Source organism: Fictibacillus arsenicus, from assembly GCF_001642935.1.
Lineage (GTDB): Bacteria > Bacillota > Bacilli > Bacillales > Fictibacillaceae > Fictibacillus > Fictibacillus arsenicus_B.
In genome coordinates, this window is the sequence record NZ_CP016761.1 from 1,553,787 (window position 1) to 1,611,457 (window position 57,671).

The 57,671-nt window shown below is 39.7% G+C and carries 56 protein-coding genes and 2 riboswitches (2 of these 58 cut by a window edge); of the genes, 31 read left to right on the forward strand and 25 right to left on the reverse strand.

What is annotated here, in order from left to right:
* A protein-coding gene (locus ABE41_RS08205) for an SbcC/MukB-like Walker B domain-containing protein (protein ID WP_066288652.1) crosses the window boundary here: on the forward strand, positions 1-3,013 show its 3' portion. Its footprint begins 392 nt before the window's first position; 3,013 of the gene's 3,405 nt are visible here — the last part of the coding sequence; its start codon lies off the left edge, out of view; its stop codon occupies positions 3,011-3,013.
* A gap of 402 nt (positions 3,014-3,415) precedes the next feature.
* On the opposite strand, the gene ABE41_RS08210 is transcribed toward ABE41_RS08205, so the two are convergent.
* The 3 genes from ABE41_RS08210 to ABE41_RS08220 are packed head-to-tail and all read right to left on the reverse strand — an operon-like array spanning position 3,416 to position 7,190.
* Positions 3,416-4,537 (reverse strand): Ger(x)C family spore germination protein, encoded by a 1,122-nt coding sequence (locus tag ABE41_RS08210; RefSeq protein WP_066288654.1) that lies wholly within the window; start codon positions 4,535-4,537, stop codon positions 3,416-3,418.
* Positions 4,534-5,628, reverse strand: a complete 1,095-nt coding sequence (locus tag ABE41_RS08215) for a GerAB/ArcD/ProY family transporter (protein WP_066288655.1) — start codon at positions 5,626-5,628, stop codon at positions 4,534-4,536. The genes ABE41_RS08210 and ABE41_RS08215 overlap by 4 nt, the downstream gene beginning before the upstream one ends.
* A complete protein-coding gene (locus tag ABE41_RS08220; protein ID WP_066288657.1) occupies positions 5,625-7,190 on the reverse strand; it encodes a spore germination protein in 1,566 nt (521 codons plus the stop codon). The genes ABE41_RS08215 and ABE41_RS08220 overlap by 4 nt, the downstream gene beginning before the upstream one ends.
* Before the next feature lie 164 nt (positions 7,191-7,354).
* Here ABE41_RS08220 and ABE41_RS08225 point away from each other — a divergent pair, with 164 nt between their 5' ends.
* Together ABE41_RS08225 and ABE41_RS08230 are read left to right on the forward strand one after the other, a co-directional pair.
* Positions 7,355-8,026, forward strand: a complete 672-nt coding sequence (locus ABE41_RS08225) for a hypothetical protein (RefSeq protein WP_066288659.1) — start codon at positions 7,355-7,357, stop codon at positions 8,024-8,026.
* Positions 8,027-8,039: 13 nt separating this feature from the next.
* Positions 8,040-9,119: an efflux RND transporter periplasmic adaptor subunit gene (locus ABE41_RS08230; RefSeq protein ID WP_066288661.1), complete on the forward strand. Its 1,080-nt coding sequence runs from the start codon at positions 8,040-8,042 to the stop codon at positions 9,117-9,119.
* A 224-nt stretch (positions 9,120-9,343) separates the two neighbouring features.
* Here the strand turns inward: ABE41_RS08230 and ABE41_RS08235 are convergent, their stop codons facing one another.
* On the reverse strand, positions 9,344-11,101 hold the full coding sequence (locus ABE41_RS08235) for a B12-binding domain-containing radical SAM protein (protein WP_066288665.1): 1,758 nt from the start codon (positions 11,099-11,101) through the stop codon (positions 9,344-9,346).
* Positions 11,102-11,300: 199 nt separating this feature from the next.
* Between ABE41_RS08235 and ABE41_RS08240 the strand changes: the two genes are divergently transcribed.
* From ABE41_RS08240 to ABE41_RS08250, 3 genes are all read left to right on the forward strand, one after another.
* Positions 11,301-12,185 (forward strand): fumarylacetoacetate hydrolase family protein, encoded by an 885-nt coding sequence (locus ABE41_RS08240; RefSeq protein ID WP_066288668.1) that lies wholly within the window; start codon positions 11,301-11,303, stop codon positions 12,183-12,185.
* 37 nt (positions 12,186-12,222) lie between these two features.
* Complete coding sequence (locus ABE41_RS08245) at positions 12,223-13,647, forward strand: NAD-dependent succinate-semialdehyde dehydrogenase (protein WP_066288670.1); 1,425 nt, start codon at positions 12,223-12,225, stop codon at positions 13,645-13,647.
* A 231-nt stretch (positions 13,648-13,878) separates the two neighbouring features.
* Positions 13,879-14,667: an SDR family oxidoreductase gene (locus tag ABE41_RS08250; protein WP_066288671.1), complete on the forward strand. Its 789-nt coding sequence runs from the start codon at positions 13,879-13,881 to the stop codon at positions 14,665-14,667.
* 317 nt (positions 14,668-14,984) lie between these two features.
* On the opposite strand, the gene ABE41_RS08255 is transcribed toward ABE41_RS08250, so the two are convergent.
* On the reverse strand, positions 14,985-16,193 hold the full coding sequence (locus tag ABE41_RS08255) for an ornithine--oxo-acid transaminase (protein ID WP_066288672.1): 1,209 nt from the start codon (positions 16,191-16,193) through the stop codon (positions 14,985-14,987).
* Positions 16,194-16,340: 147 nt separating this feature from the next.
* On the opposite strand from ABE41_RS08255, the gene ABE41_RS08260 reads away from it, so the two are divergent.
* Together ABE41_RS08260 and ABE41_RS08265 are read left to right on the forward strand one after the other, a co-directional pair.
* Positions 16,341-16,697 (forward strand): YisL family protein, encoded by a 357-nt coding sequence (locus ABE41_RS08260; RefSeq protein ID WP_083207734.1) that lies wholly within the window; start codon positions 16,341-16,343, stop codon positions 16,695-16,697.
* A 159-nt stretch (positions 16,698-16,856) separates the two neighbouring features.
* Positions 16,857-18,698 (forward strand): bifunctional diguanylate cyclase/phosphodiesterase, encoded by a 1,842-nt coding sequence (locus ABE41_RS08265; RefSeq protein ID WP_083207735.1) that lies wholly within the window; start codon positions 16,857-16,859, stop codon positions 18,696-18,698.
* Positions 18,699-18,722: 24 nt separating this feature from the next.
* Here ABE41_RS08265 and mtnA read toward each other — a convergent pair whose 3' ends face one another.
* The 3 genes from mtnA to ABE41_RS08280 all read right to left on the reverse strand — a co-directional run bounded on the left by mtnA (position 18,723) and on the right by ABE41_RS08280 (position 22,431).
* Positions 18,723-19,778: an S-methyl-5-thioribose-1-phosphate isomerase gene (mtnA, locus tag ABE41_RS08270; protein WP_066288677.1), complete on the reverse strand. Its 1,056-nt coding sequence runs from the start codon at positions 19,776-19,778 to the stop codon at positions 18,723-18,725.
* Positions 19,779-19,781: 3 nt separating this feature from the next.
* Positions 19,782-20,999, reverse strand: a complete 1,218-nt coding sequence (gene mtnK, locus ABE41_RS08275; protein ID WP_066288680.1) for an S-methyl-5-thioribose kinase — start codon at positions 20,997-20,999, stop codon at positions 19,782-19,784.
* A gap of 87 nt (positions 21,000-21,086) precedes the next feature.
* Positions 21,087-21,260: riboswitch (SAM riboswitch) on the reverse strand.
* 388 nt (positions 21,261-21,648) lie between these two features.
* Positions 21,649-22,431 (reverse strand): carbon-nitrogen family hydrolase, encoded by a 783-nt coding sequence (locus ABE41_RS08280; protein WP_066288683.1) that lies wholly within the window; start codon positions 22,429-22,431, stop codon positions 21,649-21,651.
* Positions 22,432-22,550: 119 nt separating this feature from the next.
* Between ABE41_RS08280 and ABE41_RS08285 the strand changes: the two genes are divergently transcribed.
* The 5 genes from ABE41_RS08285 to ABE41_RS08305 all read left to right on the forward strand — a co-directional run bounded on the left by ABE41_RS08285 (position 22,551) and on the right by ABE41_RS08305 (position 27,067).
* Positions 22,551-23,717 carry a pyridoxal phosphate-dependent aminotransferase gene (locus tag ABE41_RS08285; RefSeq protein ID WP_066288686.1) on the forward strand — a complete coding sequence of 389 codons (1,167 nt, stop codon included), beginning with the start codon at positions 22,551-22,553 and terminating at the stop codon, positions 23,715-23,717.
* A gap of 67 nt (positions 23,718-23,784) precedes the next feature.
* Positions 23,785-23,898: riboswitch (SAM riboswitch) on the forward strand.
* Between the two features lie 77 nt (positions 23,899-23,975).
* The gene (locus ABE41_RS08290) at positions 23,976-25,217 is read left to right on the forward strand and encodes a 2,3-diketo-5-methylthiopentyl-1-phosphate enolase (protein ID WP_066288688.1); all 1,242 of its coding nucleotides are present in this window, start codon (positions 23,976-23,978) and stop codon (positions 25,215-25,217) included.
* A complete protein-coding gene (locus tag ABE41_RS08295) occupies positions 25,214-25,879 on the forward strand; it encodes a 2-hydroxy-3-keto-5-methylthiopentenyl-1-phosphate phosphatase (protein ID WP_066288690.1) in 666 nt (221 codons plus the stop codon). The genes ABE41_RS08290 and ABE41_RS08295 overlap by 4 nt, the downstream gene beginning before the upstream one ends.
* A 2-nt stretch (positions 25,880-25,881) precedes the next feature.
* The gene (locus ABE41_RS08300; RefSeq protein WP_437435471.1) at positions 25,882-26,553 is read left to right on the forward strand and encodes a methylthioribulose 1-phosphate dehydratase; all 672 of its coding nucleotides are present in this window, start codon (positions 25,882-25,884) and stop codon (positions 26,551-26,553) included.
* Positions 26,531-27,067, forward strand: coding sequence for a 1,2-dihydroxy-3-keto-5-methylthiopentene dioxygenase (locus ABE41_RS08305; protein ID WP_066288699.1), 537 nt, complete (start codon positions 26,531-26,533; stop codon positions 27,065-27,067). Before ABE41_RS08300 ends, ABE41_RS08305 begins: the two co-directional genes overlap by 23 nt.
* A 186-nt stretch (positions 27,068-27,253) precedes the next feature.
* Here ABE41_RS08305 and ABE41_RS08310 read toward each other — a convergent pair whose 3' ends face one another.
* Entirely contained in the window at positions 27,254-28,348 is a 1,095-nt protein-coding gene (locus ABE41_RS08310) for an AI-2E family transporter (RefSeq protein ID WP_066288700.1), read from the reverse strand.
* A gap of 157 nt (positions 28,349-28,505) precedes the next feature.
* Between ABE41_RS08310 and asnB the strand changes: the two genes are divergently transcribed.
* Positions 28,506-30,353, forward strand: a complete 1,848-nt coding sequence (asnB, locus tag ABE41_RS08315; RefSeq protein WP_066288701.1) for an asparagine synthase (glutamine-hydrolyzing) — start codon at positions 28,506-28,508, stop codon at positions 30,351-30,353.
* Positions 30,354-30,583: 230 nt separating this feature from the next.
* On the opposite strand, the gene ABE41_RS08320 is transcribed toward asnB, so the two are convergent.
* Both ABE41_RS08320 and ABE41_RS08325 read right to left on the reverse strand, forming a co-directional pair.
* Positions 30,584-31,942, reverse strand: coding sequence for an MATE family efflux transporter (locus tag ABE41_RS08320; protein WP_066288707.1), 1,359 nt, complete (start codon positions 31,940-31,942; stop codon positions 30,584-30,586).
* 384 nt (positions 31,943-32,326) lie between these two features.
* Complete coding sequence (locus ABE41_RS08325) at positions 32,327-34,051, reverse strand: glycoside hydrolase family 13 protein (RefSeq protein WP_066288709.1); 1,725 nt, start codon at positions 34,049-34,051, stop codon at positions 32,327-32,329.
* Between the two features lie 537 nt (positions 34,052-34,588).
* Between ABE41_RS08325 and ABE41_RS08330 the strand changes: the two genes are divergently transcribed.
* From ABE41_RS08330 to ABE41_RS08350, 5 genes are all read left to right on the forward strand, one after another.
* Positions 34,589-35,854 (forward strand): extracellular solute-binding protein, encoded by a 1,266-nt coding sequence (locus ABE41_RS08330; RefSeq protein WP_066288714.1) that lies wholly within the window; start codon positions 34,589-34,591, stop codon positions 35,852-35,854.
* A 155-nt stretch (positions 35,855-36,009) separates the two neighbouring features.
* Positions 36,010-37,272 carry a sugar ABC transporter permease gene (locus ABE41_RS08335; RefSeq protein ID WP_066288717.1) on the forward strand — a complete coding sequence of 421 codons (1,263 nt, stop codon included), beginning with the start codon at positions 36,010-36,012 and terminating at the stop codon, positions 37,270-37,272.
* 1 nt (position 37,273) lies between these two features.
* Positions 37,274-38,110, forward strand: a complete 837-nt coding sequence (locus ABE41_RS08340) for a sugar ABC transporter permease (RefSeq protein WP_066288721.1) — start codon at positions 37,274-37,276, stop codon at positions 38,108-38,110.
* 28 nt (positions 38,111-38,138) lie between these two features.
* Positions 38,139-39,653, forward strand: a complete 1,515-nt coding sequence (locus ABE41_RS08345; RefSeq protein ID WP_066288723.1) for an alpha-amylase family glycosyl hydrolase — start codon at positions 38,139-38,141, stop codon at positions 39,651-39,653.
* Between the two features lie 396 nt (positions 39,654-40,049).
* Positions 40,050-41,072, forward strand: a complete 1,023-nt coding sequence (locus tag ABE41_RS08350; protein WP_066288725.1) for a LacI family DNA-binding transcriptional regulator — start codon at positions 40,050-40,052, stop codon at positions 41,070-41,072.
* Between the two features lie 41 nt (positions 41,073-41,113).
* Here ABE41_RS08350 and ligD (ABE41_RS21375) read toward each other — a convergent pair whose 3' ends face one another.
* From ligD (ABE41_RS21375) to ABE41_RS08360, 3 genes are read right to left on the reverse strand one after another with little or no spacing between them, the layout of a single operon-like run.
* A complete protein-coding gene (gene ligD, locus ABE41_RS21375) occupies positions 41,114-42,034 on the reverse strand; it encodes a non-homologous end-joining DNA ligase (protein WP_253805460.1) in 921 nt (306 codons plus the stop codon).
* The gene (gene ligD / locus ABE41_RS21380; RefSeq protein WP_253805461.1) at positions 42,007-42,969 is read right to left on the reverse strand and encodes a non-homologous end-joining DNA ligase; all 963 of its coding nucleotides are present in this window, start codon (positions 42,967-42,969) and stop codon (positions 42,007-42,009) included. Before ligD (ABE41_RS21380) ends, ligD (ABE41_RS21375) begins: the two co-directional genes overlap by 28 nt.
* The gene (locus ABE41_RS08360) at positions 42,966-43,853 is read right to left on the reverse strand and encodes a non-homologous end joining protein Ku (RefSeq protein WP_066294735.1); all 888 of its coding nucleotides are present in this window, start codon (positions 43,851-43,853) and stop codon (positions 42,966-42,968) included. Before ABE41_RS08360 ends, ligD (ABE41_RS21380) begins: the two co-directional genes overlap by 4 nt.
* Before the next feature lie 169 nt (positions 43,854-44,022).
* On the opposite strand from ABE41_RS08360, the gene ABE41_RS08365 reads away from it, so the two are divergent.
* A complete protein-coding gene (locus ABE41_RS08365; protein ID WP_066288727.1) occupies positions 44,023-45,171 on the forward strand; it encodes a histidine kinase N-terminal domain-containing protein in 1,149 nt (382 codons plus the stop codon).
* Positions 45,172-45,193: 22 nt separating this feature from the next.
* Here the strand turns inward: ABE41_RS08365 and ABE41_RS21215 are convergent, their stop codons facing one another.
* Together ABE41_RS21215 and ABE41_RS08370 are read right to left on the reverse strand one after the other, a co-directional pair.
* The gene (locus ABE41_RS21215) at positions 45,194-45,331 is read right to left on the reverse strand and encodes a hypothetical protein (RefSeq protein ID WP_172827342.1); all 138 of its coding nucleotides are present in this window, start codon (positions 45,329-45,331) and stop codon (positions 45,194-45,196) included.
* Positions 45,332-45,388: 57 nt separating this feature from the next.
* Positions 45,389-46,252, reverse strand: a complete 864-nt coding sequence (locus ABE41_RS08370; protein ID WP_066288728.1) for a DegV family protein — start codon at positions 46,250-46,252, stop codon at positions 45,389-45,391.
* A 491-nt stretch (positions 46,253-46,743) separates the two neighbouring features.
* Between ABE41_RS08370 and ABE41_RS08375 the strand changes: the two genes are divergently transcribed.
* Positions 46,744-47,568 carry a YitT family protein gene (locus ABE41_RS08375; RefSeq protein WP_172827395.1) on the forward strand — a complete coding sequence of 275 codons (825 nt, stop codon included), beginning with the start codon at positions 46,744-46,746 and terminating at the stop codon, positions 47,566-47,568.
* 142 nt (positions 47,569-47,710) lie between these two features.
* Complete coding sequence (locus ABE41_RS08380; protein ID WP_066288733.1) at positions 47,711-48,526, forward strand: BsuPI-related putative proteinase inhibitor; 816 nt, start codon at positions 47,711-47,713, stop codon at positions 48,524-48,526.
* Positions 48,527-48,607: 81 nt separating this feature from the next.
* Here ABE41_RS08380 and ABE41_RS08385 read toward each other — a convergent pair whose 3' ends face one another.
* Together ABE41_RS08385 and ABE41_RS08390 are read right to left on the reverse strand one after the other, a co-directional pair.
* Positions 48,608-48,868, reverse strand: coding sequence for a NifU N-terminal domain-containing protein (locus ABE41_RS08385; protein WP_066288738.1), 261 nt, complete (start codon positions 48,866-48,868; stop codon positions 48,608-48,610).
* 21 nt (positions 48,869-48,889) lie between these two features.
* Positions 48,890-49,342: a GNAT family N-acetyltransferase gene (locus ABE41_RS08390; protein WP_066288739.1), complete on the reverse strand. Its 453-nt coding sequence runs from the start codon at positions 49,340-49,342 to the stop codon at positions 48,890-48,892.
* A 149-nt stretch (positions 49,343-49,491) separates the two neighbouring features.
* Here ABE41_RS08390 and ABE41_RS08395 point away from each other — a divergent pair, with 149 nt between their 5' ends.
* Positions 49,492-50,079 (forward strand): GDSL-type esterase/lipase family protein, encoded by a 588-nt coding sequence (locus ABE41_RS08395; protein WP_066288741.1) that lies wholly within the window; start codon positions 49,492-49,494, stop codon positions 50,077-50,079.
* 20 nt (positions 50,080-50,099) lie between these two features.
* Here ABE41_RS08395 and ABE41_RS08400 read toward each other — a convergent pair whose 3' ends face one another.
* From ABE41_RS08400 to ABE41_RS08405, 3 genes are all read right to left on the reverse strand, one after another.
* A complete protein-coding gene (locus ABE41_RS08400) occupies positions 50,100-50,462 on the reverse strand; it encodes a DUF3813 domain-containing protein (RefSeq protein ID WP_066288743.1) in 363 nt (120 codons plus the stop codon).
* A 2-nt stretch (positions 50,463-50,464) separates the two neighbouring features.
* Entirely contained in the window at positions 50,465-50,608 is a 144-nt protein-coding gene (locus ABE41_RS21015) for a hypothetical protein (RefSeq protein ID WP_156774253.1), read from the reverse strand.
* A gap of 136 nt (positions 50,609-50,744) precedes the next feature.
* Positions 50,745-51,557 carry a Cof-type HAD-IIB family hydrolase gene (locus ABE41_RS08405; RefSeq protein WP_066288749.1) on the reverse strand — a complete coding sequence of 271 codons (813 nt, stop codon included), beginning with the start codon at positions 51,555-51,557 and terminating at the stop codon, positions 50,745-50,747.
* A gap of 139 nt (positions 51,558-51,696) precedes the next feature.
* On the opposite strand from ABE41_RS08405, the gene ABE41_RS08410 reads away from it, so the two are divergent.
* Positions 51,697-52,473: a prolyl oligopeptidase family serine peptidase gene (locus ABE41_RS08410; protein ID WP_066288750.1), complete on the forward strand. Its 777-nt coding sequence runs from the start codon at positions 51,697-51,699 to the stop codon at positions 52,471-52,473.
* 3 nt (positions 52,474-52,476) lie between these two features.
* Here ABE41_RS08410 and ABE41_RS21020 read toward each other — a convergent pair whose 3' ends face one another.
* Positions 52,477-52,668: a hypothetical protein gene (locus tag ABE41_RS21020; protein ID WP_077361738.1), complete on the reverse strand. Its 192-nt coding sequence runs from the start codon at positions 52,666-52,668 to the stop codon at positions 52,477-52,479.
* A 103-nt stretch (positions 52,669-52,771) separates the two neighbouring features.
* Between ABE41_RS21020 and ABE41_RS08420 the strand changes: the two genes are divergently transcribed.
* Genes ABE41_RS08420 through moaD form a run of 4 tightly spaced genes read left to right on the forward strand, consistent with a single transcriptional unit; the run spans position 52,772 to position 55,258 of the window.
* Positions 52,772-54,091, forward strand: coding sequence for a molybdopterin molybdotransferase MoeA (locus ABE41_RS08420; protein ID WP_083207738.1), 1,320 nt, complete (start codon positions 52,772-52,774; stop codon positions 54,089-54,091).
* The gene (gene mobB, locus ABE41_RS20620) at positions 54,031-54,570 is read left to right on the forward strand and encodes a molybdopterin-guanine dinucleotide biosynthesis protein B (protein WP_083207937.1); all 540 of its coding nucleotides are present in this window, start codon (positions 54,031-54,033) and stop codon (positions 54,568-54,570) included. The genes ABE41_RS08420 and mobB overlap by 61 nt, the downstream gene beginning before the upstream one ends.
* A complete protein-coding gene (locus ABE41_RS08430) occupies positions 54,557-55,018 on the forward strand; it encodes a molybdenum cofactor biosynthesis protein MoaE (RefSeq protein WP_066288759.1) in 462 nt (153 codons plus the stop codon). The genes mobB and ABE41_RS08430 overlap by 14 nt, the downstream gene beginning before the upstream one ends.
* A complete protein-coding gene (moaD, locus tag ABE41_RS08435) occupies positions 55,019-55,258 on the forward strand; it encodes a molybdopterin converting factor subunit 1 (protein ID WP_066288762.1) in 240 nt (79 codons plus the stop codon).
* 30 nt (positions 55,259-55,288) lie between these two features.
* On the opposite strand, the gene ABE41_RS21220 is transcribed toward moaD, so the two are convergent.
* Entirely contained in the window at positions 55,289-55,432 is a 144-nt protein-coding gene (locus tag ABE41_RS21220; RefSeq protein ID WP_172827343.1) for a hypothetical protein, read from the reverse strand.
* A gap of 2 nt (positions 55,433-55,434) precedes the next feature.
* Positions 55,435-55,731 carry an HNH endonuclease gene (locus ABE41_RS08440; protein WP_066288763.1) on the reverse strand — a complete coding sequence of 99 codons (297 nt, stop codon included), beginning with the start codon at positions 55,729-55,731 and terminating at the stop codon, positions 55,435-55,437.
* A 394-nt stretch (positions 55,732-56,125) separates the two neighbouring features.
* Here ABE41_RS08440 and ABE41_RS08445 point away from each other — a divergent pair, with 394 nt between their 5' ends.
* The gene (locus ABE41_RS08445) at positions 56,126-56,443 is read left to right on the forward strand and encodes a hypothetical protein (RefSeq protein ID WP_066288767.1); all 318 of its coding nucleotides are present in this window, start codon (positions 56,126-56,128) and stop codon (positions 56,441-56,443) included.
* Between the two features lie 90 nt (positions 56,444-56,533).
* Positions 56,534-56,713 carry a YjzC family protein gene (locus ABE41_RS08450; RefSeq protein ID WP_066288770.1) on the forward strand — a complete coding sequence of 60 codons (180 nt, stop codon included), beginning with the start codon at positions 56,534-56,536 and terminating at the stop codon, positions 56,711-56,713.
* Positions 56,714-56,753: 40 nt separating this feature from the next.
* Here the strand turns inward: ABE41_RS08450 and ABE41_RS08455 are convergent, their stop codons facing one another.
* Entirely contained in the window at positions 56,754-56,933 is a 180-nt protein-coding gene (locus ABE41_RS08455; protein ID WP_066288773.1) for a YjzD family protein, read from the reverse strand.
* Positions 56,934-57,351: 418 nt separating this feature from the next.
* Here ABE41_RS08455 and ABE41_RS08460 point away from each other — a divergent pair, with 418 nt between their 5' ends.
* Positions 57,352-57,671: the 5' portion of a hypothetical protein gene (locus ABE41_RS08460; protein ID WP_066288776.1), read on the forward strand. Its footprint extends 421 nt past the window's final position; the window shows 320 of its 741 coding nt (coding positions 1-320); its start codon is at positions 57,352-57,354; the stop codon falls past the right edge of the window.

A 57,671-nucleotide genomic window follows, 5' to 3' on the forward strand; every position in this document is an offset into this window, starting at 1 on the left:
AAGGCTCGTTCAAGAACTCATAGGCCTTACGATTGAAGATTTTACGCGTGCAGTTGTACTGCCACAGGGCAAGTTTGCTGAATTTTTATCGTTAAAAGGGGCTGACAGAAGACAGATGCTTCAGCGTCTTTTTCAGCTGGAAAAGTATGGCGACGTTTTAAATCAAAAGCTTAAGAAGAGATCTGATGAACAAAAGATCCGCTTGAATGAAATTACGGCGGAACAAGCCGGATTAGGCGATGCTTCACAAGAAGCCTTACAGGAAGCAGAGTCGCAGCTTAAAGAAAAAGAACAAGTTCTCCTGAATATTTCAGAACTTCTAAAAGCAGAAGAAGAAAAATATAAGGATAAAAAAGCATTTTGGGAGACACAATCAGAAAACGAAAAACTTCTTTTAAGGCAAAAAGAGCTGGACTTGCAATTGCCGGAAATGGAACAGTTGAGACAATGTCATAAAAAAGCTGTAATGGCTGACCGTCTTAACCCATATGCAGAAGAATGGATCGAATCCAACAAAGTAAAAAAAGAACTGGGAATGGAAAAAGAACAGCTTGAGTTAAAGGCAGAAAAGCTAAAAAAACTTTTTGACGAACATGAAAAGCAGTACGAGCAAGCGAAAGATACTAAGGATAAAGAAGAGCCGGAATTAATTAGAAAACTCAGTGTGTTAGAAGAGGCGTTCGGGTGGGAGAAAGATCTCCATGAAAAAATAGCAGAACTGAAGAAAGAAACTAAAAAACTTTCTGAAATGGAAAGCTCTTATTCTCTTGGTAAAAAATCAGAAGAAGATGCGATTGGTTTGCTTGAAAAAGGGAAGAACAAACAAAACTCTTTGAAAGAAGAATTAACGGCGATTGAGATCAGTCAAAAAGAACGTGCCGTAATGCAGTCTGCTCTATTGCTCTCACAGCGTTATCGAAGCTTTCAAAACGAAGAACAAAACATACAAAACGAACTTAAACAAGCTGTGAAAAATCTGGAATCGATGAACCAAAACATAAAACATGTAAAGAGCACGATCAATACAAGCATAGATAACTGGAAAGATCTATCAAGTGATGTTCTGTCATTATATAATGATGCACAAAATGCGATCAGAGAAAATGAAAGTCTGTCTCTTTCGTTACAGGAAACACTTAAGAGAGAAAAAGAGAATCACGAAACATTAAAGATTCAGCATCTCGCTGCCCAGCTATCTTCGCAGCTAGAAGAGAACGAGCCATGTTCGGTATGCGGCTCAACTGTTCATCCATCGCCATTTAAAGATTCAACTAATGGCTTAGATAATAATGAGGAAACAGTAGAATACTTAGAGGCTGCAAAAGTTACCTTGCAAAACATGAACCGTGATTTAAATCATCTTGCAGAAACGCTTGAAAAACTTTCAAATAAAATCTGGACTAAGATGAATATGCCAAGCGAGGAAACAGCTGCTGCCCGTGATGCTGCAGTAACTGAAAATGTGAAAACCGACAGAACCTTTGATGTTGAAAAAATGAATAATCACTCAATTAAAGTAAAAGGGGTTGTGCAGGATCAGCTCTCAATAGAAGACCGATTTGAAGCACTCACATCCCGCTTCGACGAACAGCAAAAGCAGCTTGAGCATCTGACGTTTAACTGTGAATATGCTGAAAAGCAAGTTGATGAACTTCAACAAAAACTCACAGCAAATAAAGAGTTTAAAAAACAGATTGCAGCTGAATGGAAAGAAGCAGAAATATCATTTGAATTAGAGTGCCTGCATGAGGTAAAAGAACGGTTTGAACAACGTGAAGCAAGACAGCATGAGATTCAGGAAAGCCTTAAAACTGCTGCCGATTTTCTTGATAAGCAAAACAGTAAAATTGAAAAAAGAAAAGAAGATAACAGAAAGCTTGAATTCTCCATTAACACGAGTAAGAACCAGCTGGAAAATCTGAATAAAGATATTCAGCATCTTAAAGAAAAGCTGCTGGACCGCTTAGGTGATAAAAAGGCAAGTGAACAATATGAAGCTGTTGATAAACAGCTTAAAACAGTTGCTGCCGCATATAAGTATGCTGTAGAGCAATATGAGTGTTCACGAAAACTTTTTTTGGAAGCTGACAAAGCATTGCATTCAATTGTGCAGCGTTTTAATGATGCTCTTAAAAGAAGCGAGAAAGCTCATACCCAATGGAATGAGAAACTGCAAAATTCAATTTTTAACAGCTTTGAAGAATATTCAGATTCTGTAAAAGATGAGGCTTCTCAACAAAATTGGGAACAGCAGCTGACTATCTATTCTGATCAGTGCAAAGAGGTAAAAGCGGCTATTAAAGCATTAAAAGCCAAACTTCCTGAAAAACCAATAAATGAAGAAGAGATGCTTCAACAGCAAACAGCTTTGAATGAACTTAAGCAAGTAGTAGATGAGACGAGGGAAGCTGTAGGACAGGCAAAACAGAACTGGATTATTATCGAAAAAAATCATGCTCGTTTTAGAGAGCTCGATGATGAAAAGCAAAAAGTGTCAATACTTCTGGAGCAAATCGGAAAGCTTCAAAGCGTGTTTAGAGGCAACGCTTTTGTTGAGTTTATGGCTGAAGAGCAGCTTATTCATGTCACTCGTGATGCATCGAGTCGTCTTTCTAAGCTCACAAGAGGACGTTATGCGATTGAAGTTGACTCCAACAGCGGCTTTGTCATTAGAGATGATGCAAATGGCGGAATTAAAAGACCAGTTACTTCTCTATCAGGCGGTGAAACATTTCTGACTTCACTCGCATTAGCATTATCCCTTTCTGCACAAATACAGCTTAGAGGAAAGTTCCCGCTTCAATTCTTCTTTTTAGATGAAGGCTTTGGAACGCTAGATCAAGATCTTCTCGATACTGTAGTAACAGCACTCGAAAAAGTACAGATGGAAAACTTTGCGATTGGTGTCATATCACACGTACCTGAGCTGAAAGCCAGATTAACAAAGCGTCTGATTGTAGAACCCGCTGAACATTCTGGAAAGGGAACGAGGGTGAGGTTGGATCAGCTTTAAGTGAATGCTCATTTCTAAAAGATTGTTGCTTTTGAACATTTTTTGTTGAGTAAGCCTCTTGGACTAGTTGATTGTAGCGCAAGGTGCGAGACTCCTCTAAAATGAAAATCACATTTTCTTCGTGCGATGTAACGCTGTCGAAGCCTTCCTTGTCCTGCGGGATCAGCGGGACAGGTGAGACACCTAAGGGCACAAAGTGCCGAGGAAGCTTACCGCACGCCCCGCGGAAAGCGAGCATCTTGGAGCGGAAATCAACCCTTTCAAATAGCAACAGTGTTTACTAAAACAGCCTAAATGAAAAGACTTAGCAGGGGGACAATTCAACTGCTGCTCTTAAATTTAAAGTTTATGGAAACAGCTAAAGAAAAGGATTCGAAGCTATATGTGCCTCGAATCCTTTTTTTATTCGATAATCCCGTGTCCGATCACATCAACATCAATAGAAGCTGTGAAATCTACTTTCGGATACTCTTTTTTCCAGTTTAATTTTTCCCACACCGGATAATGATAAGCCATTACATGTCTGCCGATGCCATAAGGGTCACTGTTCATTTCTTGTAGTTTCTTGATTACTTTTTGAGCATCTTCTGTCATTTTTTTTGAGATTTTTTTCTCTATTATTTTTACCTCAGCAGGAGTAGTTAAGTTATCACTTGGATATTCTGTTACGACAACTTTCATTTTTAATTTTATTTTTGCAGAAATTTTTCCTTCAGGGGAAACATCTACATTAAAGGACCGATTGTTGTTTTTAATTTTAATCGTTACATAATTCATGAGTTCAGGTTTCTTGTTATTAAAGATTTTTTTCGTAGTATTCATAGCTATTGTATGCTTTTCCCCGGTAAGCATCGTATATATAACAGATAATGGTTCACTTATTGTTCCAACCATTTGATGTTCATGAAACAAAGCTACACCGCGGATCCTTACCGTTTTTTTCATTGGTTCTAAATAAGGGAGAGCAAAATCTTGTCCTGGATCAAACATGATTGGACAAATCGTCTGTATATTTTCTTTTGGAACAGTCGCTGATTCCTCAGCACTGCGAATGGAATCTCGTAAATACTCCCCGACACCTGTAGACATTTTAGGTTCTTCAAACTGTGTGCTGATCACATCAGACGCTTTCCCTTTTGCTACAGCTAACTTCGCATTTAAAGCAGATTTTGGATCCCGATAAAAAACATCCAGAATCTGATAAAGGTCCTTTTTTGCAGCGTCTTCTCCAAAAAGAATAATTTGATTTTTTGAAGCATCAAGCCTTTCTGCTACTTTTCTATCCAGCCTTAATCGACTTTGCCGGGCCGTGTATCCCGAAGCAGAAAAGATTTGATTAACGATGTTACCCTTTCCTGCATCTGTTGCAACAGATTGAGGAACAGCAGCTGTAGTTAACACTTTTCCATCTTTTGTATAATCAAATCCCCCAGCTGTTATGAGTTTGGTTTGATTAAGCATCGTTTGATCCCAGCATCCTGTAAGAAAGATAAGAGCAGGCAGAAAACAAAATATTTTCCTCATGAAGGTGCCGCCCCTTTCTCTTGCTTTTTCCTTAATACTGCAATCAGCAATAAGACAATTGGAAACAAGCCTGAAAAAATCAAGGATGTAAGACTAATATATTTATTCCAAACTAAAATCTCGAGTTTTTCATTTGGGATTATCGCAATTAATCCACAGAAAATGGCGATGTAAGGTGCTGCTGACTGATGGTGCTGAAGTCTAAATAATGATTGTACGCCTTTTGCAGCAATAAAGAGATAGCTGATAAATGAAGTAGCCACTGAAATAATCCAAATAGAAAGAAATATTAAGTCAGTTCGTTCAATGATTGAAAATGAAAAAGCTTTAAGCATATATAAAACAGGTTCCGGAACAATCACAATTTCTTCAGGGTTAAAATAAATATAGGTTGTAAAAACGATAAATCCGTAAAGGACTGTGATACAAAATGAAGCGAACGAGATGACTTTTATTTTTTTTGCAGGTGTACCATTCGAATAGGCTAAAAACACAAGTGCAACATCAAATCCTAATAAAGCAACGATCGCATCTGAAGAGCTTTTAATAATGGTAAGTATTCCGGTATGTCCGACCGGAAAGATGTAAAGCAGGTGAACATCTGTATAGGAGTACAAGATAAAACCAACCAAAATTAATAATAGCGGTGTGACGAGTACAAAAAATCTCGCTATTTCCCTCGGTGTGCTCGTAATGAAATACCATCCTGCAAAAGCCATGATAAAAATAATGACCCAATGGGGAGTCTCAAATAAAATCCATTTACCGACAATGCTGTTATACATGATCAGGATTAAAATAGAAATAAACGAAAAATGCAACGTGTAAATGAAGTTGAACACCAGACCTAAGTTCTTTCCCATTATTTTTGGGAGGATGTCATAAATCGTATTCTGTGGAAATCTATCACAAAGTTTCCAAATGGCTAAGATTGAAAATTGAATGAACAACCCTGCAATGATCAGGGCAATCCAGCCATCTATCTTTGCTTTAGTAAATAAAGAATAGGGCAGAGATAATACACCGACACCGATTTGTGTCTGAACAATCAAAAAGAAAAGCTGTCTATGCGTGATCGTATGATCATTCATGATTTATCCCACTTTCGAGTATGGTTAGAATTATCTGTTTTTTGTGCATTCACGTCTTTAGGCCGTGTGTTCTGTTTCCAAAACGGGGCTCGTATAAACGAATCCTTCAAATCTGCCAGATTAAGTGGTGCTATTGGTGCGAAATATGGAGATCCAAACGTATACAGCCTGCATAAATGGAAAATTAAAATCAGAAATCCGAAAACAATCCCTAAAAATCCTAAAGTCGCAGCGGCTACCATGAACGGAAATCGCAAAATACGCACAGCAGCACTCATCTCATTTGAAGGAACAATGTAAGCCGCAATCGCTGTAATAGCCACGACAATGATCATTAAATTTGATACAAGACCTGCTTTTACAACAGCATCTCCGATTACCAATCCTCCTACAATCGCGATTGTGGAACCGATTCTAGTAGGAAGCCTTATTGAAGCTTCCCGGATTAATTCAATCGTGAGCTCCATCAGCAAAGCCTCAAACAAAGGCGGATAAGGTATATCCTCAAGTGAACTTTTTATTAGCAAAATGAGACCAAATGGAATGACTTCAAAATGGAATGAAACGATCGCTATGTAAACAGCAGGCAGTCCCAACGCTATAAAAAACCCCATAATACGTACAAATCGGAAGAAGGAACCGATATGCCACCTTTTATTGTAATCATCAACAGATTGATAAAACGTAAAAAAGTTAACTGGCATAACATGTGCTGTTGGTGATGTATCGTAAATGAGAGCTACTCGGCCTTCCATCAAGTTTGCTGCCACGCGGTCAGGACGTTCAGTACTGAGCATTTGCGGAAAAAAACTAAATGGCTTATCTTCAATACTTTCCTCAATATTTCCGGGTGTGTAAACCGCATCCGCTTCAATGGACTTAATTCTTCTCTCGACTTCTTTTACATGTTCAGGGTCTGCAATATTATCAACATAAGCTAATGCTATTGTTGTATGGGTTTCTTTGCCGACTTGAAGGTACTTTATCGTCAGTTTTGGCGTCTTTAATCTTTTCCTAATCAGTGCCAGATTTGTAGACAGGTTTTCTATGAAACCTTCATGGGCGCCACGGATTATCGCTTCATTGTCTGGTTCCGTTATATCTCTCTGTGTTTTCACAGGTGTCGTCATAGAGTAAAAGCATGAAGTATCTTCAGTAAAAATAAGCGTGTTCGATTGCAGAAGCAGTTCTTGAACCTGATTAAAATCGGTTTGTTTCTTTAAATCGATGCTCGCCATTTGTTTAAAAGACTCAAAGTTAATCTCCCGAGCCGTCTCAAACAAGGGATTCAATATCATGCTTTGCACAAGCTGTTTATCGATAATAGATTCAATAAACAGAAGAACAATCCGGCTATTATCTGATGGAAGCTCAACTGAATGTGTCATAAGATCTTCGGTTATTGAAAAAGGCTCTTTAACCTTAGTTAGAAGTTCATCTAAACTTAAATTTTGTACTGCAGGAGATTGGTTTTCCTCCGAGTTGTTTTCTTGAGAAGAATCCTGTGGCTTTGGATTTTCTTTTTCTGGCTTAAGCTTTTTAGGTTTCTTAAAAAAAGTCATATAGACCTCATCCCGATCTGCAATAGTTTGCCTTAGTTTTTGCGGATTAAAGGCATTTATACGGAGATGTGCCTATTTTTGAAAAAACGAGTCAGAAATTGTCATTATGAGTAAAATTTTGTGATACGATATAAAGATAAACAGAGAGAGAAGGGGGAGGCCTTATGACAGGAAGAGCTCAATTTATTCCTGCTTTAACAAAGCCTTATACATATTTTTCATTTTATAAAGAGTGGAAAGAAAAAGAAGGATTCTGGATTAGATTTATCGCTATATTAGCGGTCAGCGGACTGCTTCATGCGCTATCTTTTTTTGCGGCATATCCATCTTTTAAAACCATTTCATTCGTAGAATCAGCAAAACTTTCAGGAGCAGAACAAGAACTGCTCAGGTTTTTCATATCTTTAGCCGGAGGTGCATGGGGAATTATCGTTCCATTTCTCCTCGTACAAGCCGGAGCGATGTTTCTTTATGTATTCTTTAGAGACGTCGGCTACAAAGCTCTTTTTTATGTGATGAGTGTTGTGTATGTGCTTTTTCTGATAGGATTGGCATTCGAGCTGCCGTTTCAATTTGTAACAGGTGCTGAAGAAGTGGTTCAGCCGTTGGGGTTTGGTTTTGCAGGGGTTCTGTTTTTTAAGCATGGATTTTGGCAGGAGCTATTGAATTCCATTAATTTATTTACCGTGTGGGGTTCCGTTCTCATCTATTTTGCATTAAGACAGTTATCATTTAAAGCGAAGAGCTACTGCTTAGCCATTACAATTGGCGGATCAGTTTTCTGGATTATTTTATATTCCTTATATGCTGCATTAGTCAGCGGACAATTGGTGTAGGGGGAGCTTGCATATGAATAGATTGAAATGGGTAGCGGCTGGCATAATAATTGTTCTCCTGCTTGTGATGAATTTATTAATATTTGATAAAAAGGAGTCTGCAGCAATTGAAGCGCCAAGACTTGAAACCACACTCTCCAAAGAAAGAGATTTTTCAAAAAAGCACGAAGTAACAGGAATCGCATATTCCAAAAACACGTTTGATGTTTATCGGAATGACTCATTAGGATCCATAAAAGAAATAATGGTGAACTCTGGGGATACGGTTTCTTCTGGTCAAACACTTGTTACATACGAAAATAACGAGATTGAAAAAGAACTTCGAACGTTAAAAAGAGAAAAAGAAGCGGCAGATGTGCGTGCCGATCATTATTCTAGCCAGATAAGCGAGTGGGAAAGTGAACTTTCAAGCTTTGACGAAGAGAAAGACAGTGCTGAGGCGAAAGTCAGACTTCAGGAGCAATTGAGCAATGCTGAACTTCAAGAAGAGCTTGCAGAAAATGAAAGCTCAGTATTAACTGATGAGATAAGCGATTTAGAAGATCGTCTTGATGCTCTTTCTGTAAAAAGTCCTGCAGATGGCGTAGTTTCAGAAGTTAATGGAATTCAAGATCAAAAACCCGTTTTGACAATTGTTGGACAAGGGAATTTTGAATTAAAGGCTGAAGTCAAACAAGAGATTGCTGGTTTCGTTAAAACCGGGGATTCAGTCCAGATCGATTCACCAGATCAAAAGAAGAAACTTAACGGAACGGTTCAAACTGTTCTGCCATCAGAAGAGGATCAGACTTTTACTTTGACTGTTCTTGTAGAGGATGAAGCCGCTTGGGTAGAAGGGCAGACTGCGAAAATCATCGTATCTGAAAAATTAGCTGAAAAAGCAATAAGTGTTCCAAAGAAAGCTGTCTTAAAAGATGATGGTATTAAGTATGTTCTTATTATCGTGAAAGATAAGCTGTATAAGATGAAAGTTGAGACAGGGATTGAGCAAAACGGTTTCGTTCAGATAAAGAGAGGTCTTAAAAAGGACCAGGCTGCCGTATTGAATCCTTCACCAGTATTTGTTTCAGGGCAGCCGGTGTTTAAAAAATAGGACTCTTTTAGTAAACTTTGTTGGTATTTGAAAGGGTTGATTTCCGCTCCAGGATGCTCGCTTTCCACGGGGCGTGCGGTGAGCCTCCTGCCGCTTTGCGCCATTAGGAGTCTCCACCTGACCGCTCGTCCCGTAGGAGTCTCGCACCTTGCACTCCAATCAACTTGGTCAATGAAGTATTTTTAAATTACAGCCAAAATAATAAACAAAAAAAGGGATGCGGATTACGCGTCCCTTTTTGCATGTATAAGTGATTTTGGTGCAGTAAAAATCTGCGTGTTTTGCTGTTTCGGGTCAAACAAAGCAATTAGAAAATATGATTTTTCTGGATGATGTTTAATTTGATCTGCTAATGGATTGATTGCAGTTTCTGTAACAAAGGCATGCTTATAAATATCTTTTTCAGAAAGTGCCGGGAAACCTTCAATTACTTCAGGTGTCTGTGCAAGGAATGATAAGACCTTAGATGTTTCTTCTTTGTTTTGTGTATTTTCCCACCATGGCTTACGAGGCTTAAACTGCTGACGCTCTAAATAGTCAAGCTTCATCAGGCTTTCAGCTGCAGGCAAAGCGTGTGGTGCAGATTCTTTTAAGAATGCGATCAATCGTTTAAATAAATCTTCAAGCTGATGACCGATTCTGGACCACCCTCTTGACTCCCAATACGTTCCGAACTCCTGGAAAAAGTCAAACGGCGATTCAAACACATGGTTGATCAGATATGTTACTGTGTGATCCATTCGATGATCGTTCCAGTATTTCTCCAATACGTCCTCTACTTGCTTAATGCGGATGATTTCGTCAAACGTCAGAACATTGTTCCCTAAAATTTCATATGGAGAATGATCCATATAGATGTAATCATGCTTTTCAGCTGTCAGACGAAGCTTAGTACCGCGCAGCATCTTCAAAAATCCTAACTGAACTTCCTCAATTCCAAAAGCAAAAACATCGTTAAATGTTTTACGGAACGAGTTATAGTCTTCTTCAGGTAATCCAGCTATTAAATCTAAGTGCTGAACAATCTTTCCGCCGTCACGCACTGTTGTAACTGTACGGGTAAGCTTCTCGAAATTTTGTCTGCGCTGAACGAGTTCGTTTACAGCATCATTTGTTGATTGAACTCCAATCTCAAATCGGAACAACCCTTTTGGAGCATGCTCATTTAGATAATCAATAACTTCAGGTCTCATAATATCGGCCGTGATCTCAAACTGGAACACCACTCCAGGTCGGCGATTCTCGATTAAGAAGGAGAACATTTCAAGCGCGTAATCACGGCGAATATTGAACGTTCTATCTACGAACTTAATAATCTTCGCTCCGTTATCCATTAAAAAGATCAAATCTTCTTTAACAAGATCAGGATTAAAATAACGGACACCTACTTCGATTGAAGATAAGCAAAATGCACATGAATAAGGACAACCTCGGCTTGTCTCAAAATAGGTGATGCGTTTAGAAAGAGATTCTACGTCTTCCTCAAACCGAAATGGGGATGGGACTGTTTTTAGATCCAGCTTTTCACGTGGTCCATTGATTTTCGGTTTGCCGTCTTTTCTATATGCAAGACCAGCGACAGTATCAAACGAACCGTTATTCTGAATCTGGCCAAGCAATTGCTTAAAAGTTTCTTCGCCTTCATTCACAACGATAAAATCTACTTCTGGAATACGGTCCAGCCAATAAGCGACATCGTAGGAAACCTCGGGACCGCCGAGTACGATCTTCGTTTCAGGCTTGATCTTCTTAAACATCTGGATAACCTTGATCGTCTCTTCAATGTTCCAGATATAACAGCTGAAACCAAGGACATCTGGCTGCTGGCTGTAAAGGTCAGTCACGATATTCAGTGACGGGTCTTTTATCGTGAATTCGCGAATCGTTACAGGAAATTCAGGTTCGCTGTATGCTTTTAAATATCTTAAAGCAAGACAAGTGTGTATATATTTTGCATTTAACGTACTTAGTACAGTTTTCATGGTTTCATTACCTCATTACGTTTACCCAAATGAATGGGTGATTTAGATGACACACTATTTTACCATATTTTAAAAAGAAGAAAAAACCAGTTCTGATTGGAATTATTAACAGCATATTTCTTTACGGTACAAAGCCAGGAGCTATATAGTAGAACTAATAATCATGAAAGCGTTTTTTAAGAGGAGGAATTCATACAAAATGAAATTTGTTTCTGCAGTTCAAAAGGGTGATTCATTTATAGGAGTGGTGAAGAATGATGCAGTAGTGAATGTATCAGCTCTGGCAGCTTCAGTGGGAAAAGAGATACCCGGTACATTATTAGAAGCGATTGAGCAAGGAGAGGAATTCACTTCAACTGTTCATGATCTTGTAAATCAAGTAAAAGCAGCTGATTTTACATACACATTGGAAGAGGTTCAGTTATTAGCGCCAATTCCGCGTCCTTCGAAAAATGTTTTTTGTATCGGTAAAAATTATCGTGACCACGCAATAGAAATGGGGAGCGAAGCAGATATTCCAAAAAACATCATGGTTTTTTCAAAAGCTCCAACAGCAGTTATTGGGCATGGTGAGGGAATTCTGAGCCACTCGAAGGTTACTGATCAATTGGATTACGAAGGAGAACTAGCCGTTGTTATCGGCAAAACGGGAACAGGGATTACTAAGGAAGAGGCAATGGATTACGTATTTGGCTACACAATTATCAATGACATCACAGCACGTGATCTGCAGCAGAAGCATAAGCAATTTTTACTCGGGAAAAGCTTAGACGGTACTTGTCCGATGGGTCCTTGGATCGTCCATCATTCTGAAATCCCGAATCCAGAGAGTCTTATGATTGAAACGAAAGTAAATGGGGAAGTGCGTCAGAAAGGAAATACATCTGATTTTATTTTTGACATACGGACTACGATCGCTGAACTTTCGAAAGGCATGACGCTTGAAGCAGGAGACATTATTGCGACAGGTACGCCAGCCGGAGTAGGGAAAGGGATGAAGCCGCCTGTTTTTCTAAAAGCCGGAGATACGATTGAAATCACAATAGAAGGAATCGGGACACTTCGTAATGAAATAGTAGAATGAAGTCGAATTTTACTAGTTACATAGAGGAGGAATTCACATGGAAAAGCTGCTTTATATTAACGGTTCATGGACAGGAAACTCTCTTGAAAAAATAGAGGTATTTAACCCTGCTAATGGCGAGGTTGTCGGTACTGTGCCATCTTGCGGAAAAGAAGAGACGGATGCGGCAATAGATGCAGCTCATGACGCTTTTGCAGGATGGGCTAAACTGACTGCCTATGAGCGCGCTGAATACCTCATGAAACTGCATGATTTGATGTTAGAAGAAAAAGAAGACATCGCTGAACTAATGACGTTAGAAATGGGAAAACCGTTAAAGGAATCTGTAGGTGAAGTGATATATGCAGCTTCTTTTATCAAGTGGTACGCTGAGGAAGGTAAACGTGTTTACGGCCGAACGATCCCTTCAAGTGCTGGAAATAAAAGAATGCAAGTATTGCGTCAGCCAGTTGGGGTAGTAGCAGCGATCACACCATGGAACTTCCCGGCTGCCATGATCACGAGAAAGCTTGGTCCGGCTCTTGCAGCTGGCTGCACATTTATCGTGAAGCCGCCAAAGGAAACACCTCTAACAGCTATAAAACTAGTAGAACTCGCAGATAAAGCAGGCTTTCCAAAAGGAGTTATCAACCTTGTAACAGGTTCGTCTTCTATTATTGGGAAAGCGATCATGGATTCTGAAAAAGTAAGAAAAGTAACATTCACGGGTTCAACTGAAATCGGGAAAAAGCTGATCGAACAGAGCGCGGCGACGGTTAAAAATGTATCGATGGAATTAGGCGGACACGCACCTGCGGTCGTCCTTGATGATGCTGATCTTAAAAAGGCAGTAGCAGGAATCGTAGCTTCGAAATTTCGTAATGCAGGTCAAACATGTATCTGTATCAATAGAGTCTATGTACAGGAAAACGTGTACGATGAGTTTGTAGAACTCGTTGCCGCTGAAGCGAAAAAGCTAAAAGTTGGAAACGGACTTGAAGAAGGTACGGATATCGGACCGATCATTAATAAAGACGGATACGAAAAAATATCTGAGCATGTAGAAAACGCTGTTGCAGGCGGAGCAGAATGTGTAACGGGCGGAAAAGGAAGAGCAGAGAACGGTGCGTATTATTACGAACCGACGGTGTTGAAAAACGTAACACAAGATATGCTCATTATGAATGAAGAAACGTTCGGACCGGTTATTCCAATTCATAAAATCAATTCGCTTGAAGAAGGGATTCGGCTCGCTAACACAAGTCCATTTGGCTTAGCAGCATATGTGTACACGGAAAACATGTCAAAAGGAACTCAAATCGTAGAAGGATTAGACTATGGAATCATCGGCTGGAATGATGGAGTACCATCAGCAGCTCAAGCACCATTTGGCGGCATGAAAGAAAGCGGTCTTGGACGTGAAGGCGGAGTCGAAGGAATGGAAGCTTATCTTGAAACGAAATATGTGAGTTTTGTCCTATAAATAGATTGTTGTTTTTGAAGATACATCATTGACAAGTTGATTGGAGCGGAAGGTGCGAGACTCCTGCGGGCTCAGCGGGACAGGTGAGACCCCGGCAGGCTAATTAGCCTAGGGGGCTCAACGCACGCCCGCGGAAAGCGAGCACCTGAAGCGGAAATCAACCACTTTTAAGAGCAGCAAAGCACAAGCAAGACAGTCTATAAAATAAAAGTAAAGACGGGTGATTTTATCGTGGATTTAGGATTAAGAGGTAAAAATGTACTAGTCCTTGCTTCAAGTAAAGGACTCGGAAAAGCCTGTGCACTGCAGTTTGCCAGAGAAGGCGCAAACGTCATGCTCACAAGCAGGGATGAACAGCAGTTATCACAAACAGCTGAGGAAATAAAAAGCGAGACGGGATCAGCCGTACATTATAAAAAGTGTGATATCACACAGCGGAATGAGATCGATGAACTCGTAGCAGAAACAGTAGAGAAGCTCGGAAGCATCGATGTTTTGGTAAACAATGCAGGAGGTCCGCCAGCTGGAAACTTTAATGACTTTGAAGATGAACACTGGCAGGGAGCATTTGAACTGACACTCTTGAGTCTAGTGCGGACGGTTCGTGCGGTCACACCTAATATGAGAAAGAATGGCGGCGGACGCATTGTAAATATCGCATCATCCTCATTCAAACAGCCGATCGATGGTCTGATTTTATCTAACACGTTCCGTACAGCCATTAATGGTTTATCGAAGAGTCTTTCACAAGAGCTTGGAAAAGACGGTATCCTGATCAATACGATTGGTCCAGGGCGAATCGGAACAGACCGTGTAGGTGAACTGGATCAGATGGCTGCAGAGAAGAAGGGTGTCTCTGCAGAAGAAGTGAAAGCATCGATGGAGAGCGGCATTCCGCTCGGCCGCTACGGTGAGCCTGAAGAGTTTGCAAAGATGGTTGTGTTCTTGTGCTCTGGCGCTAACACGTACGTTACAGGTCAGTCATTGCTCATTGATGGAGGAATGGTTAAAGCGTTATAAAAAAGGAAAGAAGCAGCGGTGGCTGCTTCTTTTTTGTTCGTTAGAGGAGTATACGAGATGGTGAAAATTGTTGAGGATTGTAAACTCGTGGATAAATAGCCAAAACTTTTTGATTGGGGGTAAAAACTCGTGGATAAACAGGCAAAACTTTTGGATTGGACCCAATTTCTTGTGGATTTAAATTCTCAGTTATCGCCTAATACCCCTTCTGGTATGGACTGAAAACTGTTTGGGCACCCAAAACTGAACCATATCAAAAGCTTTCAACCTTAAAAAAGCAAAAGAGCTGACCCCTCAGAGTCAGCTCTCCATATTAATTAAACAGAAAGTACGTTTTTTATGCGCTCAATCGCCCAATCTAAGTCTTCTTCAGAGATGATCAGCGGCGGTGCAAAGCGGATTACGTTTTCATGTGTTTCCTTACATAATAAGCCTTGTTCTTTTAATTTTTCACAATAAGAACGAGCAGGTTCGTTCAGCTCAACTCCTATAAATAATCCTTTTCCGCGAACTTCTTTGATCGCTGGATTATCAATCTTCTTCAACTCACCCAAGAAGTACTCACCAAGCTTCAGCGAACGCTCAACCAAGTTCTCCTCAACTAGTACTTCAAGAGAAGCTACAGAAACTGCGCAAGAAAGCGGGTTTCCTCCAAATGTTGATCCGTGAGATCCAGGATTGAATACACCAAGGATTTCGCGGTTAGCTGCCACACAAGAAATCGGCATAACGCCTCCGCCTAGTGCTTTTCCTAGGATGTACATGTCTGGCTCAATTTCTTCCCAGTCACAAGCGAACATTTTACCAGAACGGCCAAGTCCTGATTGGATTTCATCTGCTACAAAAAGAACATTCTCAGATTTACACACTTCTAGAGCTTCCTTTAAGAAGCCTTCACGCGGGATAACGATTCCAGCTTCACCTTGAATCGGTTCTAAGATGAATGCTGCAGTGTTTGGAGTAATAGCAGCCTTCAATGCTTCCAAATCGCCGTAAGGAATTACTTTGATTCCAGGAAGCATAGGGCCGAATCCGCGCTGATAATCTGGATCAGAGCTCATGGATACGGCTGTCATCGTACGTCCATGGAAGTTTCCTTCGCAAACGATGATTTCTGCTTGGTTATCAGCAACACCTTTCACATCATATGCCCAGCGGCGTACAGCTTTGATTGCTGTTTCAACAGCTTCAGCACCAGTGTTCATAGGAAGTACCATGTCTTTTTTCGTCAGGCTAGAAACTTTTTCATAAAAATCGCCTAGCTGATCGTTGTGGAACGCACGTGAAGTCAGTGTTACTCTGTCTGCTTGATCTTTAAGCGCCTGGATGATTTTAGGGTGGCGGTGTCCTTGGTTTACCGCGGAGTATGCACTAAGCATATCCATGTAACGGTTTCCTTCAGGATCTGTTACCCATACACCTTCAGCTTTTGAAATGACGATCGGCAGCGGATGATAGTTTTGTGCACCATACTGCTCCGTTTTAGAAATAACAGTTTCCGTATTCTTTGTCTGTGTCTGTTTCATAGGAAACACCTCTATTCTGCAAGATTTCTCACAGTGCTATTATACCAATGAAAGTGCTTTCTTTACAGGGGCAACTCATATGGTTGTCTTGTTTGCTCGACTTCGTGGTATATTAATATGGAGAATTATACATAGGAGGATATATTTATGATTCATGCACATGTTACATCTTGGTTTCTGGCTCTCATTTTGTTTTTTGTAACGTATATGCTATACAAAAAAAATGCCGGAAAAAAATCTAAAATTTTTCATATGATCCTGCGAGTTTTGTATTTAGCCATACTTGCAACAGGTGGGCACATGCTTGCTGGCTACCTTACAGACCCTGGAATTGTAAATAATGGTCCTATTATTATTAAAGGTGTTCTAGGGCTAGTTATGATCGGATTGATGGAAATCATCCTTGTTCAAAGAAAACGCGGTGAAGGCCGTTTAATGAACTGGGTGTTTTTCTGGGTATCACTTGTTTTAGTATTATTCTATGGTTATATCGTGCTTGGATAAATGATAGAGAGAAATCGTCTGATTTTAAATCAGGCGATTTTTTATATGGTAAAAATAACCACCAATAGTCCTGTTAAGATATTGAACTGTGCACCGATATTAATAGTGGCATTATGCCCAAAGCCATATGATTGTTCTTTTAGCAGATGAGGTGTAATCATGAGAACCTTCAATTATCTAAATAAAAATGACAATAAAATAAAATTAAAAATGCCGGAGCAATCACAAGAAATAGATGACCTCTTAGCGATGTCACACTTAGTTCAAGCAAGTGCGAAAGAGATGGAACAGCTTAATAATACTCTTCTCGAGTCTGAACAGCGGTACAAATCACTATTCGAACACAACCCAGATATGATCTATTCTATGGATATGAACGGATATATTACGAGTGTGAATCCAGCACTTGTACAAACGTTAGGATTTTCTGAATCAGATATGCTCCAGGCTCATGCGTTAAATTTCGTATGTAAGAAAGATCATAAGCGTGTTGTTGAACATTTTCGTCTTGCCATTCATGAAAAACCCCAAACTTTTGTAACGAGTATCATGAAAAAAGACGGCAGTGAAATCGTATGCAGCATTACGAACATACCGATCGTAGTGAACAAGGCAGTAGTTGGTGTATACGGAATAAGCAAAAACATAACGTGGCAGAAAAATGCAGAAAAGAAGATTGAAAGACTTGCTTTTCATGACTCACTGACAGGCTTGCCGAACCGAAGTCAATTCGAGAAAAGACTTCGTGAGTTAGTGGAAGAGAACCATCATACAAAAAAGAAACTAGCTGTCATGTTTATAGATATTGACCATTTTAAAATCATAAATGAGAGTCTAGGTCACCATATCGGCGATGTAGTATTAAAGCATGTTAGCAAGCAGCTGAGACAGACGATTAAAGGGGACGACCTTTTATGCCGCTTTGCTGGAGATGTGTTCACGCTTATCCTGCCAATGCTTGATAAGTCAGGGGAAGTCATAGATACGGCAAACAGAATTACAGAAGCGTTAAAAATGCCGATCTATTTAGATGGACAGGAATATACAGTCAGCGCATCGATCGGAATCAGCATCTACCCAGACGATAGTATGGAAGCAGATGTACTGATCAAAAATGCTGACATTGCTCTTCATAAGGCAAAAGAAAAAGGACGCGGCAAGCGTGAGTTTTTCAAAGGTGAAATGAACGCATTTACACTTGAGCGCCTTAAGCTCGAAGGCTATTTAAGAAAGGCGATTCAAAAAGGAGAGCTTCAGCCTTACTTTCAGCCGCAGCTATGCATGAAGACGGAAAGAATCACTGGATTTGAAGCCCTTCTACGCTGGAACCACCCGGAACTTGGCCTTGTCTCACCGATGCAGTTTGTTCCTCTTGCAGAAGAAATTGGACTGATAGATGACATTGGAAGATTTGTTCTCTTTGAATCTTGTAAACAGCTAAGACACTGGCACGATGAAGGTGCACACCATCTTTCTATATCTGTAAATGTTTCAGGAAGGCAGTTTCAGAGATTGTCCTTCGTATATGAAGTAAAAGAGGCGCTGCAAGCGTCAGGTATACCCGCTGAGTGTCTGCATTTGGAGTTAACCGAAAGCACGATGATTCATAATGTGCAATACAGTATAAGCATTATGCAGGAATTAAGAGAACTAGGTGTTAAACTATCGATCGATGATTTTGGCACAGGCTATAGTTCACTTAGCTATTTAAAAGATTTTCCTGTTGATTCGCTTAAAATCGATCAAAGCTTTATCCGTCACTTGAGTGATGACTTTTTCAATACGAGTGATGCCGCCATCATTAAGGCTATTATTATGATGTGTGAAGGTTTGTCGTTAACTACAGTGGCAGAAGGTGTTGAAACATACGAACAGATGAAGCTTCTTCGTGAATATGGCTGCCACACCGCACAAGGATATATCATCAGTAAACCAATGCCTGCTAATGAAGCCCAACTTTTTTTAGATGAATTTTATACAATAAAAAACAGCACATCCTGACCAAAGGGTGTGCTGTTTTTTGTATTAGCTGTTTTCCTTCTTAAGCACAGATAGAGAATCTTTGTAATTACCGCTTACAATACCTTTTTCTGTAATGATAGCTGATATATACTCAGCGGGTGTTACATCAAAAGCAGGATTGAACACTTTAATGCCTTCAGGTGCAATACGGATACCGTTTAAATGAGTGACTTCTTCTTCAGGACGTTCCTCGATCGGAATATCTTCACCGCTTGCAGTTCTTAAATCTAAAGTAGATAAAGGGCAAGCGACATAAAAGGGAATGCCCAGTGCTTTTGCTTGGAGAGCTAATCCGAACGTTCCGATTTTGTTCGCGGTATCTCCATTCGCCGCAACACGGTCACAGCCTACGATAACAGCTTTTATATTTTTTGTTTTAAGGGTATGTGCTGCCATATTGTCTGTAATGAGCGTTACATCAATATCATTTGCCTGAAGCTCCCAAGCTGTTAAACGAGCCCCTTGGAGAACAGGCCGTGTTTCGTTTGCGTAAACGGAGAGATTCAATCCTCTTTCTTTTGCAAGGTGAAAAGGAGCCAGCGCTGTGCCGTATTTACTTGTTGCGATCGCACCAGCATTACAGATAGTCATTACTGCATCGCCATCCTGTAAAAGTGAAAGAGCATATTCACCAATCTTGCGGCATGTGTTTTCATCTTCTGTCTGAATGTTGATCGCTTCTTGCTCAATCTTTTCTTTAGCATCTTCTACAGAAACGGCTTTTTGCGCAGCGCGAACTACCCGGTCCAGTGCCCAAAATAAGTTAACAGCTGTCGGCCGGGAAGATGCAAGATAATTTCGCTGAACTTGCAGCTTTGATAAAAAGGATTCAAGTTGATTATCTTTCTCGCTGTTGCTCCAAAGCACAAGGCCAAAAGCGGCTGCGATGCCGATTGCAGGTGCACCCCGAACCTTTAGTTTTGATATGGCATCCCACACATGCTCGATACTCGTTACATTCAAGTATACAGTGTGATGTGGAAGCTGCTGCTGGTCTAAGATAAGAAGATGGTCCCTGCGATATCGAACAGAAGGGACCCATTTTTCAGCTACGGTCATTCTTTATGCACCTCTAATCCAGTTAGTTAATTGAGTGATACTCGTAAATTTTCTTTGGTTTTTTATGAGATAGCTTCCTAGCTCAAGCGCTTTTTTCTTATAAAAAAGTTCAATATCTTTTTGTTCAATGGAATCAAGGTCAACAACATGTGCAAGACCGATCGTTCTTCGTATCACTTCACAGCCGGCAAAACCGATTGCTTCCTGAAAAGTGTGCTGAAGGAAATTTTCAAGAACGCCTTCTGTTTTTACAAAAGGATCTGATGATTTTTCGCGCCATAGTTCTGTAAAAGTATTCGTGTATGTCTCCCATGTTTTCTCGATCGTTTGCAGCAGGAAAGACTGTACAGATTCACGATGGAACGGTTCTTTTGTATGTGCGTTCTGTGAAAGATGATTCAATGTCAGATTCGCAAAAAAGTGTGCAAGATCAAAACCAGCTGGACCGTAGAAAGCAAATTCCGGATCAATCACTTTTGTCGAGTCTTCTTTTACAAAAATACTTCCTGTATGAAGGTCGCCATGCAGCAAAATTTCAGCTCTAGTTAAAAAAGAAAATCGGAGTTGAGCGACTTCACGAAGCAATTCTTGATCTGACCAAATTTTTTCTACACTACTTTTTAGTTCAGCAGGAAACTCGTTTGTGTCATGGTCAAAAAATGGATCTGTAAATACTAAGTCCTCTGTAATCTTGCAAAGTTCAGGGTTGGAAAAACGCTTTACCTTTTCTTTTTTATCGAAAGGGTGGAGATAAAAATCACTGGAATAAAAAGCTGTGTTTGCTGCGAATGTTCCGATATCTTTTGCTAGAAGAGGATAGGTATTTCCTTCGATCAAACCTTTGCGCAATATGACATGGTCTGAAAGATCTTCCATCACTGTTACGGCTAAGTGTGAATCGGAGTAATAAACTTTTGGTACGAGATGCGGAACGGACTCCGCTTCTTGCAATAAAGCATCACTTTCGATTCTGGCTCTGTCTAAAGTAAGCGGCCAGCTTTCTCCGACTACTTTTGCATAAGGAAGAGCCTGCTTCACGATCAGTGCTTTTTGGGAATCAGAATCTTGTACACGGAAAACAAGATTTAAGTTGCCATCACCAATCTCTTGAACAACTAGATTATTTAGAGATGCTGAGTTAAAGAAGTTCAAAGGCTTAATTACATCAAGTACAGTCAGTTCGTTTAATGGTTCATATGCTGGTTTTACTTTTACGGTCATTTTTTGTTCCCCCCGGAATGTTTTAGAAAAATAAAAGAGCCTCTTTTCATATTAGAAAAGAGGCCCGGAAAGACAGTTGTCCCGCGCCTCTTATCTTAGCAAAACGAGTAGTTTTGCTGGAATTAGCACCGTGCCATACGCTGATTTTAATAAAAAAATCCAGCGGCTCCCCATATCTTGCGGGCGCCCCATTTCACAATGGTATTACGGTCGGTTGCTGGGTTTCATCGGGCCATTCCCTCCACCTGCTCTTGATAAGAGACCAATTATTCAGTTCGTTAAAAGCGAAATAATATTCGCGCAATTCATAATCGTTATACTACAATGTTTGGAAACGATTTGTCAAACTTTTTTTGTGACTATTCTTTTGGGTTATGAAAGTTGTTTTCGTAAACAAAGTAGTCATAGAAAGGGTTGATTTCCTCTCCAGGTGCTCGATTTCCGTGGGGTGTGCGGTGAGCCCCCTAGGCTAAATAAGCCTGCCGGGGTCTCACCTGTCCCACTAATCCCGCAGGAGTCTCGCACCTTACGTTCCAATCAACTAGTCGACGAAGTGTACTCCAAGAAAATATTCAAAAGCAACAGTCTTTAGCGTTGATTTATGCTCCAGATTTCCCGGACGGGTAAGGAGAGCAAGCTAAATGCGGTGTTAGTAAAGATCTATACGGCGGTCATTAAAAACAGGAACCTTCGCCCGTACTTCATCAACCAATTCAGGAGATATGTCAGCAGTAAGAATTTCTTCTTCAGAAACGGAGGCTTCTGCGACAATATCGCCCCAAGGATCGATGATCATAGACTGGCCAGCGAATGTATTGTTCGGATCGCTTCCAACACGATTGCATGCTACAACATAGCATTGATTTTCAATAGCACGTGCAATCAAAAGAGCGCGCCAGTGAGTCTGCCGCTGAATCGGCCATTGAGCAGGAACGAATAAAACTTTTGCCCCTTTTATAAAAGGCATGCGTATCCATTCAGGAAAACGGATATCATAGCAGATTGCAGCTGAAGACAATATGCCATCAACTGTGAAAATACCGCTTTCTTTGCCAGGAGCGATATATTTTTCTTCTTCCATAAGCGTAATAAGGTGTGCCTTGGAATACGTTCCGATATGCGAACCATTTCTGTCAAAGCTCAGCATCGTATTATAAACGTCATTACCTTTACGGAATGCAACAGATCCGCCAATGAGGTTAATTCCAAACTCTTTTGCAAGGGAACTGAGCCATTTTTTTGCTTTTTCACCATTTTCATCACTGATCTCGTCTAGGCGCGTCAGATCATACCCTGTATCCCAAAGTTCAGGAAGTACTATGGAGTCAGGCTTATAAAGCCGAACTGCCTCACGGATTTTTTTCTCGATATGCTCCATATTTTTTTCAGGATTTCCAAATTGGACATCCACTTGTATACATACTATTTTCATAAAAAAACACTCCTATCTGGCATAGAAATACCAAAAAAAGTCTTTACAGAATTTCCTTAAGCGTATAACATAACTGATTAGAATTTCAAGAACATTCAAATTAGACTGGAAGTGATCGTTTGAAACGTTTTGAACAGGCAGAGGTCATGGCTAAACTGCCAGAGCAATTTTTCGCTAAACTTGTAAAAAAAGTATCACATTATGTGGAGCAAGGCTATGATGTTATTAATCTTGGACAAGGGAACCCGGACCAGCCCACGCCAAATCATATTGTAGAAGCGTTAAAAGAAGGGGCAGACAATCCTGCATATCACAAATACTCGCCGTTTCGCGGACATTCTTTTTTAAAGCAGGCTGCAGCCGATTTTTATAAAAGAGAATACGGAGTTACGCTGGATCCGGAAAAAGAAGTAGCAGTATTGTTCGGAGGTAAAACGGGTTTAGTAGAGTTATCTCAATGCTATTTAAATTCTGGAGATATTGCTCTTGTTCCAGATCCAGGATATCCTGATTACTGGTCAGGAATTGCAATGGCTGGGGCGAAGATGGAGACGATGCCTCTCTTAGCAGAGAATGCTTTTTTGCCTGATTATGATCGTTTAGAAGAAAATGTGCTGCAAGAAGCTAAACTTATGTTCTTAAACTATCCGAACAATCCGACGGCTGGTGTCGCAACAAAAGACTTTTTTGAAGATACCGTTGAACTGGCAAAAAAGCATGATATTTTAGTGTGCCATGATTTTGCGTATGGTGCGATTGGATTTGAAGGTAAAAAGCCTGTCAGCTTTTTAGAGGCTGATGGAGCGAAAGAAGTTGGAATAGAAATCTATACATTGTCCAAAACTTACAACATGGCTGGCTGGCGTGTCGGTTTCGCAGTCGGAAATGAGCAAGTCATTGAATCTATCAACCTTCTTCAAGACCATTTTTATGTCAGTCTATTTGGAGCCGTGCAGCATGCAGCGGCCGCAGCACTCAATGAATCCCAGGAATGCGTGGATGAGCTGGTAGCAACATATGAAAAGAGGCGCAATGCTTTTATCGGCAGGTTAAGAGAAAACGGCTGGAACGTCGAAGCTCCAAAGGGTTCGTTCTTCTGCTGGCTGCCAGTTCCTGAAGGATACACGTCAGAAACGTTTGCGGATCATTTACTAGAAAAAGCGCATGTTGTCGTTGCTCCAGGGATCGGATTTGGAAAAGAAGGAGACAAATATGTGAGGGCAGGTTTGCTTACTTCAGAAGATAGGCTAATAGAAGCAGCCGACAGAATCGCAAAAGTCATTTAAAAAATTGTTGACAGGATCTTCATGGCCTGTCATAATCACAATTAATATTATATTCGAACAATTTGCACTCTTATTAAGAGCAGGTGGAGGGACTAGCCCGATGAAACCCGGCAACCATTCAGCTTATTTTCAGCTGAAAACGGTGCTAATTCTTGCAGTCAAATAGACTGAGAGATGAGAGGAAGCGGACCTGCGATATTTAGTGCCCCTTCCTTTTGGATGGGGCTTTTTATTGTGTTTGAAAGGAGTTTTAACGATATGGGAAAAGTAACTGCGACCTATTTGGTTCATGACAAAAAAGGAAATTTAGATAAAAAAGCGGAAGGCATTGCACTGGGATTGACAGTAGGATCTTGGACGGATCTGCCGCTGCTTGAGCAGGAACAGCTTCGAAAACATAAAGGTGTTGTAGAGAGCGTTGTTGAACTGGAGCGTGACGATGAAGCTGATCGGTTTTTAGGAAACCAGCGTACGAGGGGATTGCTGAAGATCTCTTATCCATCAGCAAATTTTTCTAACGATATTCCAGCGATCTTAACAACTGTCTTTGGCAAACTGTCACTTGATGGAGAAATAAAACTCATAGATTTGGAGTTTGATAAACAGCTGGAATCGAGTTTCCCAGGACCGAAGTACGGTATATCTGGAATACGTGAGATTTTAGGTGTCCATAACCGTCCCCTAGTTATGAGTATTTTTAAAGGAGTGCTGGGTAAAGATCTTTCATTCTTTAAACAGCAGCTATATGAACAGTCACTTGGCGGCGTCGACCTTGTGAAGGATGATGAAATTCTTTTTGATAATCCGCTGACACCGTTTGAGGACCGCATTAAGGCGGCAAAAGAAGTATTGCAGCAAGCGGAAGACCGAACTGGGGAAAAAACGCTTTACGCTGTGAACTTAACCGGAAGAACAAGTGATCTGCGTGATAAAGCAAGGCGCGCTGCAGATCTAGGTGCAAATGCATTGCTGTTTAATGTGCTATCTTATGGTCCAGATGTGCTTCAGGAGCTGGCAGAAGATAAAGAAATACCTCTTCCGATAATGGCACATCCTGCGTTGTCAGGTGCAATCGGTTCATCTTCTCTCTATGGAATAGGTTACTCAGTATTGCTCGGAAAACTTTTGCGATATGCAGGAGCAGATCTTGTACTGTTCCCGTCTCCATATGGAAGTGTGGCACTTGATAGAGATGAAACACTAAATATTGCAGAAGCTTTAACGACAGAAAATATTGCGCTGAAAAAATCATTCCCGGTACCATCAGCTGGGATACATCCTGGATTAACTCCTGTATTGTTCAATGATTTTGGCTTAGACAGTGTTATTAATGCTGGCGGAGGAATTCACGGTCATCCTGACGGAGCTGCAGGCGGGGCACGTGCATTTCGTCAAGCTGTAGATGCAGCAGTTATAGGCGAAGACCTTGAAAATTATGCCGAGAAACACCCGGAACTTCAAAAAGCTTTGGAGTTATGGGGAGGAGTACCTGTAACATGACGCGCAAACTAATCTTCTGCGATTTTGACGGAACTGTTACCGAGAAAGACAACATCGTAGCCATAATGGAAGAGTTCGCTCCAGATGGATGGCAGCCGATTGTGAACGATATTTTAAACGAAAACATCTCGATTCGAGAAGGAGTAGGGAAGCTGTTCTCACGGATATCTTCTAACAAAAAGGATGAAATCATCCATTTTGTTTTAACTCGTTCCAAAATAAGAGATGGGTTTCAAGAATTTATAGATTTTACAAAGCAAGAAAACATTCCGCTTTATATCGTCAGCGGAGGTATTGATTTCTTTGTTCATCCAGTGCTGAAAGATAAACTGGATCCTGAACAAATCATCTGCAATCATAGTGACTTTTCCGAAGAGCAAATCAAAATTACGTGGCCAAACAAATGTGATGGACTTTGCCAGAATGATTGCGGGTGCTGCAAGCCTTCCTTTATCAGAAAGGCAGAAAATCAGCATTTCGATTATCAAAAAATAGTAATCGGTGACTCCATAACGGATCTTCAGGCTTCTAAGCTTGCCGATGTTGTTTTTGCAAGAGACTACTTAATTGAAAAATGTGAAGAAAATAATATTCCATACACACCTTTTGAAACATTTTTTGATGTCATCCATGCATTGGAAAAAGAGGAGGTAAGAAGTTGACGATACATGAACAACGCTGGAACGAACTGGCCGATGTGAAAGATGAATTAGCTGCAAGAAACTGGTTTCCTGGAACCAGTGGAAACGTATCGATAAAAGTTGAAGAGAGTCCGCTTACCTTTTATGTTTCTGCAAGCGGCAAAGATAAAACGAAGCGTACGTCAGAAGATTTTTTACTCGTTGATGGAGAAGGGAAAGCAGTTGAGACGACAACGCTTAAAGCCTCTGCAGAAACCGGCATTCACTGTGAAGTATATCGTTTAACTGATGCAGGCTGCTGTCTGCATGTTCATACCGTTGACAATAACCTTATCTCTGAGCTGTATGGAAACGAAGGCGAGATCACATTTCAAAGACAAGAACTGATTAAAGCATTTGGAATATGGGAAGAAGACGGGAGTATTACAGTGCCTATCGTTGAGAACTTTGCAGACTTGACTAAGCTTTCCGAAGCTGTTGCCGGTGTGATAAAACCGGATACGAAGGCAGTACTGATCCGCAATCACGGAATCACGGTTTGGGGAAAAAATGCTTTTGAAGCAAAAAAACATTTGGAAGCTTTTGAATTTCTTTTCTCCTATCATTTAAAACTTCAAACACTTTCTTTTTTAAGCAAAAAAACAAAAAATAAATCATTTGGGGGCGTAAAACATGGCACAATTAAGATTTCATGACAACAACGAAAGAATCGAAAATCAAAGTGAAGTAGAAGCTTACTTAAATTCACAGGAAGTCATTTATGAAAAATGGGATATTGAAAAACTTCCTCAAAACCTTCGTGAGAACTACTCTTTAAAGGATGAAGAAAAAGAAGAAGTGCTTCAGACGTTCCAAAGCGAAATTAATGATATTTCGGAGCGCCGAGGGTATGTAACTTCAGATGTTATCTCACTGTCTGATGCAACACCAAACCTGGATGAACTATTAAAGAATTTCTTAGCTGAGCACCACCACACAGATGATGAAGTACGCTTTATCGTTTCAGGTCACGGAATTTTTGCAATCGAAGGACCAAACGGCAGGTTCTTTGATGTAGAGCTTGAGCCAGGCGATCTTATCTCTGTTCCTGAAAATTACCGTCATTACTTTACTCTGCAGGAAGATCGAAAAGTAGTAGCAGTACGAATCTTCAAATCAAAAGAAGGCTGGGTGCCGATTTACGACAAAGAACCTCAGGAAGCAAAGTAAGCTTAACGAAGACACACCATTTTAGTTGGAAATGGTGTGTTTTTTCTATATTAATGAAATCTAGAGGTGAGATAATGCTAGTTCAGGAAGATTTTGCTCGCTCGAGGAGATTTATAATCGCTGAGCGGACGTCATCTAAGAAAAACCAGTACTAAAAAAGAGCACCGGCCAACCGGTGCTCTTTCCTTATCCCTCTATTTTCTTTTCTCTTCTTAAGTTAATTAATCTGTACGTATGCAGTACGATAACTTTTAATACTGCATAGACAGGAACCGCTAAGATTAAACCAAGCAGTCCGCCAAGACTTCCTGCAACAAGCAAGATGGAAATGATCGTAAGCGGATGGATATCAAGTTTTTTACCCATAACTTGCGGTGAAATGACATTCCCTTCAATCTGCTGTGCAATGACCATAACAACCAGCACTTTGATTACCATAGCAGGAGAGTCAACAACTGCTACGATCAGCGCAGGTACAACGCCGATTATAGGGCCTAAGAATGGAATTACGTTCGTAAACATGGCAATGATTGCAAGAATCAACGAATACTCGATCCCAATAATTAAATATCCGATATAAAGCATTGTTCCTACACATACACTGACTAAAATCTGTCCCTGGATATATGAGCTTAGCGCGATATCCATATCTTTTAAAATTTTCGTACCATTGTTGCGCTGTTTTTCAGGCAATGTTTGAAGCACCATCTGCGGCGCCTTTTCGCCTTCTTTAAGCATGTAGTAGAGGATAAATGGTACTGTTACGAAAATCATGATGATGTTGGTAATGATTCCGATGAAGTTCGCAATGTTCGTTCCAATTGTTTGAACACTATTAGATAAGTAAGCTGTAACTTTATCAGAGATTTCTTTTACATCAAATTGTTCACTTTCCTGGAATCGATTCACCCATTCATTTTGCTGCAGATCGTTCAGCTTGGAGCGGATCGCATCAATTAACGCTGGTGTGTTTTCTACCAGATTGCTGACCTGCCTTTGCAATACTGGACCGATGGAATAAAACAATAAGACAAACAATCCAATAGCAAGCAAGTAGATTAACAAAATAGATAAAACTTTCGGTACGTTACGCTTATGCAGAAATTGAACAACGGGGCGAAATAGATAGTACAGTACTCCGCCTAGTAAGAATGGGAAAAATAATGTTTGAACAAGAACGACGATCGGTCTGAAAATAAAATCAATCTTTGTTCCTACTAAAATAATTAGAAAAATGAGGAGCAATCCGTAACCGATACGAAAAAACTTCGACTGTGGCATTCAATGATCACCTTTATCTTCTGAAATATAGATTCATTATATACAAGTTGGAAGAACTTACACAAATATTTCATAACACCCGTACAAGGATAAAAGCATATGTTAAGTATTGGGCATACGCATTATACTCGGAGTTTGCATAGAAAGGATGAAACCAATGTGCGGAATAACAGGTTGGGCAGATTGGAATCGAAACCTCATCAATGAAAAAAATGTACTGTTAAAAATGGCCACAACTTTATCTAAAAGGGGTCCTGATGCATTGAATGTCTGGAGCTCAACACATGCAGGATTTGGTCACGCCCGGCTGGCTGTAGTCGATATTGAAGGCGGCGTACAGCCGATGTGCAGGAAAAAGAACAACAACAATTATACACTTTGCTATAACGGGGAACTGTACAACACGGAGGATATCCGAAAAGAGCTCTTGCAGCGCGGATACACATTTGAAGGCCACTCTGATACTGAAGTTCTCCTAGTTTCTTATATAGAGTGGGGAGAGGCCTGCATCGAAAAGTTTAATGGAATTTTCGCCTTCGGAATATGGGATGAAGAGAAAGAGAGTTTGTTCGTCGCAAGAGACCGTTTAGGCGTTAAACCTTTCTTTTATTCAGAAAAAGGCGGCCGTTTTCTTTTTGGGTCAGAATTGAAAGCTATTCTGGCTCATCCTGAAATGAAAGCAGAAATTGACAGGGAAGGGCTTCAAGAAGTATTTGGGCTCGGTCCATCCAGAACACCAGGTAACGGCGTTTATAAAGGAATAAAAGAGCTTCGTCCCGCACATGCAGCGACCTACACAAAGAATGGATTAAAGATCTGGCGTTATTGGAACGTGGAAAGCAAACCTCACGAGCATTCGCTCGAAGAAACGATTGAGAACGTTGAGACGCTTGTAAAAGATGCTGTAACCCGCCAGCTTGTTGCAGACGTACCGGTTTGTACATTTTTATCAGGCGGATTGGATTCAAGTGCGATTACGGCAATCGCATCCAAGCATTTTAAAGAAGAAAACAAAGGCGAACTTCACACATTCAGCATTGATTATGAAGACAATGACAAATACTTTAAACCGAGCGATTATCAGCCAAACTCAGATGGTTTTTGGATTAATAAAATGGTAGAGGCGACAGGATCAACTCATCACAGCTGTGTCATAGATAACGAACTATTGATCAACCATTTGCGTGAAGCTGTTACGGTACGCGACCTTCCGGGAATGGCAGATGTGGATTCTTCATTATTATGGTTCTGCCGGCAGATTAAGCCGCAGTCTACAGTAGCTCTGTCTGGAGAATGCGCAGACGAAATTTTTGGAGGGTATCCTTGGTTCCATAAAGAAGAACTCATGAACAGGGATATGTTTCCTTGGATGCGCTCAACAAAAGCAAGGCAGAATCTTCTTCAGGATTCATGGGCAGAAAAACTGAATCTAGCATCATATGTCCAGCAGAGATATGAAGAAACAGTAAAAGAAACACCGGTACTTGAAGGGGAGACGAGATTAGAAGCGAGAAGAAGAGAAATTTTTTATTTAAACATGCTATGGTTTATGACAACACTTCTTGATCGTAAAGACCGCATGAGTATGGGTGCAAGTTTAGAAGTCAGGGTGCCTTTTGCCGATCATAGAATCGTAGAGTATGCATGGAATATCCCTTGGGAAATGAAGATGCTTGCAGGAAGAGAGAAGGGGATCCTAAGAAAAGCATTAACCGGCATGCTTCCAGATGACGTTTTGTATCGGAAGAAAAGCCCATATCCTAAAACTTTTCACCCCGAGTATACAGACGGCGTAAAAGACTGGCTGCAGTGTATTGTAAATAAGAAGCACTCGCCACTTTTTGAAGTGCTGAACCGTGAGAAAGTACAGCAAATCATTGATACGGACGGGGAAACATTCAAAGATCCTTGGTTCGGACAGTTGATGACTGGTCCACAGCTAATGGCACACCTGGCTCAAATCGATAGCTGGCTGAGTGATTATAATGTAAATATCATAGATTAATAATAAAAGCGGCCAAACTCAGAAGATACCTCTCTTGAGATTGACCGCTTTTTAATATCTGTATTCCTATGAAAGACATAGTTCGCATAATGTCTACGCAGGGAAATCATAAAAAATAATCCCACGAAAAATCACTTTAATCCCACGTTAATTTAATTTTTCCCACGAAACGAATTGTAGCCAGCGCTCATTAGCATGATTTTCGACAGAGTAGCTTAATCAGCAGCATTTTAAGCAGTTGCCTCAGCATTCCTCACCATAAATTTATTCTGCCATTTTCGTTTTCTCCATCTTGATAACATGAAAAGACCGCGCAGCCATTCGTCCGCAATGAAGGCAATCCAAATACCTGCCAATCCAAGTTCAAAGACGATGCCGAGGAGATAAGCGAGCGTTACACTTACACCCCACATAGAAATAACACCCATCACCACAGGGAACTTTACATCACCAGCAGCTCTTAAGCTTGAAATAATGACCAGATTAAAGGAACGTCCAGGTTCGAGCAATAGGGTTAAGTAAAGCAAAAGCGTTCCTTCTTTAATGATCTCAGGGTTATCCGTGAAAATGGAAAGAAGCGGCTTTGCAAAAAGAGAAGCAACTCCAGCCATTAAAAAGCTGATGATCATGGCATAGGTCTGACTTTTTAAACACGTTTTATATGCTGAATCAAATGACTTCGCACCAATCATATGTCCGATTAAAATTTGTGTCCCTTGTCCGATTGCTACGGCGAATAAGAAGATAAACATCATAATATTAAACGTGTACACTTTTGTAGTAAGTGCAGAAGTCCCGAGCAGTGTAATGAAAAAAGTAATAACCATTTGGGAACCGCTGTAGGAAAGGTGTTCTCCTGCAGATGGAAGTCCGATTTTCAATACGCTTTTAATATGAAGCGGAATCAGCTTTAATGACTTTGCAAAGGGCAGTGGAATAGAAGATCGTTTGAATAATAGATACAAAATGACAACCAATCCTAAAAAACGGCTGAAAACAGTGGAGATTGCGACACCTTCAACACCAAGGACAGGGAATCCAAGCGCGCCGAAAATGAATAAGTAGTTTCCAATCACATTTAAGATATTCATCCCGATCGTTACATACATCGCATCCTTCGTAAATCCGTAACTGCGAATAGCGGCACCAATTGTCATTATGACAGATTGGATAAAAGAAAAACCGCCAACGATTAAAAGATAGCTGGTTGCCTCTTTCATAAGTTCAGGGGGAGTATTCATCCACTTTAAAAAAGTGTCACCCCAAATAAGCAATGCTCCGCTTAACAGCAAACCAAAGAGTAAGTTTCCCATTATAGATACAACCGCAACCTCTGCTGCCGTTTTATCCAGCTTCGCACCAATTGCTTGTGCGATGACAACACTCGCCCCTGTAGCAACAAAACCGAACATAACGATCACGACTGATAGTAGCTGATTTGTAAGACCAACCGCTGCTACCGAGTGATCAGAATATTGGCTTAGCATAAGGGTATCAGCGTTACCCATCAGCATGTGAAGCAAAATCTCTATAAAAATGGGCCACGTAATGGCAAAAAGGGAAAGCTTAGCGGCTTTACTTCCATTCATGTACATCCCTCTCCATCTAGGTGTTTAGAATATTTTCCTATTGTAGCAGAAAATTGAACTCGTGAAAGGAAATCCCCTTACTTTTTTAGTAAGGGGATTTTTTCATAGATTGTTGTTGTTTGGGTCGTTTTAAATAATCTTCATTGAAAGTTGATTGGAGCGCAAGTTGCGTGCCAACACCTGAGATTACTTCTCGCAAGGCATGCGACGAGGAAGCACGCTTCGGGAGAGTTAGCTTGAAGACGCAGGAGCACAAAAGCTTTCTTAATTACGTCCTTAATGCGCGAAGCGTTGAGGAGGCTCACCGCACGCCCCGCGGAAAGCGAGCATACTGGAGCGGAAATCAACCACTTCTAATAACATCCAAGTTTACGAAAACATCCTTTATTTTTTTCGATACATGCTGAACCCATAAGGCGGTATTACTTCCGATGCATCATTTCCGAATAGTAACTCATAGCCTTCAGGGATAATAAATGATTTCTCAACAGCTGCATCACCAGCGTTTAAAAGAATTAATATGCTTTCATCATAAGAAGATTTTTCATAAAGGAGCGTCTTGCCTTTTGCCGAGATGAATGACAGCTTGCCTTCATTTGCTAAAACTTTGTGTTCTTTACGAAGAGAAAGGAGCGTCTGGATATGATTAAAAAGATCCAGATCCTGCTTTTCTTCATCCCATTCCATACATTTTCTGCATCCAGGATCTATTTCCCCAGTCATGCCGATCTCGTCTCCATAATAAATACAAGGAGTACCTTTGAAAGTCAGCATAAGAAGGAAGAGAAGTTTCATTTTGTCCTTGTTTCCATCACAGAAGTTTAAAACACGTTTTGTATCATGTGAGCCAAGTAGATTAAACGCTGCTTCGTTCACATTTTCTGGATACATATGCATAACAGCGGTGATTTTTTCGGCAAAGACTTTTGCATCAATTGTATTTTTTGCAACAAATTCAAGAGCAGCATTTGTAAAAGGATAGTTCATTACTGCATCGAACTGATCCCCTTGCAGCCAGTTCATCGAGTCGTGCCAGATCTCGCCTAAGATGTAAGCTTCAGATTTAGCAGTCTTTACAGCAGTTCTAAACTCTCTCCAGAAAGAATGATCAACTTCATTCGCAACATCGAGTCTCCAGCCATCTATGTCAAACTCTTCAATCCAATAGCGGGCAACCTTCAGCAAATATTCACGGACTTCAGGGTTTTCCGTATTCAGCTTAGGCATTGTTTTTTCAAAAGCAAATGTATCATAATTTGGACGCGGTTCAATCACAATCGGATATTCTCTTAGATGAAACCAATTTTTATAACGGGATTTCTCTTCATTTTTAAGCACATCCTGAAAAGGTTCAAAATAGTAGCCGCTATGATTAAACACGGCATCGAGCATTACTTTAATGCCGTTTTCATGACATACTTTCACGAGTTTCTTAAAAGTTTCTTTATCACCAAATTGAGGATCGATCTCCATGTAGTCGATCGTATCGTATTTGTGATTAGACTTGGCTTTAAATATAGGTGTGAAATAAATACCTGAGACACCGAGCTTCACAAGATGATCGATATGGTCTATCACGCCCTGAAAATCACCGCCGAAAAAGTTATCCTTCTTTGGTTCTTCACTGCCCCATGGCACTGCACCTTCAGGATCATTGCTCAGATCACCATTTGCAAAACGTTCGGGGAAGATCTGATACCATACCGTATCCTTCACCCAGGAAGGAGCACGAAATACATCAATAGCATTTAAAAAAGGGAAACAGAAGTAATAGGCAGTATCGTCAAACGGAGCTTCATCATAAAAGCCTTTTTCGGTATACACTACCGTTTCATCACCGCTTGTGATTTCAAACCCGTAACGCAATCTGCGAAAAGGCGGCTGAATTTCAATAAGATAATAATCAAACCATTCATCTGTTCCGCTCAAAGTCATAGGTGAAGAAGAGGTTTGCCATCCGTCTTTCGTCCAGTCGTACGGATCGCCATAAATTAAGGAAACTTTATCAGCATCTCCTTTTTTTGTGCGCAGACGGATATGAAGAGTCTTCTCATCATAAGCATACGCATAATTATTTCCTGCTCTGTGGTAGATCGCTTCTTTTAACATGTTTTTCTCCCTTCATTTATAAGTTGGTACTTTCCAAAAGATTTTTGTTTTAGATTTGTTTTTGTAAACATCATTGTCAAGTTGATTGGAGCGCAAGGTGCGAGACTCCTGCGGGATCAGGGTGACAGGTGAGACTCCTAACGGCGCAAAGCGCAGAGGAGGTTCACCGCAGCCCCGCGGAAAGCGAGCACCTGGAGCGGAAATCAACACTTTCAATAGCAACAGTGATTACAAAAAAAGGGCACAACCTATAAACTACCTAGGTTGTACCCCTAACGCTGTACATTGCCTTCATATTGTTGAAAGTAGTATAAACCGCTTACAACATGAAAATCAAGCGGAATGAAAGCGAATCCAAAAAAAATTAAAAAACTATTGTAAAAATTTAAAGCCGAGGTATAATGAAAATGAGCAGGTAATGCAATCGTTTTCATAAACGGCAAAAAACTACATAATTCAACAGAGTTATATTTTTTTGTCAGTCTGTGCAAACGTTTGTATGCTTTGAATTTTTATATCTTATGGGGGGTACAATTCATGAAAAAGTTATTAGCATTGCCTTTAACTTTTGCTCTTGCTGCAAGTGCTCTAGCTGCTTGCGGACCGCAAGAAGACAGCACTTCAACTGGCGGTAAGAAAGAAGCTTCAAGCAAAAAGCCAGAGAAACTGGTTATCTGGGAAGACCAGGAAAAAGGTATGGGAACGAAGGATGCCATCAAAAAGTTTGAAGAGAAACACGGCATCAAAGTAGAGCTTAAAGAAATCCCTATGCTTGACCAACAAGAGAAACTTCGTCTTGATGGACCTGCGAAAAAAGGACCAGATGTTATCACAACACCGCATGACCGCATCGGACCTTTAGCAATCGAAGGCTTGATTGCACCGATCGAAGTTTCTGACGATGTGACAAAGCTTTACACAGAATCATCAATTAACGCATTAACATATGACGGAAACCTTTACGGACTTCCAAAGTCAACTGAAACACCAGTATTCATCTACAATAAAAAAATGATGGATAAAGCACCTGAATCTTTAGAAGACTTAATGGCTTTCTCTAAAGGCGACAAAGGCGGAGCTCAATACGGATACCTTGCAAACTGGACAGACTTCTATTTTGCACACGGTGTACTTTCTGGATTTGGCGGATATGTATTTAAAGATGACAACGGTACATTAGATCCTAAAGACGTTGGTCTTGCTAACGAAGGTGCTGTTGAAGGTTTAGACTATATCACTAGCTGGTACAACGAAGGATTGTTCCCGAAAGGTATCATCGGTGAAAAAGCTGGTTCTACAATCGATGGACTATTCACTGAAGGTAAAGCAGCTTCTGTTATGAACGGACCTTGGTCTTTCCAAGGCTATAAAGATGCCGGAATCGACATCGGTGTTGCACCAATGCCTAAGCTTCCAAACGGTGAGTATGTAAAAACATTCATCGGAGTTAAAGGTTACAACGTAAGTGCTTTCTCTGAAAACCAAGAATGGGCTGCAAAGCTTGTTGAATTCATTACAAACGAAGAAAACTCTAAAGTTCGTTATGAAAAGACAGCAGAAATCCCTCCAGTTGTATCTCTAATGGAGGACCCAATCATTGCAGACAACGAAGCTGCTAAAGCTGTAGCTGTTCAATCAGAACGCGGTGTTCCAATGCCTAACATCCCTGAGATGGCAGAAGTTTGGGCTCCGGCTGCAAACGCACTTCAACTATCTGCAACTGGCAAATCTAAGCCACAAGCAGCATTAGACAGTGCAGTGAAAACAATCGGACAAAACATTGAAGCAAACCACAGTAAATAATAAGCAATAAGAGAAAAGCGGTACCCAGTCGTCGCGGGTACTGCTTTCTCTCACTATTGTGTATGTTGGAAAGGTTTCGCTAAAAAGAATGGGTCCTGAAATCTTTCGAACTATACACAATAAAGTAAGTGGAAAAAGGAAAGGGGAAACCTGTAATGACACACCGTAAGACGGCAGCACTGCTGTCCATCATTCCAGGATTGGGACAATTTTATAACAAGCAATGGGTAAAAGGGTTTGTATTCTTATTCTTAGCAGCATGTTATTTTATTGCGTTTCTGGATTTTCTTAATATTGGACTTTGGGGAATTGTAACATTAGGTACAGAAGTGCCAAGAGATCATTCTATATTCTTGCTTGTAAATGGTGTTATCTCTCTTATCGTAGTTGCAATCGGACTTGGCTTCTATGTATTGAACTTTTATGATGCTTACCAAAATGGCAACAAGCGCGACATGGGGCTGCAGTTAGCAACACTTCGCGAACAATATCATAACGTGATCGACAAAGGGTTCCCGTACTTAATGGTAGGCCCTGGATTCCTGTTATTAGTTTTCGTAGTTATTTTCCCGATCATCTTTATGCTTCTTCTTTCATTCACGAACTATAATCTATACAACTCACCGCCAAATAAACTAGTGGACTGGGTAGGTTTTCAAACGTTTATTGAAATGTTTACTTTAGATATCTGGCGTGAAACGTTTATATCTGTATTTGCTTGGACAATTATCTGGACGTTTACGGCTACAACTTTGCAAATCGGTGTAGGGATTTTCCTTGCTGTACTTCTTAATCAGAAAGACCTTAAATTTAAAGGCTTAATGCGTACATTATTGATTCTCCCTTGGGCTGTACCAGCGTTTGTATCTATACTTATCTTCTCAGGATTGTTCAATGATACTTTCGGAGCAATTAATAACGATATTTTAGCAGCTGTTGGAATCGATTCCATACCTTGGATGACAGATCCGTTCTATACAAAAATTGCATTGATCTTTATTCAATCCTGGCTTGGTTTCCCGTTCGTTATGGCCATGACAACAGGAGTTCTTCAATCCATTCCTGGTGAGCTTTATGAAGCGGCTACGGTTGATGGAGCATCAACTTGGGACAAATTCAGAAAGATTACACTTCCTATGATTCTATTTACGACGGCTCCGATCTTGATTACGCAGTATACGTTTAACTTTAATAACTTTAACGTAATCTACCTGTTCAACAATGGTGGTCCTGCGATTCCTGATCAGAATGCAGGGGGAACTGATATCTTGATTTCCTGGATTTATAACTTAACGATGACATCTGCTCAATACAGCAAAGCTGCAGCAGTAACCGTTATGCTATCCATCATTATTGTATCGGTGTCACTGTTCTACTTCAGAAAGACCAAATCATTTAAGGATGAAGGAATGATTTAATATGAGTATAAAAACAGCGAATAGAATCCGTTTAACTCTGTCGTATATTATTCTTTTAGGTGCAATTGCTGTTGTAATCTATCCGATCGTTTGGGTAGTAGGCTCTTCACTGAATCCAGGTAACAGCTTATCAAGTTCGACCATTATTCCCGAAAATGCTACTTTGGATCACTATAAAAAGCTTTTTGCAGAAACTGAATATCTAACTTGGTATTGGAATACGCTGAAGATCTGTTTTATTACAATGGTGCTCTCAGTGATCTTTATCGGTCTTACGGCTTATGCCTTTTCAAGATATAAGTTTGTTGGACGCAAGAATGGATTATTATTGTTCTTGATCTTGCAGATGATTCCGCAGTTCGTAGCCATCCTTGCAATCTATATTCTTGCATTCCAAGTAGGATTGTTAGATACACATCTGGCATTAATTCTTGTGTACGTTGGCGGATTAATTCCGATGAACACGTATTTGGCGAAAAACTATTATGATACGATCCCAAAAGAACTGGACGAATCTGCACGAATTGACGGTGCAGGTCACTTCCGTATCTTCTGGCAGATCATATTGCCGCTGTCTAAACCGATCCTAGCGGTAATTGCGCTATTCAGTTTCATCTCGCCATTTGCTGATTTTATCCTGGCTTCTATTCTTATTAGCTCTGATGAAAAGCAGACCCTGGCAGTTGGATTGTTTAACATGATCTCAAATAAATTTGGAAATAACTTTACGCTTTTTGCGGCAGGTTCAGTATTAGTTGCGATTCCAATCGGATTGCTTTTCTTATCGCTGCAGCGTTACTTTATCTCTGGATTAACAGCAGGCGGAACGAAAGGTTAATAAGTACAACACTCTAGGAGGAACGGCGATGGGCAAAAAGATTATCATCTTGGGCTTGTCGTTTCTTCTTTTTTTATCTGTTCAAAATAAAGCGCTTGCAGAAAAAAAGGAAGAGCGGTCATGGAAAGACGAGACCATCTATTTTATTATGGTAGACCGGTTTCAAAATGGTGATAAAAAGAATGATTTTGAAGTTGATACATCAGACCCTGCAGCCTATCATGGGGGAGATTTTAAGGGGATTACTGAAAAGCTTGATTACCTCGAAAAACTTGGTGTTACAGCAATATGGATGACACCTGTAGTGAAAAATAAGGAACGCGGCTACCATGGCTATTGGACAGAGGATTTTTACGAAACGGAAGAACATTTTGGGACGAAGGAAGACTTAAAGCAGCTGGTAAAGGAAGCCGATGATCGTGACATAAAAGTAATATTGGATCTTGTTGTGAATCATACAGGCTATAAACATTCATGGCAGAATGATCCTGAAAAAAAAGACTGGTTTCATCCCCAAGAGGAGATAAGCAATTGGGACAATCAGCAAAATGTAGAGAACGGATGGCTTGCCGGATTGCCGGATTTAAATACAGAAAATCCTGAAACAAGAAACTACTTGCTGGATATGGCTGAATATTGGATAAAAGAAACAGATATTGACGGCTATAGGCTAGATACGGTTAAACATGTTCCAAAAGATTTTTGGATAGAATTTTCCAAAAGAGTAAAAGAAGCGAAGTCTGATTTCTATTTGATCGGTGAAGTATGGCACAACGATCCCCGGTATATTGCAGAATATAACAAAGCGGGAATTCATTCTTTTGTAGATTATCCTTTGTTTAATGAGATGGTGAGGATTTTCAAACAAAGCGGTCAATCTCTTTCGGAACTGCACTCCGTATGGGAAAGAAACAAATATTATTATGAAGATCCCTACACGTTAGGAAATTTTATCGATAATCATGACAACATCCGTTTTGTAAGAGAAGTGCTGCTCAAACAAGAGGACCCAGAAAAAAGACTGAAATTGGCTCTGACCTATCTTTACACAGCTCCTGGAATTCCGATTCTATATCAAGGGACAGAACATATGATGGACGGTGCAAAAGATCCTGACAACCGCCGTATGATGGACTTCAGCCAGAACAAAAAGATGGAGACATTTACAGCGAAACTTGGTGATCTAAGACAAAAGCATCCAGCACTTCGCCGCGGAGACTTCTCCATGATAAAAGATGATGGGGCAAAAGCGGTATTCAAAAGAACTTATAGAGATGAAACGATTTATATTGTTTATAACAACGATAAAAAAGATGCAGAGATCACTTTTAAAGACAAGGACTTAAGCGGACATAAATTTGTTGATCTAATAAACGAAGAAGAAGCGAAAGTAAAAGGTGGCAAAATTGAACTTCAAGTAAAAGGGGAAACTGCACATGTTTTCCTTTTACAGGAAGAAAGTTCAAACCCTTATCTTTACGCTGCAATAGCAGCAGGCGGTATTCTCGTGATCTTGTTATTGGTCTTTCTATTTAAAAAGTGAAAATAATTTAGATAATGCGAATTCAAAGGATTTTCTCTAAAAGATAGTTGCTTTTGATTAACTTTTCATTCTCTTCATTGACAAGTTGATTGGAGCGCAAGGTGCGGTACTCCTCGAAAATGAAAATCACATTTTCTTCGTGCGATGAAACGCTGCCGAACTCTTCCTTGTCCTGCGGGACTAGTGTGACAGGTGAGACTCCTAATGGTGCAGAGCAGCAGGAGGCTTACCGCACGCCCCGCGGAAAGCGAGCAACCTGAGCGGAGATCAACTACTTTCAAAAGCAACCTGAATTAAAAGAATCATATATCTTTTTTCCTAAGGATTCTATACAATTATGTTGGATTGAGAAAGCGTATACAGCCAGAGTAATAGTCTGAAAGGAGGACTCCCATTATGTCAGTTACCATTAAAGATGTAGCGAAATTAGCAGATGTTGCTCCTTCAACGGTATCAAGGGTTATTGCTAACAACCCTCGTATATCAGAAAAAACAAAACGAAAAGTGAAAGAAGCAATGGATTACCTTGGCTATCATCCTAACTTTAATGCTAGAAGTTTAGCAAACCGCAGCACTCAGGCAATCGGACTCGTCATGCCGAGTTCTGCAGATAAAGCTTTCCAAAACCCATTTTTTCCTGAAGTAATCAGAGGAATCAGTACGATGGCGCACGAGCAGGAATATGCGCTATATATGTCCACGGGAAAAACGGAGGATGAAATTTTTGATGGAGTAGTCCGTATGGTGCAGGGACGGCGTGTTGATGGTATCGTTATGCTTTATTCGCGAGTTGACGATCGAATCATGTGTTATTTACAAGAACAAAACTTTCCTTTTACCGTAATCGGAAAACCTTTTAAAAATGCAGAAACGATAACACATATTGATAACGACAACTTTAGAGCAGGTCAGGAAATGACAGAGCATCTTCTGTCCCTTGGACATGAGAGAATCGGTTTTGTAGGAGGAGACTTAAACCTTGTCGTAACGATCGACCGGTTATTAGGTTATGAAAAAGCGATACGAAACGCAGGACTGCCGCATAAAGATGAATATATCGTACACGAAGAGTTCTTAAAAGAAGGCGGGCAGGAAGCTGTAAAGGAACTATTGGGATTGAAGAATCCGCCAACTGCATTGCTTGTGATGGATGATCTTATGTCTTTTGGTGTATTAAGTACGTTAAATGACTTAGGATTAAGTGTTCCAGACGATATTTCCTTATTAAGCTTTAACAATGTGATGCTTTCAGAACTTTCATCTCCTGCTTTAACCTCTGTTGATATTAATATTTTTCAGCTCGGATATGAAGCAGCAAAAGGATTATTGGAATGCATTCAAACACCTGGAAAACCAGCAAAACGTGTTACAGTACCATTTGAGCTCGCTGAAAGGCAGTCTTGTAAAAAAATTAATTAGGGAGTATAAAAAGCCTCTATCTGATGAGTTCACTCTCTCAGTTAAAGGCTTTTTTCTTTTAATGCTTGTATCACAGGGGAAATCGGCTGTCTATTTTTAGCTGAAAAAAACTCTTTAAAAGGATCGCCAACTTCTTTAATTCGATCTTGAATAACAGTTAACGGAAAAAAGTCAGGTTTAAGCGACCCATCCACTTCATGCCAATAAAGGGGGGCAGCTACGAGTGCATCATCATTTCCTCTTACTGAATAAGGTGCAATGATGGTTTTGCCTTCCGCATGCTGGATATAATCGATATAACATTTGTTGCCTCTGTTCTTTTTTAACCTTTCGATTGTGAACCAGCAAGGTTCTTTTTCAATTAAATAGTGCGCAAGAAATTCAGTGAAAAGCCGGGACTCATCAAATGTTACTTGATCATCAGGCAAAGGAATATAGATTTGCATCCCTTTATTTCCGCTTGTTTTAATAAAAGTAGTTAGACGAAGGTTATCGCAGACTTCTTTAATCATCAATGCGGCTTCAATCGAAAGCTTAAATTCTTCCCGGGAAGGTGGATCAAGATCCATAACGATTTCTGACGGGTAAGAAGTATCAGATGTCCGGTAAGGAATATGAAATTCAAATGCGAGCTGATTTCCAAGCCATAAAAGGGTTGGCAGGTTATTGCAGACAATGTAATTTATATCCTCTTGTTGAACCGTTTGTATATAATCTGGCGCATAGTCCGGACAGTTCTTTTGATAAAATCTTTCATCTCCAACGCCGTGCGGATATCTGATTACTGTAAGTGCGCGGTTCTTAAGGAAAGGAAGCATGTATGGTGCTATGTGTGTCAAATAGTTGATGTATTCGACTTTTACGATGTTATGTTTTGGCCAAAGAGGCTTATCAGGACTTGTCAGTGTAACAATCTCTCCATTAACTTGAAGGTTCAGCTGTTCTTTTGCAGGCTTTCCCATGTACAATCCTCCCAGTCAGCGTCAAAACGAAAACGGAAAAAACGCGGCTGTCTTAACTGTTCTTTGTAAACCTCTAAAAAAGAAAGCTCCACACACAGCGACGGTTCAATCGAAATGATAGAGCCTGATCTTCCGCTTTGGTTTCTTTTCACGACCTGGATTAAAGCTTCCTTCTCTTCAGGTGAGATTCCGTGCGAAAACAAACCGACAAACATGATCTGATCATCTCTTACCACACCAACATGGAAAAAACCGTTTTCTGTATCGTATCCTGTCAGAATAAATGTACTGTATTTAAGATTTTTTACTTTTATCCAGTGAGTTGTCCGAGTTCCTGAAGACCACTTATTTTTAATATTTTTTGCTACAATGCCCTCGCTATTGTTATTCCGGACAGTATGCTCAATATACTCTTTATCATTTGTAAAAGGGACAAAGTTCATAAAAGATGAAGGGATAACCTTTTGGATATCCACATTTAATGCTTCTATGAAATTAGACAGCAATTCTTTTCTATTTAAAAAGTGTTCGTGATAAATGTATTGACCTTCAACAGCAAGCAAATCAAAAGCACAATAAGAGGAGGGATACAGCTTTACAGCTTGTGTAATTCTTACGTTTTGTTTTAGCCTGCCTCTTTTCTGTATCTGTTCAAAGTTTGCTTTAAAAGGATTTTCTAAAATGCACAATTCACCATCGAGCAAAAGCGGAAACAAGTGATTCACCTTATTTTCAAAGTCCTTTAAAAAGTCAGGGATTTCTGGAAAAATTGTATGCAGGTGATGACCATTTCTGGATGTCATAACAATTTTGGAATGATCCCAATAAAGAAGACACCGAAAACCATCGTACTTTACTTCATATACCCAATCCTCGCCAACCGGAAGTTCATCAGAAAGAGTAGGGAGCATGGGTTTAAGAAAAGCAGAAATCATGAACTTGAAGCTTTCTTCTTAGCTGTTGATTTTTTCTTCTTCGTTTTCTTTTCCTCACCAGATTGTTTCTCTGCCGTTTCTTTTTGTTTCTTTGGTTCTTTTTTCTTTGGTTCTTTGCCTTTACTTTCGTTGATTGAAGCTTGTAGAGCCTCCATTAGATCAACTACATTAGTCTTTGGTCTTTCTTTTGCCACTTTAACTTCATCACCAGAAATTTTACTGTTGATCAGCTCAAGAACAGCCTCTCTATACTCGTCTTCATATTTTTCCGGCTCAAATGGAGCAGTTAATTGTTCGATAAGCTGTTTCGCCATTTCAAGCTCTTTTTCATTTAATGAAACTTCGTCAGTTAATCCAGGAACATGATCAACATTGCGTACTTCATCAGGGTAAAAGATTGTTTCTAGCACTAAACCGTTTTTATAAACACGTACTGCTGCGAGATGCTCTTTAGATCGGAGTGTGAACTTTGCAAGACCGATCTTTCCAGTGTCTTCCATAGCTTTTTTTAATAAAGCAAAGGATTTCGTTCCGTTTTCACCTGGTCCAACAAAATAGGAACGGTTGTAAAAAATAGGATCAATCTCTTCTAATTGAATGAAATCAATGATTTCTATCGATTTATCAGATACGCCCGCCAATTCATCCAGTTCATCCTTTTCAACTACGACGAACTTTCCAGGCTCATATTCATACCCCTTAACGATCTCTTTAGAGTCAACTGTTTCTTCACATACAGGGCATATCTTTTCATATTGAACAGGGCTGTGGCATTTTTCATGTAAATATCTCATCTTAATATCTTTATTTTCTGTGGCAGCAAACAGTTTAATTGGGATATTTACTAGCCCGAAGCTGATTGCTCCTTTCCACATCGTATGCATGGAAACCATCCTTTCACGTTCGTTTATTACATAGTGTTTGATTTCCAATAAAATAAACATCATGTATATTTTTCCATATTTTATACACATTTCGACAATGCATTGTAGAATCATGTAAAATCCTTCATAATGGATGACAAAGATTGTTTATTTAAAGGGTGATTACTACATGGATAGCAGTACACATGAACAAATAAATAAGAAGCTGGCTTCGTTCCTAAGTGAGCAGAAATCAAGCATCGTTGAAAAATGGCTTGAAAATGTACTGTTGCCGCAGAATGATCCTTTTTATGAGGAAGTCAAAAAGAACGGCTATCAAACGATCGTAGAACTGATCTATTACTTGGAAACAGATTCACTCGACAGAGTAAGTAATCTTACAAACAAAATGGCCAAAGAGCGAATTGAAGCAAAGGCTAACATCGGAGATTTTGTACATAACATAAACATCGGCCGGAGCATTGTTTACGAGCTTTTAATGTGTTCCTTATTGAACGAACATGAAAAAGGCGAAGGTGTCCTCATGATGCAGCGTTATTTTGATCACCTTTTATTTTTAAGCGTGAAAGACTATACGGCATTAAAGGACTCCATCATAGATCGAAAAAATCAGTTCATTCAGGAAATGCATCATGACAGACTAACGATGCTTGGACAAATCGCAGCAAGCTTTGCACATGAGTTTAGAAATCCGCTGACATCAGTAAAAGGATTTATTTATTTGCTTCAAAGAGAACTGGAGAAAACGGATCAATCCGCCTATTACTTTGAGATCATCCAGAACGAGATGCAGAGTCTGGAAGAAAAGATCACTCAGTTTCTTTATTTATCTAAAATGAGAGGCCTTGAAGATAAGCTTGTAAGTGTACCTTTAACAACACTCTTAAAAGAGATGCTTGAATTTATGTATCCTCGATTCACAGAAACCAATATCATCATTCATTGTGATTTGAGAGATGAAGTATATATTGAGGGAGACAGTTCACAGATCAAACAAGTCTTATTAAATATTCTCGTGAACGCAGTTGAAGAATTAAGTGAGTGGAATGGTGAACGTATTATTGAGGTCAAACTAAAGAGGAACTTAGAAAAAACAGTTGAACTTTCAATCTGTAATAACGGGAATCCTATCCCTGATTATTTACTGGAGAATGTATTCGAGCCGTTTGTAACGACCAAATCCCTTGGAACAGGTCTTGGTTTATCGGTTTGCAAGCAGATTGTAGAAAAACATAATGGCACAATCGAAGTGAATTCCAAAGAAGATTTCACATGTTTCACTATTAAATTTCCAACCATTAAAGAAAGCTCCCGTTGACTCGGGAGCTTTTTTCATACTGTTAAAGATGATCAGGCTTTTTAGAGTAAGGCTGCTTCCCTTTCTGCTTTATCTCGAGTTCAGCTTCGTTCTTAAGCTGATTCATCGCCTGATTGTCTTCTGGTCTTTTATTATCGTCTTTTGTATAGCGGTGTGTCATATAGAATCCCTCCTGTCTCTAACATCTGTCAGAAGGAAATTGATTATGCATCATGTTTCAATAAACTTTTTTAGGTGTATTTAAAAAGAATAACGCAATTGTTCCTGGTCCTGCATGTGCACCAATTGCACAGCCAATCATCGTGATTAAGATGTTTCGGTTGCCTGTTTCTTCGATGATCAGTTCTTTAAGTGCTTGTGCCGTTTCTGTATCATCAGCATGGCTGATTCCAATTGTAATATCATCCAGTGACTCAGCACGTTCCTTCATAAGTTCGACCATACGGCCTAAAACTTTCTTTTTTCCGCGCAATTTTTCAAGCGGGAAAAGCTTGCCATCTTCCATATGCAGCACGGGCTTAATCTTTAAAAGTGTACCCATTACTGCAGCTGTTTTACTAACCCGGCCACCGCGTAATAAATATTCAAGGTCATCAACGGTAAAAATAGATTCAAGATGTTTCTGATAATGCTGTAAGGTATTCATGATTTCGTTCAATGCTTTTCCTTCTTTAGCTTCTTTGGCTGCCTCATAGACCATGAGTCCATAGCCAAGGGAAGCTGCCTGGCTATCAAAAACTTCAATCTGGGCGTCAGGATATTCTTCAAGCACTTCATTTTTCATGAGGACTGCGGTTTGATACGTGCCGCTAATCCCGGAAGATAAAGTTATATATATTGCCGGTTGTCCATTCTTTGCATAGGAAGTTAATGTTTCTTTTATAAGTGCGGGAGGAACTTGTGCCGTTTTTGGTACGGCTCCATCTTTCATATATGTATAAAGCTGTTTTGGTTCAATGTTTGACCGGTCTAAATATTCTTCGTTATTGATCTGTACTACTAATGGAATCATTGAAATATTGTATTCGTCCGAAAGTTGTTTTGGCAGATCAGAACCTGTGTCCGTTATAATATGAATCATTTCATTTCACCTGCTTGGCTTTTTCTCTAGTTTAACTTGTGGGGGAATGAAAAGGCAATCATCATGTTTATAAAAGGCGGTTTTTGTAAACTTTGTTGCTTTTGAATGAGGTTAATTTTGAATGGTCTAACCTGTCTAGGGCTGTAGCGGCTAGCCCCTAGAGGTCAAAAGTTAAATGGTCATGAAGGCAAAAAGCGCCTTCTTAGCACATTCACCTTTTGCTTATCGGGATGTACGAGCCTCTTCCGCTTTTCAAAAACCCCACTCATCCTGCAGGAGTCTCGCCTTCCGCTTCAATTAACTTTTCAATGAAGGACTTCTTAAAAATCTCTCCATAGCAACATATTTTTTGATAAGAGCCTTATAAAAAAGGTTAAATAGGCTATTGACGGTGTTCTGCTTTATCTGTTAAAAATGAAACTTGGACTATGAAAGGAGGGGCTCACATGATTAAAGAACGTTTTCGTATCTCTGAACTAGGGATAAATGAAATGAAAACAATCTTTTTTATAATAGTAGGGGCAATATTAAACGCAATTTCACTGAATATGTTTTTGATTCCCGCAAAAGTATACGCAAGCGGATTTACCGGAGTATCCCAGCTTATTTCATCACTGCTTGAGAATTCGGCATTTCCTATCTCAACAGGTATTTTATATCTAATCTTTAATATTCCGGTTACGATTCTCGGCTGGATGAAAGTAGGGAAGTCGTTTACGATATACAGCTTCTTAAGCGTAATTATGATTACTTTTTTCTTAGAAATAATCCCTATTACAGTAGTATCAACAGATATCTTGCTAAATGCTGTTTTTGGCGGAGTAATCGCTGCATTAGGTGTCGGGGTTACATTAAAATACGGTGCATCAACCGGTGGATTAGACATCATTGCCATGGTTCTTTCGCGAATGAAGAACAAACCGATCGGCGGCTACTTTTTCATATTAAACGGATTGATCATTATGGCTGCAGGTTTCTTGTTCGGCTGGGAAAAGGCACTTTATACACTAGTTGCCCTCTATGTTTCTTCACGTGTGATTGACGCAGTACATACTCGTCATGAAAAGCTTACTGCGATGATCGTTACAAAGAAAGGGAAAGAGATTCAAGAAGCCATTCACGGCAGAATGGTGCGAGGGATAACAATCATTCCTGCAAAAGGAGCCTTCTCCAATCATGATAAAGAAATGCTCATGATTGTAATAACACGCTATGAACTATATGATTTAGAGCTGGTTCTAAAAGAAGTAGACCCTAATGCCTTTACGAATATCATTCATACTCAAGGCATCTATGGCTTCTTCCGCAACGACTAGAGGGGGACAGACCCCATACAAATACAAAATGGCTATTTTTGTACACGCGGTACGGACATTGTCCGTACCGCGTTTTATTTATGAATCTTTTCGTTAAAATCACCATATAACGGTAAAAATGAATGAGAAGGTGGTGGTTTTCTTGGGACGAAAATTAAAACAGATGTTCTTAACAGTTATTACATCATTACTCATATTTTCTATCCTATCTGCGTGCAGCAAAAATAATGAGAAGAAGGTTAAAGGGAATGAAAGCGTAAGTTCACAGCTTAATCCCGTATTATCTGTTCAACAGAGAAACGATGGAATCGATTTTTTAATAGCTTTAGAGAACCAAAGCAATCATACTGTAACTTTAAAATTCGACAGCTCTAAAATGTTTGATATTACGGTTACAGATTCAACAGGAAAAGAGAATTTCAGGCATTCGAAAGGGAAGAAGTATAAACAGAACACAGAGAAAGTGCAGATCAAAGCAGGAGCAAGCCATTTATGGAAAGCAAAGTGGAAGATTTCTCCAGAGGACAGAAAAGCTGGAATATACAAAGTAAAAGCGGTATTTAACCCGAGCAAAGTTACACCAGGATCTATTAAATCTGAAAATCTGGTTGTTACCGAGAACTTAACCTTACAATCAGGGCTTGGAGATTTAAAGAATAATTCTTTCAGGAATATCCACTTTACAGGGACAGATGGGGAATACAAAGTTTCTGGTGAAGCAAGAGTTTTTGAAGCTTCATTTGCATACTTAGTTACAGATGGCCATGAGGTTTTTGTTGAAAATCATGCACAAACTGCAGAAGGAGCACCTGCATGGGCGCCTTTTTCGTTCGAGATTAAGATCCCTGAGGAAGACCTGCCGATTAATGGTACATTGATGCTTGAACTGTTCTACTATAGTCCGAAAGACGGCGAGAAAACAGATGTATTGGCTGTTCCGCTAGAGACTTTTAGATAAAAATGAGCGTGGAAACTACATTTGAGTAACATCAAAAAACCAGCCCTCATCAAAATTTAGGCTGGTTTCGCATTTTACATATTAAGCATTCTCGTTTAAAGCTTTTTCAATTTCAGGCATAAGCTGATTCCAGTCACTGTCGTTTGTTTTGTTAACTGTGATGAAGTTTTCAAAGCCGAAGATTGATTCTACACCGTCGATAGATAGCAGTGCTTTTGCAAGTGGTGAATCCGTATCGTCACCAACACGTGCAGATAATCTTCCTTCTAGAAATTTTTCAGATGCATCAAACTTAATTGCGTTTGGATTTGGTGTAGGCTGGATCGAAAATTCAATTGCCATAAAAAAACACTCCTTCTTTAATTAAAAATTAAATGCGTATCTCTTTGAGATGATATCATGAAAATCCAGTGAGTTATACAGATGCTTCGTTACAGAGTTATTGATTCCTGTTTCTAATTCAATTGATTTAATACCATCACGTTCGGCCCAATAGATTAAATGAAGTAGCAGTTTGCGGGCAATACCCTTATTTCGGTACTCTTCATGTACATATAGTTCATTAAGCCATAAATAAGGACCACCGATGCGAATGCTGATACCCAAATTGAAAAAAGCAAGTCCGATAATAGTATCTTCTTCCTGAGCAACAATAATCCCGCTCTTATCAGGGTTTTCCAGCGCAAGCTTAACACCTGCAAGCGTTCGGGAATGTTCTTCAGGTTCACCGTCCATTGTGCGCTGCTGTATAAAAAGGTGCGCAATTTCTTCGATAATATGGGATTCTGCGTCATTCGTTACTCGATATATTTTCATTTAAAATGCCCCCAAAATTACTCTTAAAACATTAAATTTAAACATAACATAACACATTATAACAAATTTATTGATGCTATGACGTTTGATAAATGGAAATTTCTTTCGAATAACTATAAAAATAGACAAATAAAAGGAGATGGGTGGGAATGAAGACTCTTGTTTGTTTTGGGGACAGCATCACTTCCAAAGAAAAGAGTAAAGACGGTTCGCTGCGTCTGACCTCCCGATTAAGACAAGAATTAACAGAATGGGTAGTTATGAACGCTGGTATACCGGCGGAAACAACAAGGGCTGCCCTTGTCAGGCTGCAAGACGATGTTTTGAGACATCAGCCCGATTTTGTAACCATACTGTTTGGTGCAAATGATTCAAGTGACCACAGACTCATCCCTTTAAAAGAATACGAAAAAAACCTCACGTACATGGTAAAAAAAATCGGTGCAAAAAAAGTCATATTGATCAGTCCTGCACCTGTTTACGAAGATAAGCAAAAAGCAAGAACGAACGAAAGAATGAAAACATATGCCCAGACCGTTAAAAAGGTGGCAAAGCATGAGGGAACAGCATATGTACCTCTTTTTGAAGTACTTAACGAAAAGGATATCAATAAATATGTTATTGAAGATGGTCTCCATTTTAATAAGTACGGGTATGAAGAATTAAGTAAACTGATCATAAAAAAAATAAATACGCTGACCGCAATATCATATCCAAAAAAACAGCTTTCTCCATAATTAGAGAAAGCTGCTTTCCATTACTGAAGGTTATTTTGATTTTGATCGTCCTCTAAAAGGTTTTGCGCATCTTCTAAGCTTAAGCCTGTCGCCTGAGAGAAGGATGGAGGCTGCCCTGTTTGAGAAGTACTTGCATGATTTGAATGAGCATCAAGTTCCTGCTGAAGTTCAGCAAGCTGAGCACGTTCTGCATCAGAAGAATTCGCCATAGCTGAGGATAAAGCATTCTGAGCAACTTCCATATCATGACTCGAAAGGTTCGTATGTGATGTATGGCTGTTCGTCTGATTCTGGTTATTCATCATCTCATTAGCTGAGTTTTGAAACTTTCCAACAGCCTGTTGAACAGCATTTCTTGCCATTTGAAATAATTTATTTGCCATCTTTATATGCCTCCTAGAGAGTTTCTTTCTTCTTTTTCACGCTTGCGGTCTTCTTGTTCATTCTTGCTGAATGCCATTGTTGTTTCTTGGCTCACCATATCAGCACCTTGCTTTATTGTTCGTTTTGAGCGGCTTTTTTTACTCATTTAAAATACCTCCTTTTCTCCCGTATGATTAGTTTTAACCGTCAAGAAGACATTATGTAAAAAGAAGATAAAACAGCATATAAAAGAAATGGAAAAATAAAAAACCTCTGAATCCCCAGAGGTTTTTTCGAGTGAACTATACAAGTTCCAATACATTTTTCAAATAATGTGCAATTCCTTCTTCTTCGTTTGTTAACGTAACATAATTCGCACGCACTTTAAGCTCATCAATTGCATTGCCCATTGCTACACCATGTCCTGCGTATTCAATCATTTCAAAGTCATTGTCCTCATCCCCAAACGCAACAATTCGTTCTTGAGGTATGTTGTAATAAGCTGCAATTTTTTCAAGGCCAGTTGCTTTATTAATGCCAGAACGAATGACTTCAATAATGTTCCATGGAGCAGCCCAGACACGCTGATCAACTACTTCTGCATGCTCCAGTTCCAGCATTTTTCTCAGCTCACTGATGTGGTGGTCTTCAGGATGAACGAGGATTGCTGTTGGGTCTTCGGTTAATGTTTTTTGAAGATCTCCGATTTGAAGAGGATTTTCATTCATGATAAAGGTATTAACAATGACTTCATCATGTTTCTTTAAATAGACATCGTCAAGTACTTCTACCATGATGTTTTTTACTTTAAAGGTTTCGCATGCTTTAATAATTCTTTGTGCGACATCAAGTTCCAAAGGTGAATGGTGAATACCGAATGCAGCATCATGCGGATGGTGAACAAAAGCGCCGTTAAAATTTACGATAGGAGTTTTTAATCCAAGCTCGTCATAATACATGTTTGATGAACGATAAGGTCTGCCAGTCGAAATACACACATGGTGGCCTTTTTCGATCAGTTCAAAAAGCAATGCTTTTGTCTTGCGGGGAATTTTCTTTTCATCTGTCAATAAGGTTCCATCAAGATCAAGTGCGATTAAGTATGGTTGTGTCACAAAAGTACCTGCCTTTTTATAATGCTTTACGTAAAGTGTAATATTTTCCCTTGAAAAAGTCTATTCATACAGGTCTTCATTCATGAAAATGAAGCGTGTCTCATGATAAGATGGAAAAAAAGAGAAAGAGGAGATACATTTGGTCTCGATTCAAAATGGAACGATAGGGGATATCCCTTTTTTAATGGTTGAAAAAGAAGAAAATAAAGGAATGCCTCTGCCGCTCTTTATTTTTATACATGGATACACAAGTGCGAAAGAACATAATCTGCATTTTGCATATACACTTGCTGAAAAAGGGCTTCGTGTCATTTTGCCCGATGCTCTTCATCATGGTGAGCGTATTTCTCCCAATCCTCCAAAAGTCATGGAATATGAATTTTGGAACATTGTTCATCAAGGTATTAAAGATGTAGATAAAATCATCGATTGGGCGAACGAAAATAATTATGTTTTTGATGGAGAAATTGCAGTTGGCGGGACTTCAATGGGGGCAATCATTACGTATGGATCGCTTGTAAACAATCAGCATATTAACGCCGGATGTGCATTAATGGGAACTCCATCCCATGAAGATTTCGCCAGATGGCAAATTGAAAGAATCGAAAGAGCAGGGCATAAGCTTCCTCTTTCAATAGAAGAATTAGATAAGTCATATGAATTAATCAGCAAATATGACCTCGTTCAAAATATGGATAAACTAAATAACCGTCCGTTATTCATATGGCATAGTGAGGTAGATGCCGTGATTCCATATGATTTTGCAAAACCTTTCGTTAATCTTCTTACTGAAAATAACCAGAGATCGGTTTACATGAATGACAAGACATCTGGTCATAAAGTTTCGCGTCCTGCTTATTTGAATGCTGTTGAGTGGATCGCTCAAACTATTAAAGCAAAAAAAGAAACGGTGTAATCTTTACCCCGTTTCTTCCAATTTAAGGCGATATGTTCTTTTTGGCTGGTACATATGATCAATTTCATCAATTTGCTTTTGAAGTGAATGCATGATGCGTAGTGTCCAAACACCTTTCTCGTTAAATTCTTCTGGGATGTCGGTAATGGTTACTTTATTGCCGCTTCGGTGGTAATATTCATAAGAAACCTTCATAAAATCAACATCCTTTCTATAATTTAAAAAAATAATAACAAATTTAAATAAAAAAGTAAACTGAAAAGTGTTTATTTTCTGATAATTTAAAGGAGGTACTATTTTGCCTGTTGCTAAAAGAAATCCGATTCCTGTTTCAGAAGCAATAAATAGCATCATGAATCATATCCGTGTTTGGGGAACTGAAGAAGTCCCATTAACGGAATGTGACAATCGTATATTGGCACAAGACCTTTCTGCTTCGCATGATGTACCGCCTTTTAACCGTTCACCATATGATGGATTTGCTATTAATTCGAAAGACACAGCAGATGCATCAGAAACTCAACCTGTTAAACTTCATGTTTTAGAAACGATCGGTGCAGGTCATGTTGCAGCTAATAAGGTGAAAAGCGGAACTGCAATAAGGATCATGACTGGAGCACAGATACCTGATGGAGCAGATGCTGTAATCATGCTTGAACTTGTAAAAGAAATGGATGAAAGTGGAAAGTCCTTCATTGAAATTAAGCGTACCGTTAAATCAAATGATAATATTTCGTTTCAAGGCGAAGATACAAAAGAAGGAACAAAGCTTGCTGAAGCTGGCACTCGAATAACACCAGGTTTAATCGCAGTTCTTGCAACGTTCGGTCATCATACGGTCTCTGTTTTTAAAAAGCCTGTCGTGGGTATTTTATCTACAGGAACCGAATTGCTGGATGTAAATGAACCTTTGCAGCCCGGTAAAATCAGAAACAGCAATGCATATATGGTGGCCGCACAAGCCAAAGCAATGGGGGCAGCGGTGAATTTGTATCAACACAGGGAAGATGACTTGGATTCTTTATATGAGAATATTACAGAATGTCTTAAAGAATCCGATATCCTAATTACAACTGGTGGCGTATCTGTCGGCGATTACGACTATCTTCCAGCGATTTATGAAAAATTAGGGGCTGAAGTCTTATTTAATAAGATTGCAATGAGACCTGGAAGTGTTACAACAGTTGCTGTCCATAAAGGCAAATGGCTCTTTGGACTTTCAGGAAATCCTTCTGCATGCTTCGTTGGATGTGAGCTTTTTGTAAGACCTGTAGTATTATCAAGTATGAAAGTAAAGAAGCCGCATTGTAAAGCAGTTAAAGCTGTTCTTGGTGCTGACTTTCCAAAACCTAATCCTTTTACCCGTTTTGTTAGAGCCGTTTTGACGGAAGAGTTTGATGGAAACGTTGTTACACCCGCTGGTCTTGATAAATCAGGTTCGGTTTCTTCACTTTTGGCAGCTAACTCACTTATTGTGTTGCCTGGAGGAACAAGAGGCTGGGAAAAGGGAAGTGAGGTTGGCGTACTATCATGGAACGGTGAAGGGAGTGAGTGGCCATGGGATTCCCCGTTATTCTTCAAGTCGTCGGCTACCAAAACAGCGGTAAAACAACAGTAATAACAAAACTGCTGAAGCAGCTATCGCAACAAAGGATAAAGACTGCTGTCATAAAGCATCACGGACATGAAGATACACTCGATATACAGGATCCTGGCAAGGATACTGAAAGTCACAGAAATGCAGGAGCTTTCATTACCGGAATCTCTTCTTCGGGAGGCACTATTTTTTCAATGAATCACGAAATGCCACTTGAAAAAGCAATTGAGATATATAAAGTATTGGATATAGAGTGTGTATTAATTGAAGGCTATAAAAAAATTCAATACCCTCGTGTCCTCCTCTGCCGTAATCAAAATGACAGTGATTTTATTATAAAATCCAGTGAGCCTGTTGCTATAATTAGCGAAAAACAACTAAAAGACGGCAGCAGTTTTCCACATTTTTTAAGAACAGAAGAAGACAAGTGGTTAAAATTTTTAATGGATTATATAGTAAGCCAGTTAAATGAGGAGAGAGCTTATCATGAAACTGTTTAATATCACGAATGAATTGATTAATAATCAGGAAGTTATTGATAAAGTGATTCATCATAACGCAGGTGCTGTTTCTGTTTTTATTGGTACGGTAAGGGAAATGACAGGAGAAAAGCAGACACGCTATTTGGAATATGAAGCATATGTACCTATGGCAGAAAAGCAGCTCGAAAAAATTGGGGATGAAATTCAAGAAAAGTGGCCGAGCGCAAAAACAGCAATTACGCACAGAATTGGAACCCTTCAAATCTCTGATGTTGCAGTTACGATTGCGGTTTCTACTCCTCACAGACAGGACGCTTTTGAAGCTAGCCGTTATGCGATCGAACGAATTAAAGAAATCGTACCAATCTGGAAAAAGGAACATTACTCAGATGGGGAAGAATGGATAGGCAATCAAAAAGGAACAGAAAAATATCCAGAAGGCCGCCCGGAAAGGATTGAGAAATAGATGGTGCAAATTTTGCTGTTTGCAAGCCTCGCACAACAAGCGGGGACACGAAAAATATCTTTGGAGTTAGATACACCAGTTACAATTGAACAGGTTAGAGACCACCTTCAAAACCAGCTTGGACAACTTACCGGGATAGAAAATGCACTCATTGCTGTAAATGAAGAATATGCTGATTTAACAGTTGAAATAACAAAAGGCGATACAATAGCATTTATCCCTCCTGTAAGCGGAGGCTGATCACTATTCGGTAAGGAATTTAACGATTGATTATTCTTTGGATTCCTTTTTTTCTTCTATATAACATGAAAAACAAAAAAGTTTTCCAGAAGGTCCAATTTCACCTTGAAAGAATCCATCCATACAGAATAAATCTTTCTTACAGATCTCACATATTCCAACATGTTCCTTCATATTTATTTTCTCCTCCGTTTAAGCCGATTTGATTTTTTCATACGAGGCAATGAGGTTGCGGGTTGTTTTCTTAACCAGCTGATGAACTTCTTCATTTCAGGTGCATGTTTTAAGGAATCCACTGTCGGATAAAGCGTGGCAAGTTCTGCATTTGTATATAAAAAGTGAACCTGTTTATGACACGGGATACATATTTGTGCGGTATCTGAAAAACGGCCGCCTTCTTCTTTAGGAATTAAATGATGTATAGTTAGATCAACGGGCTGCCTTTTGCAAAGTTCACAAACACCTTTCTCCATAATATTATCAAACCCTTCTTAATTATAGGCTGTTTTCGCAAACTTTGTTGCTCTTGAAAGTGATTGATTTCCGCTCCAGGATACTCGCTTTCCGTGGGGCGTGCGGTGTGCCTCTTCGGTGCTTTTACCATTAGGAGTGTGATTTTCAAGGAAGCATCTGTGCTCCTGCGTCTACAAGCAAATCCTGCAGAAGCGTGCTTCCTCGTCGCATGCCTTGCTAGAAGTAATCCAGGTGGTTGGCACGCACCTTCCTCTCCAATCAACTTGCCAATGAAGAGAATGAAAAAATGACCCCAAAAACAACAATCTTTTAGAAATGAGCGTTATTGTATAAACAGGACATTGAACCAACTTCTTTTTCTTTGAATAGGATGAGTTAAAAGGAGGGCGTATTATGTATCCAAATCAATTTGAAGGGCAGAATCCGATTCAGCAGGCACTTGGTATAAACAAGAATCCATATAAAAAGATATATAAAACATGTATGAAGAACAGAAACCAGCATGTACAGCTGATGTTGATTGATGGAATGACATACTCAGGGTTTATAGAATATGTAGATCAGCAAAATGTTTATTTTGCAATTCCTTATGTAGAAAACAAACCGAACGAATCCCGGAACACCGAATCACAATATAACGTTGCAGGTTATCAATTATACAGATGTATGTTTCCGCTTCAGGCTGTTGCAGGAGTTTCAGGGGCATTTTAAACTTTCTCACTGATGTGTATCTTTTCTTTTTTTTAGCAAGTGTTATCACGCAAACCGCGGGTAACCTATAAAAGAAAGGAGGCTCATCAAATGGGGCAGCATAGGCATTTTACACACGGTCAAAAAGCACCAAATAACGGCATATATGTTGAGATTGGCGAGACTGGAAGCATGGTCAATGACCCTCGGCAAATTCATTTGTCAGCAGGTGACCGTTTTCCAGAAACAACAAATCACAACCGTGTATGGACATATAAGAGGAAACCCTAACATAAAAAACAAAAACCCGGCATTTCGCCGGGTTTTCATTTTATATCTCTTCGCTTTTAGCTGGCAATAATTCCCCAATTACTGAAATTATGACTGTAAAGATGACGCCGAAGATCGATGCACTTACAAAATCGAATGTTCCACCTTGCATAGAGACTAGTACATAAAAAATCATATTACTTAACAATAAAGACCAGATTAACGTCCAAATATAACGCATACTACATTCACCTCTTTATGTAAACGAATTCTTTACCCTACTGTATAGTAACAAAAGTTTAGACAAAGGAAAAGATTCTTTACAAGAATTTATACACCTTGGTGTAAGAAATATCAAAAATTTTCATAAAATGTTCATGCTTAACAGGATTGACTGTCATAAATAAAGAAAGGAATACATATACCAGCACTGCTGATACTTTGAACATTTTTCAAAAGGGGGCTGCGATGTGGAGCAAAAATGGGAAGAACTTAAGGCGTTGGAAGAACAAGACGAGAAGAACTTGACTCCGAAAGGAAAAGAGGTTCTAGAACAGCTGAAAAAAGAACTCAATTCATAAAAACTTAGGCAGATAACTTTGGCTATTTTTTTTCCCTTGCATACATTAGTTAAGAAAAGCTAATGCGAGGGGAGAAATGTGAGTATCGATAAATGCACTTTCCAAATAGACAATCAATGGAATATTATCCATCTGCCAGAGCGCCCGAATGGATTTGCAGTTATGATCATCGGTGATTGCAGCCATTACGTTGATGCTCATACCAGTCTTTGGAAACAAAGCACTGAACGCGCCCATCTCATTCAATCCCTCAAAGAACAAGGATATACGATCTTCTATTCGAACCTTTATGGACGGCATTGGGGAAGTCCGAAAGCCGTTACCCTTGCGAAAAGGCTGTACCATTATGTCATGAAACACGAAATTTTAAATCCGAACATTCATTTAATTGCAGAAGG

Excerpts from the sequence above, each read along its gene's own strand:
- ABE41_RS08370 (WP_066288728.1), bottom strand. The coding sequence starts at position 46,252 with ATGATTCATATTATAACGGACACAGGTTCTGATCTGCCAAAACAACTT.
- ABE41_RS08210 (WP_066288654.1), bottom strand. The coding sequence starts at position 4,537 with ATGAGGAAAATATTTTGTTTTCTGCCTGCTCTTATCTTTCTTACAGGA.
- ABE41_RS08310 (WP_066288700.1), bottom strand. The coding sequence starts at position 28,348 with ATGCCACAGTCGAAGTTTTTTCGTATCGGTTACGGATTGCTCCTCATT.
- ABE41_RS08440 (WP_066288763.1), bottom strand. The coding sequence starts at position 55,731 with ATGGAGAAAGGTGTTTGTGAACTTTGCAAAAGGCAGCCCGTTGATCTA.
- ABE41_RS08345 (WP_066288723.1), top strand. The coding sequence starts at position 38,139 with ATGGGCAAAAAGATTATCATCTTGGGCTTGTCGTTTCTTCTTTTTTTA.
- ABE41_RS08320 (WP_066288707.1), bottom strand. The coding sequence starts at position 31,942 with ATGAATGGAAGTAAAGCCGCTAAGCTTTCCCTTTTTGCCATTACGTGG.
- ABE41_RS08430 (WP_066288759.1), top strand. The coding sequence starts at position 54,557 with ATGAAACTGTTTAATATCACGAATGAATTGATTAATAATCAGGAAGTT.
- ABE41_RS08235 (WP_066288665.1), bottom strand. The coding sequence starts at position 11,101 with ATGAAAACTGTACTAAGTACGTTAAATGCAAAATATATACACACTTGT.
- ABE41_RS08395 (WP_066288741.1), top strand. The coding sequence starts at position 49,492 with ATGAAGACTCTTGTTTGTTTTGGGGACAGCATCACTTCCAAAGAAAAG.
- ABE41_RS08365 (WP_066288727.1), top strand. The coding sequence starts at position 44,023 with ATGGATAGCAGTACACATGAACAAATAAATAAGAAGCTGGCTTCGTTC.
- ABE41_RS08400 (WP_066288743.1), bottom strand. The coding sequence starts at position 50,462 with ATGGCAAATAAATTATTTCAAATGGCAAGAAATGCTGTTCAACAGGCT.
- ABE41_RS08330 (WP_066288714.1), top strand. The coding sequence starts at position 34,589 with ATGAAAAAGTTATTAGCATTGCCTTTAACTTTTGCTCTTGCTGCAAGT.
- ABE41_RS08350 (WP_066288725.1), top strand. The coding sequence starts at position 40,050 with ATGTCAGTTACCATTAAAGATGTAGCGAAATTAGCAGATGTTGCTCCT.
- ABE41_RS21020 (WP_077361738.1), bottom strand. The coding sequence starts at position 52,668 with ATGAAGGTTTCTTATGAATATTACCACCGAAGCGGCAATAAAGTAACC.
- ABE41_RS08260 (WP_083207734.1), top strand. The coding sequence starts at position 16,341 with ATGATTCATGCACATGTTACATCTTGGTTTCTGGCTCTCATTTTGTTT.
- ABE41_RS08445 (WP_066288767.1), top strand. The coding sequence starts at position 56,126 with ATGTATCCAAATCAATTTGAAGGGCAGAATCCGATTCAGCAGGCACTT.
- ABE41_RS08375 (WP_172827395.1), top strand. The coding sequence starts at position 46,744 with ATGAAAACAATCTTTTTTATAATAGTAGGGGCAATATTAAACGCAATT.
- ABE41_RS08290 (WP_066288688.1), top strand. The coding sequence starts at position 23,976 with ATGGGAAAAGTAACTGCGACCTATTTGGTTCATGACAAAAAAGGAAAT.
- ABE41_RS08305 (WP_066288699.1), top strand. The coding sequence starts at position 26,531 with ATGGCACAATTAAGATTTCATGACAACAACGAAAGAATCGAAAATCAA.
- ABE41_RS08340 (WP_066288721.1), top strand. The coding sequence starts at position 37,274 with ATGAGTATAAAAACAGCGAATAGAATCCGTTTAACTCTGTCGTATATT.
- ABE41_RS08230 (WP_066288661.1), top strand. The coding sequence starts at position 8,040 with ATGAATAGATTGAAATGGGTAGCGGCTGGCATAATAATTGTTCTCCTG.
- ABE41_RS08325 (WP_066288709.1), bottom strand. The coding sequence starts at position 34,051 with ATGTTAAAAGAAGCGATCTACCACAGAGCAGGAAATAATTATGCGTAT.
- ABE41_RS08245 (WP_066288670.1), top strand. The coding sequence starts at position 12,223 with ATGGAAAAGCTGCTTTATATTAACGGTTCATGGACAGGAAACTCTCTT.
- asnB (WP_066288701.1), top strand. The coding sequence starts at position 28,506 with ATGTGCGGAATAACAGGTTGGGCAGATTGGAATCGAAACCTCATCAAT.
- ABE41_RS08390 (WP_066288739.1), bottom strand. The coding sequence starts at position 49,342 with ATGAAAATATATCGAGTAACGAATGACGCAGAATCCCATATTATCGAA.
- moaD (WP_066288762.1), top strand. The coding sequence starts at position 55,019 with ATGGTGCAAATTTTGCTGTTTGCAAGCCTCGCACAACAAGCGGGGACA.
- ABE41_RS21215 (WP_172827342.1), bottom strand. The coding sequence starts at position 45,331 with ATGACACACCGCTATACAAAAGACGATAATAAAAGACCAGAAGACAAT.
- ABE41_RS08220 (WP_066288657.1), bottom strand. The coding sequence starts at position 7,190 with ATGACTTTTTTTAAGAAACCTAAAAAGCTTAAGCCAGAAAAAGAAAAT.
- mobB (WP_083207937.1), top strand. The coding sequence starts at position 54,031 with ATGGGATTCCCCGTTATTCTTCAAGTCGTCGGCTACCAAAACAGCGGT.
- ABE41_RS08335 (WP_066288717.1), top strand. The coding sequence starts at position 36,010 with ATGACACACCGTAAGACGGCAGCACTGCTGTCCATCATTCCAGGATTG.
- ABE41_RS08450 (WP_066288770.1), top strand. The coding sequence starts at position 56,534 with ATGGGGCAGCATAGGCATTTTACACACGGTCAAAAAGCACCAAATAAC.
- ABE41_RS08385 (WP_066288738.1), bottom strand. The coding sequence starts at position 48,868 with ATGGCAATTGAATTTTCGATCCAGCCTACACCAAATCCAAACGCAATT.
- ligD (WP_253805460.1), bottom strand. The coding sequence starts at position 42,034 with ATGGGAAAGCCTGCAAAAGAACAGCTGAACCTTCAAGTTAATGGAGAG.
- ABE41_RS08455 (WP_066288773.1), bottom strand. The coding sequence starts at position 56,933 with ATGCGTTATATTTGGACGTTAATCTGGTCTTTATTGTTAAGTAATATG.
- mtnK (WP_066288680.1), bottom strand. The coding sequence starts at position 20,999 with ATGACCGTAAAAGTAAAACCAGCATATGAACCATTAAACGAACTGACT.
- ABE41_RS08215 (WP_066288655.1), bottom strand. The coding sequence starts at position 5,628 with ATGAATGATCATACGATCACGCATAGACAGCTTTTCTTTTTGATTGTT.
- ABE41_RS08255 (WP_066288672.1), bottom strand. The coding sequence starts at position 16,193 with ATGAAACAGACACAGACAAAGAATACGGAAACTGTTATTTCTAAAACG.
- ABE41_RS08295 (WP_066288690.1), top strand. The coding sequence starts at position 25,214 with ATGACGCGCAAACTAATCTTCTGCGATTTTGACGGAACTGTTACCGAG.
- mtnA (WP_066288677.1), bottom strand. The coding sequence starts at position 19,778 with ATGACCGTAGCTGAAAAATGGGTCCCTTCTGTTCGATATCGCAGGGAC.
- ABE41_RS08360 (WP_066294735.1), bottom strand. The coding sequence starts at position 43,853 with ATGCATACGATGTGGAAAGGAGCAATCAGCTTCGGGCTAGTAAATATC.
- ABE41_RS08240 (WP_066288668.1), top strand. The coding sequence starts at position 11,301 with ATGAAATTTGTTTCTGCAGTTCAAAAGGGTGATTCATTTATAGGAGTG.
- ABE41_RS08265 (WP_083207735.1), top strand. The coding sequence starts at position 16,857 with ATGAGAACCTTCAATTATCTAAATAAAAATGACAATAAAATAAAATTA.
- ABE41_RS21220 (WP_172827343.1), bottom strand. The coding sequence starts at position 55,432 with ATGAAGGAACATGTTGGAATATGTGAGATCTGTAAGAAAGATTTATTC.
- ABE41_RS21015 (WP_156774253.1), bottom strand. The coding sequence starts at position 50,608 with ATGAGTAAAAAAAGCCGCTCAAAACGAACAATAAAGCAAGGTGCTGAT.
- ABE41_RS08280 (WP_066288683.1), bottom strand. The coding sequence starts at position 22,431 with ATGAAAATAGTATGTATACAAGTGGATGTCCAATTTGGAAATCCTGAA.
- ligD (WP_253805461.1), bottom strand. The coding sequence starts at position 42,969 with ATGATTTCTGCTTTTCTTAAACCCATGCTCCCTACTCTTTCTGATGAA.
- ABE41_RS08225 (WP_066288659.1), top strand. The coding sequence starts at position 7,355 with ATGACAGGAAGAGCTCAATTTATTCCTGCTTTAACAAAGCCTTATACA.